Origin of the sequence: Acinetobacter sp. YH16053, assembly GCF_013417035.1 — a bacterium.
In the GTDB taxonomy this organism is placed as follows: domain Bacteria; phylum Pseudomonadota; class Gammaproteobacteria; order Pseudomonadales; family Moraxellaceae; genus Acinetobacter; species Acinetobacter towneri.
In genome coordinates this window covers 1-57671 of the sequence record NZ_VPEP01000013.1, presented here as the reverse complement: position 1 = coordinate 57671, position 57671 = coordinate 1, and the positions used below count along the sequence as shown (strand labels likewise).

The 57671-nt window shown below is 41.6% G+C and carries 48 protein-coding genes, 1 tRNA gene, 2 pseudogenes, 1 riboswitch and 1 other annotated feature (1 of these 53 running past the window's edge); of the genes and pseudogenes, 32 read left to right on the top strand and 19 right to left on the bottom strand.

Features of this window, described 5'->3' with window-relative positions; translation table 11 throughout:
* On the bottom strand, positions 1 to 544 hold the 5' portion of the coding sequence (locus FTV43_RS10430; protein WP_004974206.1) for an alpha/beta hydrolase. 368 nt of this gene lie to the left of the window's left edge; the window shows 544 of its 912 coding nt (coding positions 1-544); it begins with the start codon at positions 542 to 544; its stop codon lies off the left edge, out of view.
* Positions 545 to 698: 154 nt separating this feature from the next.
* On the opposite strand from FTV43_RS10430, the gene FTV43_RS10425 reads away from it, so the two are divergent.
* Complete coding sequence (locus tag FTV43_RS10425; RefSeq protein ID WP_004974208.1) at positions 699 to 1136, top strand: DUF2147 domain-containing protein; 438 nt, start codon at positions 699 to 701, stop codon at positions 1134 to 1136.
* A 96-nt stretch (positions 1137 to 1232) separates the two neighbouring features.
* Here FTV43_RS10425 and FTV43_RS10420 read toward each other — a convergent pair whose 3' ends face one another.
* Both FTV43_RS10420 and FTV43_RS10415 read right to left on the bottom strand, forming a co-directional pair.
* The gene (locus FTV43_RS10420; protein WP_179995430.1) at positions 1233 to 1580 is read right to left on the bottom strand and encodes a Spx/MgsR family RNA polymerase-binding regulatory protein; all 348 of its coding nucleotides are present in this window, start codon (positions 1578 to 1580) and stop codon (positions 1233 to 1235) included.
* 853 nt (positions 1581 to 2433) lie between these two features.
* Positions 2434 to 3252, bottom strand: a complete 819-nt coding sequence (locus FTV43_RS10415; RefSeq protein ID WP_096901635.1) for an exodeoxyribonuclease III — start codon at positions 3250 to 3252, stop codon at positions 2434 to 2436.
* 39 nt (positions 3253 to 3291) lie between these two features.
* Here FTV43_RS10415 and pyrE point away from each other — a divergent pair, with 39 nt between their 5' ends.
* Complete coding sequence (gene pyrE / locus FTV43_RS10410) at positions 3292 to 3942, top strand: orotate phosphoribosyltransferase (RefSeq protein ID WP_096901637.1); 651 nt, start codon at positions 3292 to 3294, stop codon at positions 3940 to 3942.
* A 215-nt stretch (positions 3943 to 4157) separates the two neighbouring features.
* A complete protein-coding gene (locus FTV43_RS10405; protein WP_179995429.1) occupies positions 4158 to 4664 on the top strand; it encodes a hypothetical protein in 507 nt (168 codons plus the stop codon).
* Between the two features lie 112 nt (positions 4665 to 4776).
* Here FTV43_RS10405 and FTV43_RS10400 read toward each other — a convergent pair whose 3' ends face one another.
* Positions 4777 to 4992, bottom strand: a complete 216-nt coding sequence (locus FTV43_RS10400) for a DUF3565 domain-containing protein (protein WP_096901642.1) — start codon at positions 4990 to 4992, stop codon at positions 4777 to 4779.
* Positions 4993 to 5108: 116 nt separating this feature from the next.
* On the opposite strand from FTV43_RS10400, the gene gshB reads away from it, so the two are divergent.
* The 8 genes from gshB to lpxC all read left to right on the top strand — a co-directional run bounded on the left by gshB (position 5109) and on the right by lpxC (position 14467).
* A complete protein-coding gene (gene gshB, locus FTV43_RS10395) occupies positions 5109 to 6053 on the top strand; it encodes a glutathione synthase (RefSeq protein ID WP_004974228.1) in 945 nt (314 codons plus the stop codon).
* A gap of 318 nt (positions 6054 to 6371) precedes the next feature.
* Positions 6372 to 7475 carry an undecaprenyldiphospho-muramoylpentapeptide beta-N-acetylglucosaminyltransferase gene (gene murG, locus FTV43_RS10390; RefSeq protein WP_104852726.1) on the top strand — a complete coding sequence of 368 codons (1104 nt, stop codon included), beginning with the start codon at positions 6372 to 6374 and terminating at the stop codon, positions 7473 to 7475.
* A gap of 3 nt (positions 7476 to 7478) precedes the next feature.
* Positions 7479 to 8927, top strand: a complete 1449-nt coding sequence (murC, locus tag FTV43_RS10385) for a UDP-N-acetylmuramate--L-alanine ligase (protein WP_179990852.1) — start codon at positions 7479 to 7481, stop codon at positions 8925 to 8927.
* Between the two features lie 56 nt (positions 8928 to 8983).
* Positions 8984 to 9913, top strand: coding sequence for a D-alanine--D-alanine ligase (locus FTV43_RS10380; RefSeq protein ID WP_104852724.1), 930 nt, complete (start codon positions 8984 to 8986; stop codon positions 9911 to 9913).
* Positions 9914 to 9915: 2 nt separating this feature from the next.
* Positions 9916 to 10770, top strand: coding sequence for a cell division protein FtsQ/DivIB (locus tag FTV43_RS10375; RefSeq protein WP_004974235.1), 855 nt, complete (start codon positions 9916 to 9918; stop codon positions 10768 to 10770).
* 67 nt (positions 10771 to 10837) lie between these two features.
* Complete coding sequence (ftsA, locus tag FTV43_RS10370) at positions 10838 to 12100, top strand: cell division protein FtsA (protein ID WP_004974236.1); 1263 nt, start codon at positions 10838 to 10840, stop codon at positions 12098 to 12100.
* A 159-nt stretch (positions 12101 to 12259) separates the two neighbouring features.
* Entirely contained in the window at positions 12260 to 13441 is a 1182-nt protein-coding gene (gene ftsZ / locus FTV43_RS10365) for a cell division protein FtsZ (RefSeq protein ID WP_004974238.1), read from the top strand.
* Between the two features lie 123 nt (positions 13442 to 13564).
* Positions 13565 to 14467: a UDP-3-O-acyl-N-acetylglucosamine deacetylase gene (gene lpxC / locus FTV43_RS10360; protein WP_004974240.1), complete on the top strand. Its 903-nt coding sequence runs from the start codon at positions 13565 to 13567 to the stop codon at positions 14465 to 14467.
* A 97-nt stretch (positions 14468 to 14564) separates the two neighbouring features.
* Here lpxC and FTV43_RS10355 read toward each other — a convergent pair whose 3' ends face one another.
* Positions 14565 to 15005: a DciA family protein gene (locus FTV43_RS10355; RefSeq protein WP_004974242.1), complete on the bottom strand. Its 441-nt coding sequence runs from the start codon at positions 15003 to 15005 to the stop codon at positions 14565 to 14567.
* 106 nt (positions 15006 to 15111) lie between these two features.
* On the opposite strand from FTV43_RS10355, the gene FTV43_RS10350 reads away from it, so the two are divergent.
* The 10 genes from FTV43_RS10350 (at position 15112) to recJ (ending at position 28847) form a co-directional block, all read left to right on the top strand.
* Positions 15112 to 15795, top strand: coding sequence for a M23 family metallopeptidase (locus tag FTV43_RS10350; RefSeq protein ID WP_004974246.1), 684 nt, complete (start codon positions 15112 to 15114; stop codon positions 15793 to 15795).
* A gap of 368 nt (positions 15796 to 16163) precedes the next feature.
* Entirely contained in the window at positions 16164 to 18866 is a 2703-nt protein-coding gene (aceE, locus tag FTV43_RS10345) for a pyruvate dehydrogenase (acetyl-transferring), homodimeric type (protein WP_179995428.1), read from the top strand.
* A gap of 2 nt (positions 18867 to 18868) precedes the next feature.
* A complete protein-coding gene (locus FTV43_RS10340; RefSeq protein WP_179995427.1) occupies positions 18869 to 20827 on the top strand; it encodes a 2-oxo acid dehydrogenase subunit E2 in 1959 nt (652 codons plus the stop codon).
* Positions 20828 to 20925: 98 nt separating this feature from the next.
* Positions 20926 to 21085: riboswitch (yybP-ykoY riboswitch) on the top strand.
* A gap of 72 nt (positions 21086 to 21157) precedes the next feature.
* Complete coding sequence (locus tag FTV43_RS10335) at positions 21158 to 21733, top strand: TMEM165/GDT1 family protein (protein WP_004974251.1); 576 nt, start codon at positions 21158 to 21160, stop codon at positions 21731 to 21733.
* A 184-nt stretch (positions 21734 to 21917) separates the two neighbouring features.
* The gene (locus FTV43_RS10330) at positions 21918 to 22715 is read left to right on the top strand and encodes an MBL fold metallo-hydrolase (RefSeq protein WP_178318896.1); all 798 of its coding nucleotides are present in this window, start codon (positions 21918 to 21920) and stop codon (positions 22713 to 22715) included.
* 106 nt (positions 22716 to 22821) lie between these two features.
* Positions 22822 to 23187, top strand: coding sequence for a YkgJ family cysteine cluster protein (locus tag FTV43_RS10325; protein ID WP_004974255.1), 366 nt, complete (start codon positions 22822 to 22824; stop codon positions 23185 to 23187).
* 328 nt (positions 23188 to 23515) lie between these two features.
* Positions 23516 to 24982 (top strand): IMP dehydrogenase, encoded by a 1467-nt coding sequence (guaB, locus tag FTV43_RS10320; RefSeq protein ID WP_004974257.1) that lies wholly within the window; start codon positions 23516 to 23518, stop codon positions 24980 to 24982.
* Positions 24983 to 25124: 142 nt separating this feature from the next.
* Entirely contained in the window at positions 25125 to 26456 is a 1332-nt protein-coding gene (gene glmM, locus FTV43_RS10315; protein ID WP_179995426.1) for a phosphoglucosamine mutase, read from the top strand.
* Between the two features lie 11 nt (positions 26457 to 26467).
* Positions 26468 to 27124 carry a pyridoxamine 5'-phosphate oxidase gene (pdxH, locus tag FTV43_RS10310; RefSeq protein WP_096901662.1) on the top strand — a complete coding sequence of 219 codons (657 nt, stop codon included), beginning with the start codon at positions 26468 to 26470 and terminating at the stop codon, positions 27122 to 27124.
* Between the two features lie 13 nt (positions 27125 to 27137).
* Positions 27138 to 28847: a single-stranded-DNA-specific exonuclease RecJ gene (gene recJ / locus FTV43_RS10305; RefSeq protein ID WP_179995425.1), complete on the top strand. Its 1710-nt coding sequence runs from the start codon at positions 27138 to 27140 to the stop codon at positions 28845 to 28847.
* Positions 28848 to 28896: 49 nt separating this feature from the next.
* Here recJ and FTV43_RS10300 read toward each other — a convergent pair whose 3' ends face one another.
* Positions 28897 to 29697 carry a putative porin gene (locus FTV43_RS10300; RefSeq protein ID WP_179995424.1) on the bottom strand — a complete coding sequence of 267 codons (801 nt, stop codon included), beginning with the start codon at positions 29695 to 29697 and terminating at the stop codon, positions 28897 to 28899.
* A gap of 173 nt (positions 29698 to 29870) precedes the next feature.
* Positions 29871 to 30647, bottom strand: a complete 777-nt coding sequence (locus FTV43_RS10295; RefSeq protein WP_179995423.1) for a putative porin — start codon at positions 30645 to 30647, stop codon at positions 29871 to 29873.
* A gap of 572 nt (positions 30648 to 31219) precedes the next feature.
* Here FTV43_RS10295 and prfB point away from each other — a divergent pair.
* From prfB to FTV43_RS10270, 5 genes are all read left to right on the top strand, one after another.
* Positions 31220 to 32315, top strand: a protein-coding gene (prfB, locus tag FTV43_RS10290; RefSeq protein ID WP_096901669.1) for a peptide chain release factor 2 whose coding sequence is annotated in 2 segments (ribosomal slippage) — positions 31220 to 31291 and positions 31293 to 32315 — 1095 coding nt in all. Because the reading frame shifts where the segments join, the coding sequence is not laid out codon by codon here.
* Between the two features lie 158 nt (positions 32316 to 32473).
* Positions 32474 to 32773 (top strand): helix-turn-helix transcriptional regulator, encoded by a 300-nt coding sequence (locus FTV43_RS10285; protein WP_016658749.1) that lies wholly within the window; start codon positions 32474 to 32476, stop codon positions 32771 to 32773.
* A gap of 20 nt (positions 32774 to 32793) precedes the next feature.
* A complete protein-coding gene (locus FTV43_RS10280; protein WP_179995422.1) occupies positions 32794 to 33873 on the top strand; it encodes an alkene reductase in 1080 nt (359 codons plus the stop codon).
* An 84-nt stretch (positions 33874 to 33957) separates the two neighbouring features.
* Positions 33958 to 35238, top strand: coding sequence for a 3-deoxy-D-manno-octulosonic acid transferase (locus FTV43_RS10275; protein ID WP_179995421.1), 1281 nt, complete (start codon positions 33958 to 33960; stop codon positions 35236 to 35238).
* A gap of 2 nt (positions 35239 to 35240) precedes the next feature.
* On the top strand, positions 35241 to 35954 hold the full coding sequence (locus FTV43_RS10270) for a 16S rRNA (uracil(1498)-N(3))-methyltransferase (protein WP_179995420.1): 714 nt from the start codon (positions 35241 to 35243) through the stop codon (positions 35952 to 35954).
* Here the strand turns inward: FTV43_RS10270 and FTV43_RS10265 are convergent.
* Complete coding sequence (locus FTV43_RS10265; protein WP_179995419.1) at positions 35928 to 36914, bottom strand: mechanosensitive ion channel family protein; 987 nt, start codon at positions 36912 to 36914, stop codon at positions 35928 to 35930. The two genes, FTV43_RS10270 and FTV43_RS10265, sit on opposite strands and share 27 nt — an antisense overlap.
* Before the next feature lie 468 nt (positions 36915 to 37382).
* Between FTV43_RS10265 and acs the strand changes: the two genes are divergently transcribed.
* From acs to FTV43_RS10245, 4 genes and pseudogenes are all read left to right on the top strand, one after another.
* Positions 37383 to 39326 carry an acetate--CoA ligase gene (gene acs, locus FTV43_RS10260; RefSeq protein ID WP_179995418.1) on the top strand — a complete coding sequence of 648 codons (1944 nt, stop codon included), beginning with the start codon at positions 37383 to 37385 and terminating at the stop codon, positions 39324 to 39326.
* Between the two features lie 192 nt (positions 39327 to 39518).
* Positions 39519 to 40979, top strand: coding sequence for a DUF3375 domain-containing protein (locus FTV43_RS10255; RefSeq protein ID WP_179995417.1), 1461 nt, complete (start codon positions 39519 to 39521; stop codon positions 40977 to 40979).
* Positions 40980 to 40989: 10 nt separating this feature from the next.
* Positions 40990 to 41460, top strand: coding sequence for a DUF4194 domain-containing protein (locus FTV43_RS10250; protein ID WP_257224107.1), 471 nt, complete (start codon positions 40990 to 40992; stop codon positions 41458 to 41460).
* Positions 41435 to 42667: pseudogene (locus FTV43_RS10245) on the top strand (IS3 family transposase). Before FTV43_RS10250 ends, FTV43_RS10245 begins: the two are co-directional and overlap by 26 nt.
* Positions 41723 to 41839: a sequence feature (AL1L pseudoknot), on the top strand. It overlaps the preceding pseudogene by 117 nt.
* A 172-nt stretch (positions 42668 to 42839) precedes the next feature.
* Here the strand turns inward: FTV43_RS10245 and FTV43_RS10240 are convergent.
* The 11 genes and pseudogenes from FTV43_RS10240 to FTV43_RS10190 form a co-directional block, all read right to left on the bottom strand.
* On the bottom strand, positions 42840 to 44099 hold the full coding sequence (locus FTV43_RS10240; protein ID WP_179995416.1) for a type II toxin-antitoxin system HipA family toxin: 1260 nt from the start codon (positions 44097 to 44099) through the stop codon (positions 42840 to 42842).
* Between the two features lie 4 nt (positions 44100 to 44103).
* Positions 44104 to 44406: a helix-turn-helix transcriptional regulator gene (locus FTV43_RS10235; RefSeq protein ID WP_070153706.1), complete on the bottom strand. Its 303-nt coding sequence runs from the start codon at positions 44404 to 44406 to the stop codon at positions 44104 to 44106.
* Positions 44407 to 44692: 286 nt separating this feature from the next.
* A tRNA-Gly gene (locus FTV43_RS10230) sits at positions 44693 to 44768 on the bottom strand.
* Positions 44769 to 45080: 312 nt separating this feature from the next.
* On the bottom strand, positions 45081 to 46922 hold the full coding sequence (gene glmS / locus FTV43_RS10225; protein ID WP_179990972.1) for a glutamine--fructose-6-phosphate transaminase (isomerizing): 1842 nt from the start codon (positions 46920 to 46922) through the stop codon (positions 45081 to 45083).
* Positions 46923 to 46934: 12 nt separating this feature from the next.
* Entirely contained in the window at positions 46935 to 48299 is a 1365-nt protein-coding gene (glmU, locus tag FTV43_RS10220) for a bifunctional UDP-N-acetylglucosamine diphosphorylase/glucosamine-1-phosphate N-acetyltransferase GlmU (protein ID WP_179995415.1), read from the bottom strand.
* A gap of 18 nt (positions 48300 to 48317) precedes the next feature.
* Positions 48318 to 48839, bottom strand: a complete 522-nt coding sequence (locus tag FTV43_RS10215) for a phosphatidylglycerophosphatase A (protein WP_004974347.1) — start codon at positions 48837 to 48839, stop codon at positions 48318 to 48320.
* Positions 48805 to 49734 carry a thiamine-phosphate kinase gene (gene thiL / locus FTV43_RS10210; protein ID WP_004974348.1) on the bottom strand — a complete coding sequence of 310 codons (930 nt, stop codon included), beginning with the start codon at positions 49732 to 49734 and terminating at the stop codon, positions 48805 to 48807. The genes FTV43_RS10215 and thiL overlap by 35 nt, the downstream gene beginning before the upstream one ends.
* 25 nt (positions 49735 to 49759) lie before the next feature.
* Positions 49760 to 50209 carry a transcription antitermination factor NusB gene (gene nusB, locus FTV43_RS10205; protein WP_004974349.1) on the bottom strand — a complete coding sequence of 150 codons (450 nt, stop codon included), beginning with the start codon at positions 50207 to 50209 and terminating at the stop codon, positions 49760 to 49762.
* A gap of 4 nt (positions 50210 to 50213) precedes the next feature.
* On the bottom strand, positions 50214 to 50684 hold the full coding sequence (ribE, locus tag FTV43_RS10200) for a 6,7-dimethyl-8-ribityllumazine synthase (RefSeq protein ID WP_004974350.1): 471 nt from the start codon (positions 50682 to 50684) through the stop codon (positions 50214 to 50216).
* An 11-nt stretch (positions 50685 to 50695) separates the two neighbouring features.
* Positions 50696 to 51817 carry a bifunctional 3,4-dihydroxy-2-butanone-4-phosphate synthase/GTP cyclohydrolase II gene (gene ribBA, locus FTV43_RS10195; RefSeq protein WP_179995414.1) on the bottom strand — a complete coding sequence of 374 codons (1122 nt, stop codon included), beginning with the start codon at positions 51815 to 51817 and terminating at the stop codon, positions 50696 to 50698.
* Between the two features lie 346 nt (positions 51818 to 52163).
* Positions 52164 to 52334: pseudogene (locus tag FTV43_RS10190) on the bottom strand (secretion protein HlyD); the annotation flags it as partial.
* 243 nt (positions 52335 to 52577) lie between these two features.
* On the opposite strand from FTV43_RS10190, the gene FTV43_RS10185 reads away from it, so the two are divergent.
* Both FTV43_RS10185 and FTV43_RS10180 read left to right on the top strand, forming a co-directional pair.
* Entirely contained in the window at positions 52578 to 53228 is a 651-nt protein-coding gene (locus tag FTV43_RS10185; protein WP_004974358.1) for a response regulator transcription factor, read from the top strand.
* Between the two features lie 1070 nt (positions 53229 to 54298).
* Positions 54299 to 57139, top strand: coding sequence for a TIR domain-containing protein (locus FTV43_RS10180; protein ID WP_179995413.1), 2841 nt, complete (start codon positions 54299 to 54301; stop codon positions 57137 to 57139).
* The last annotated feature ends 532 nt before the right edge of the window (positions 57140 to 57671 follow it).

Below are 57671 nucleotides of genomic sequence, written 5' to 3'. Positions count from 1 at the left end.
AATCTAAAAATGGTGACAGCAGCATTAAGCCACTCACTTGCGGCAATTGCTCATCACGTATTTTTAAAGCTAGCGCCAACGCTAAATTTGCACCGCAAGAATCTCCTGACAAAATAATATCTTTGGCGTGTATACCTTGCGCCAACAGACTTTGATAGACATCAAACACGGCTTCCAAAGCATGTGGAAAAGGATGCTCAGGTGCAAGCGGATAATCGACATGAATCACTTGCATTTGGGTGCGTGCCGCAACTTGACTCAAAAATGCTCGATGGGTATTTAACGAACCCAGAAAAAAAGCCCCGCCATGAATATGAAAAATGAGCTGTGTTGCAGCATTCTGTGGTTTTAATTCTTCGGCATGCAGACCTGCTAAACGCAGCGCGCGTACCTGCACCGACTTTTGCATGGGAAATAAACGGCACATTTGTTCTAGTGCAAAACGTACAGAATTGGGGGGTAAATTAAATTGGCTTGGTTTGCGAATGGTGGTTTTTAAAAACTGCTCTGTAATAATTTGTTTCCACATGGGGTTAATCTTCATGATTTTTCCATCTTGTTCTTTATTTGATCGGATATTTGTGTATTTACCAACATAATTTACAAGGGTACACTAAACGGTCACATTCAAAAATTGCAAATTTGTTGTGACTTTTTAATAATAAAGTTGTCTGATAGTAGACCAGGGAAACAAAACAATGAAAAAAATTGCACTTGCATTCGGGCTGTTAGGTTTAAGCGCTTTGGCCAATGCTGCAGATCCGCTTAACGGCACAGTTTGGAAAACAATTGACGACAAAACCAAACAACCCAAAGCCACGGTAAGATTTACTGAGCAAAAAAATGGAACTTTAACCGCAAGCATTCAGTCAATTTTAACGCCTGGTGAAGAAAATGCCTGTACAAAATGTGAAGGTCCGTATCACAACAAATCACTCAAAGGTTTGACCATTGTTCGCGGTCTGAAAAATACAGGCGGCACGAGCTACGATGGTGGTTCAATTCTTGACCCGCAAACAGGTAAAACCTACAAGCTAAAAGGTAAACTTGCCGATGGTGGTAAGAAACTGGAATTGCGTGGTTTCATTGGTGTAGCGGCATTGGGTCGTAACCAAACATGGATTCGTGCGAACTAAGCATGTATTCCACCTGTGCAGTTGAAATCATATTGCACAGGATATAAAAAAACCTGCTCCATGTGAGCAGGTTTTTTATATTTGTATTTTTTAAATTTAACCTAAAGCACGATAAGCCGTTTCATCAAAACCTGCAATAAAGCCTGATTCAGTTTTTAAGACAGGACGTTTAATTAAACTGGTGTGAGTGCAAAGTGCTTCAATTAAGTTGGCTTCACTGGCCAAAGCAGCTTGCTGTTCTGCTTCGCTGAGTTTGCGCCAAGTGGTGCCTTTTTTATTCAGTACTACATCTTGCCCAAGCGCATCTAACCAACTTTTGACAGTGTCGGCATCGATCCCTTGTTTTTTATAATCGTGAAACTCATAACTTAGCCCCAATTCATTGAGTAAATCGAAGGCTTTTTTCATAGAGTTGCAGTTTTTAATCCCATAAATTTTTAACATATTTTTTTCACGTTAATATCATCAAACTGGCTATAGCCTAGCCCAAAACAGCGCTAAGTGCTAGAAACTTGCAGTGAACAATGATTGGCTGTTTAAATGGTATGTGTCATCAATACGTCATACCGATGTCACCAAATTGACACTTGATCGCTCTAAAATGGGACGCATAAACAGAAAAAAATGAAAAACTTGATAAGAACAGACTTTAGTGAAAATAAAAAATACAGTGAAGAACAACAGTAACAGCGCAAAACAGAAAATAAGATGATAAAAAGAGAAAACCCGCATTTAATCATCCTGATTATGCGGGTCTCATTTTAACGTCCATTGTTACTTCCTTGAAACTAACTAAAACCAGTTAGTTTATTTTCCATCCTTCGGCTTCCAATCCTTTTGTGTCATCCTGACTGTCCCTTTGCCGTGATGCAATAATGCGCTGAATCGACTTGAAGATAAATACACAAAGTCGACAGATTATGTGCGAATTGAACCTCAGTTGAGTGAACAACTGTTCACTCGTGTAGGCTGTGAAATTTGTGTGAATAAGGGACTATTGACAATTCGTCTATGTTTGCGACGACGCATATTTTTAGCTGATATAAGGCATGGGACAGGAAATTTAGCCATTCTAAATGACTGGCACATAACGCAATAGCAGCAAAAAAATATGCTCGTCCTTCGCTGCGCCTTGCGCTGCAAACAAAGCAGTGCTTGTTTTTGCTCAGGCTGTGGCTAAAACTTTCTCAGATTGCGTTATGAAACTTGGCAATAGACCCACTATTCCCTGCGTTTCATGCCTGATCTGCTCAGTTTTAGCCTACAGCGCAAACCATTTATGAAATGTCAATAGACCCTAAATCTTATAATCAATAATCACGGGAGCATGGTCACTAAACCATTCTTCTTTATACACCCAAGCATTGACAGTGCGTGCTTTCCAGTCGGGTGAACAAGCATGATAATCAATCCGCCAACCAACGTTCTTGGCACGGGCTTGCCCGCGATTTGACCACCAAGAATACAGCTCCGCTTCATGGCGCACTTCACGGAAGGTATCGACATAGCCCAAATCATTGTAAATATGATCTAACCATGCACGTTCATGCGGCAAACAACCTGAAGACTTTTGGTTGCCCGACCAGTTTTTAATATCAATGCGCTTATGCACGATGTTGTAATCGCCACAGACAATGATCGATTTATTGTCTTCACGCCACTGTTTTAGAATTTTTTGATACTCTTCTAAAAAGTGATCTTTCCGCATTTGGGCTTCTTCACCTGAAGAGCCAGAAGGCAAATACAGTGAACAGATGTAAATTGGGTGATCCAGTCCTACATCAAATTCAGCACTGATAAAGCGACCCTGAGAATCGGCCAATTCAAAGCCTAAACCATTTTGCACAGAAACAAACGGCAAACGGCTATAAATAGCTGTCCCTGCGTAGCCTGCGCGTTCTGCAGGGAAAAGATGCGTGTGCCAGCCTTCTGGCTTAAATTTATCGGTCCATTGGGCGTGTGTGATGCGGCTTTCCTGCATGCAAATCACGTCTGCTTCAGACTTTTCCAACCATTCGAGTAAGCCTTTGCTTACCGATGAACGCAACCCATTGACGTTAATTGAAACCACTCGAAGAATTTTTTGATCACTCGGATAGCTACTCTTTGGTATCATGCTCAGGTCTTACCTCAATGTATTAATTTGGAGCACCTCATGACATCGCCAGCTCAATTTAACCCGCAAGCTTTTATCGAACTCGCCTTATCACGTGGTGTGCTTAAATTTGGTGAGTTTACTTTAAAATCGGGTCGTGTGAGTCCTTATTTTTTTAACGCAGGTTTGTTGAATGATGGCGAAGCTTTATCGCTATTGGCTTCGGGCTATGCAGATCAACTCATGCAATGCAAAAATGTAGATGTTATTTTCGGGCCTGCCTATAAAGGTATTCCATTTGTGGCAGCTACAGCAGTGGCTTTATCGCAAAATCATGGCGTAAGTGTGCCGTGGGGGTTTAACCGTAAAGAAGCCAAAGATCATGGCGAAGGCGGTGTGTTGGTGGGTGCTGCGGTTGAGGGCAAAAAAGTTTGGATTATTGATGATGTGATTACTGCGGGTACGGCTATTCGTGAAGTGGTGACTATTTTGAAAAATGCAGGCGCACAAATTGCGGGCGTATTGGTGGCTTTAGACCGTCAAGAAAAAGGTCAGGGCGATTTGTCTGCTATTCAGGAAGTGCAAAAAGAGTTGGAAATTCCTGTGCATGCTTTAATTACCATGAAAGATTTAATGAATTATTTGGATGCTAAAGGTGAAAAAGATGCCTTGGCGAAAATGGAAGCGTACCGTGTGAAGTATGGGATTTAAGTCTTATCAATTCTCTTTAATGATAATATTGAGCGTTGATTAATAATTTAGCGCGGAACGTAACAAGTTTATAAAAAGCCCAGATCTGTAGGTTTGGGCTTTTTTTGTATGCAGTGGATTGAATTATGTGGAATAATTTTCGTGATGTGTTAAAGGTGTATGATGTCGATTTTAGAATAGCTTATTCTTAAAAATATTATGAGCGATGTCTTTCAATGAAAAATAAAGAATATATTAATCAGTATTTAGATAATACTTGTGATCTTGTCATTCAACACCTTAAAAATATAATGGTATTTCAAGCTAATATTCAAAAGTCTTGGGGATATCACTCCAGATTTATAGAGAGATTAGTTCATCCAGAAGATGAATTAATTTTTAAGGGATACTCTAATCCTGTTTTTCAAAATTTACCTGTGGGCTCTATTCCTGCAAGAAAAGAACACATCGTACCTATGTCTTATCTTTTCAATGGTTTATGGGGTTTAATAAAAACCGATCAATTATCAAATCAAGAATTATCAACGATTCTCAAACGAAATTTAGGCATAGCTTATATTACTCATGACGAGCAAAAAAAATTAGATTCCAAGACATGTGGCTTAAAAAACAAAATGCCTGATGGATGGTGTTTAAAAACAGGGAATCCATTAGATCGTTTAAAAGCTGCTGATATTGAACTTGTAGATGAGTTTGGGGCGCCCATACTATCTTTAATTTGACGGTGTCAGCACAATTATCATCTAAGAAAATATACTTAAATTTTCGATTTAACATAATCGTGGTCGTTATACGAAAGCCCCGCTTCATGGGTCGTTTGATTATCTTTTTAACCTAAAATCTCTTATCCAAAACCCACTCCAATTCCTCCTCACACTTCTTACACTCCAGCATCACCCCCAACTTTTCCTTGCGCCCTTGCTCTGTGATTACCCACGGGCGGTTTTGCCACGGCGGATTATGCCGCACATGCTGCCCGTGACCGCAGGCCAAATCTGCGACCCAATCATTTTCTTCATCTAAATGAAAACCAATAATCGCTTGTTGCATCGCATACTCCTAAGTGCATGATGATCGTGGATAAAGCGTTACGAAAATTGCAGCAAAACCAAAGCCAAACTCCGCTATACTTTTGCTTATTCAATTCTTCAAAAGAGCACCGAAATATGCGCGTACTTGTTGTGATGGATCCCATCGAAAGTGTCAATTTGAAAAAAGACTCAACCATGGCGATGTTATGGGCGGCAAGCCGTCGTGGGCATACCTTGGGCTATGCATTACAGCAAGACTTATATATTGATCAGGGCAAGGCATTTGGTCTGATTGCATCGCTCAAAGTCTTTGAAGATTATAACCATTATTACGAATTGGGCGAAAAACGCAAAGAATCCTTAGCTGATTATGATGTCATTCTCATGCGTAAAGACCCGCCTTTTGACATGAATTTCGTTTATACCACATATATTTTAGAGCAAGCTGAACGCGAAGGCGCATGGATCATCAACAAGCCGCAAAGCCTGCGTGACTGTAATGAAAAGCTGTTTGCGACTCAATTCCCAGAACTACAAGTTCCGACATTGGTCACTTCACAACAAAGCCTGATTCGTGAATTTATTCAGCAACATGGTGATGTGATCGTTAAACCGCTCGATGGCATGGGCGGCATGGGAATTTTCCGTTTGTACCAAGATGGGGTCAATATTGGCTCAACCATTGAAATTCTGACCAACAACGGCACTCAGCCAATCATGGCGCAGCGCTATATTCCAGAAATTGTAGATGGTGATAAACGCATCCTCATGGTTAATGGTGAGCCTGTGCCTTATTGTTTGGCACGAATTCCACAAAATGGCGAAGTGCGTGGCAACTTAGCTGCAGGTGGTTTAGGCGAAGCACGTCCATTGACTGAAAATGACAAAGCCATTGCCGCCAAAGTCGGGCCATTTTTACGTGAAAAAGGCTTGGTTTTTGTCGGATTAGATGTGATTGGCAACTATGTCACTGAAATCAACGTGACCAGTCCAACGTGTATTCGTGAAATTGATGCACAGTTTGGTACATCCATTGCCGATGATTTATTTACCGTACTTGAAGCAGGTCGTCCCAACTAAGTTTGGGCTTTATGCTCACTGTATCAATACAAAAGCCGTTTTCTATTTGAAAGCGGCCTTGTTTTTAGAGACGTGGATACAAAAACAACTTAAACACTTTGCAAAATAGATCAATCAAAGCAGGTAAAATTGAATAAAACTTAACATTTTCCGTAGATTAATAATAAAACTAGTTTAAACTTGAAAATCTGTAGAAAAAAACAATCAAGCACTTGGTGAAAAAAAGTAAATAACCTTTCAAGCCCATGCGTTTGTGATTACAATTGATAGCTTATACAAGATTTTTATTTGCCTTATTTTGAGTTGAAGAATTAAACCGTGACTGACGCACAGCAACAACAGCCTAAACATGTCATGATGATGGCCGCAGGTACAGGTGGACATGTTTTTCCCGCTTTGGCCGTCGCAAAACAATTACAGCAACAAGGGATTCAAGTGTCATGGTTGGCGACCCCAACGGGCATGGAAAATCGTCTGCTTAAAAATCATAATATCCCAATTTACCAAATTAATATTCAAGGTGTACGTGGCAACGGTTTGATCCGTAAACTGGCTGCACCATTTAAAATTTTAGGCGCAACGCTCAGTGCTGTGCGTTACATGAAGCAATTAAAAGTTGATGCTGTTGCAGGTTTTGGTGGTTATGTGGCAGGGCCAGGTGGCTTGGCAGCACGTGCTTTGGGTATTCCTGTGCTGATTCACGAACAAAATGCAGTTGCGGGTTTTACCAACACTCAATTGTCACGTGTGGCAAAAACCGTGTGTCAGGCTTTCCCAAATACCTTTCCAAACAGTAACAAAATTGTCACCACAGGCAACCCTGTTCGTGAAGAAATCACTGCGACCTTAAGCCCTGCATGGCGCTATCAGGAACGTGAAAAAGCAGGCTTGCCAATTCGTATTTTAATTGTGGGTGGTTCACTAGGTGCACAAGCCTTAAATGAATGTGTACCTGAAGCGTTAAAGCAACTAAATGTCGCTTTAGATGTTTATCATCAATGTGGGCAAAACCATGCCGATGCGACGCAGGCACGTTATGCACACAAGCCTGACCATTTACAGGTTGAGGTACAGCCTTTTATTGAAGATATGGCCAAAGCCTATAGTGATGCCGATTTAATTATTTGTCGTGCGGGCGCACTCACGGTAACCGAGGTCGCGACTGCAGGTGTTGCAGCAGTATTTGTACCATTGCCTAGTGCGGTGGATGATCACCAAACTGCCAATGCCAAGTTTTTAGCCGATCTTGGTGCAGCAAAAATCTGTCCGCAAGCTAGCATGACACCTGAAAGTTTAACAACATTATTAACCCCGTTAATGAATCGTCAATTGTTGTCTGAAATGGCGGTCAAAGCCCGTCAGCAGGCGCAGCCTGATGCAACTCAACACGTGGTTCGTCTTATTCAAGCATTGTTCGAGTAAAATATGTCTCCATCTACACCCGCTGATCAAGCGAAAAAATTAATCAAAGTGCCTGAAATGCGCCGTATCAAACACATTCATTTTGTGGGTATTGGTGGCGCGGGGATGTGTGGTATTGCCGAAGTCTTGAAAAACCAAGGCTATAAAGTGTCGGGTTCAGACATCAAAGCTTCAAAAACCACAGCGCAATTAGAAGAAAATGGCATCAAGGTTTATATTGGGCATGCGGCAGAGAATATTAAAGGCGCCAATGTGTTGGTGGTGTCTACTGCAATTGACCCAGAAAACCCAGAAATTAAAACAGCAATTGACACCCGTATTCCTGTGGTGCGTCGTGCTGAAATGCTGGGCGAGTTGATGCGTTACCGTCATGGTATTGCAGTCGCGGGTACACATGGTAAAACCACCACTACCAGTTTAATCACCTGTATGTTGGCCGAAGAAAACATGGATCCAACCTATGTGATTGGTGGTTTGCTAAACCGTACTGGGGTCAATGCAGCATTGGGTGCTAGCCGTTATATCGTGGCAGAAGCCGATGAATCTGATGCATCGTTCTTATTCCTAGAGCCAATGGCGGCTGTGGTGACCAATATTGATGCCGACCACATGGACACCTATGGTGGTAGTTTCGATACCTTAAAAGATACCTTTATTCAATTTTTGCACAAACTGCCATTCTACGGTTTGGCTGTGGTGTGTGGTGATGATGCCAATATTCGTGAAATCATGCCGCGTATCGGGCGCCCTGTATTGACCTATGGTTTTAATGAAGACAACGATATTCGTGCCATTGATGTCGATCAAGACGGCATGCGCACACACTTTACTGTACTGCGTAAAGACCGCGAACCGTTACGCGTGACGGTGAATCAACCGGGGCTGCATAACGTATTGAATGCCTTGGCTGCAATTGGAATTGCCACCGATGAAGGCGTTTCTGATGGTGCAATTTGCCGTGCTTTAGAAGGCTTTAGCGGTGTCGGTCGTCGTTTCCAAGTACAAGGTGAGTTTGAGGTAGCAGACGGCAATGTGAAATTGGTAGATGACTACGGACATCACCCGAAAGAAGTGGAAGCCACCATTAAAGCTGCGCGTCAAAGTCATCCTGATCGCCGTTTGGTGATGTTGTTCCAACCACACCGTTTTAGTCGCACCCGTGACTGTTTTGATGACTTTGTGGAAGTGTTGTCACAAGTCGATCAATTGTTATTGCTCGATGTTTATCCTGCGGGTGAAAAACCAATTGTTGGCGCAGATAGCCGTACTTTGGCACGCAGTATTCGTTTGCGTGGTCAGGTTGAGCCAATTTTGGTCGATCCAAATGACGGCAACCTACCGAATATTGTGAAACAAGTGTTACAGGCCAATGACTTGTTATTGACCCAAGGTGCAGGTAATGTGGGGGCGATTTCAATCGAGCTTGCACAAAACCATTTATATTTAAAATAATCACAACCTGTGATGTTTGAATTTGATCGACCAGTTTAAAGTTTAAGGATATAAACGTGTCAAATGCTTCAAAGTTCGGCAAAGTTGCCGTGTTATTGGGTGGAAAATCTGCTGAGCGTGAGGTTTCTCTAGACAGCGGTCAAGCAGTACTCGAAGCACTGCTACGTTCTGGGGTCAATGCAGAAGCATTTGATCCACAAACACGTAGCGTGACCGAATTGGTCAATTATGATCGTGCCTTTATTGTGTTACACGGGCGCGGTGGTGAAGATGGTCAAATTCAAGGTGTTTTGGAATGGTTGAATATTCCATACACGGGTACGGGCGTGCAAGGTTCAGCCATTGGCATGGACAAAGTGAAGACCAAGCAAATTTGGCAAGGTTCTGACTTGCCAACTGCGCCATATCGTATTGTTAGCAAAGATTCCAATATTGAAGACGTGGTTGTCGAATTGGGTTTACCACTCATCATCAAGCCTGTACATGAAGGTTCAAGTATTGGCATGAGCAAAGTCGAAAAAGTAGAAGACTTTGCCGATGCTGTAGCGAAAGCAACTGCACATGACGCTATTGTTATGGCTGAAAAATGGATTACAGGACGTGAATTTACCATCGTGCTGTTAAATGGTCAGGCTTTACCGATTATTCGTTTAGAACCACCGAAAGATGTGGCGTTCTATGATTATGAAGCCAAATATCAACGTAATGATGTGCAATACGGTATTCCGTGTGGTTTAAGCACTGCCGAAGAGCAACAGTTACAAGCTTTGGCATTACGTGCCTTCCAAGCCGTGGGTGCAAGTGGCTGGGGTCGTATTGATGCCATGCAAGATGAGAACGGCAATTTCTGGCTATTGGAAGTGAATACCGTGCCGGGAATGACCAGCCACTCTTTAGTTCCGAAAGCGGCAAATGCAGTCGGCTATAGTTTTGATGAGCTGTGTGTGGCAATTTTGGCACAAACCCTTACAGGTGAAGCACACTAAATATGGCTCAACTTCCTGCATCCTTGCGCCGTAAACGGGCAGCGATTACCTCGATTCATGACAAACCGCCAACAGCCAAAGAAAAGCTGATTCATTTTGGCGGTTGGGTAATGCTGTGCGTTGCGGTGCTCGTGTTGGCAGTGGGTGCGTACGGGCTATACAAAGTCATGACCGATGCACAAATTGCCAAGCTAGATGTAGTGGGTACACGTTCAGATGCGGAACACCGCCAAGTGATGACGCATGTGAACCCTGTAATGACCAAGAACTATTTCACCTCTGACCTAGAGCAAATCCGCGATACCGCTTTGGAGTTGTCTTGGGTAGATCGAGTGGTGGTTTCACGTGCGTGGCCGAATGCTATTCGTGTGCGGGTTATGCCGCGTCATCCAATTGCACGTTGGGGGACAGGTCGTTTGCTCAGTGACAGCGGTGAAGTCTTTACCGAGGTCACGCCACAAAATAATCAACATTTACCGTTATTACACGGGCCAACGCATCAATCTAAAATGATGATGCGTCGTTATAATGAAATTAACCAATTATTCTTACCCGTCAACGATCGTTTAAAAGAACTATATTTAACAGAACGTATGACGTGGTTTATGCAGTTTGATTCAGGTCTACGTGTTATTGTAGATAAAGATCAAACCATGAGTAAGCTGCAGCGCTTGGGGCATCTTGCACAAAGTGATTTGAAACCTGTATGGTCTAAAATATCCGCCATCGATTTGCGTTATCGCAATGGTTTAGCCATTCAATGGAAAAACTCAATTCCGCCAAAAATTGCAAATGGTCACTTTGTTGTAACGATTGATGACACAAGCATTGCAGAGGGAATAAGAGCAAAGCCATAATATTGGGCTTTAAAAAAATAGAGGCATTAAGCCATAAATTAAACATACTGGTAATGGTAGTGAATAAATGAGTGAAGCTGTTCCCTCGGTTGTTGCGATTGACATTGGGACGCACAAAGTTTCAGTTTTGATTGCTAAGGTCCATGCGCCAGACAATATCCAAGTCATTGGTATGGCCACCGCACGTAATCGAGGCATGAGTAAAGGAAAAATTGTCAGTCTCGATAAAGTGATTACTGCAATTAAAAATGCCGTGCAAGAAGCAGAAGATATGGCGGAATGCCGTGTGCATTCGGCATGGATTTCTATTCCTAGTGCAGAACTAAAAAGCTTTTATGCTTCAGGTCGCACACCTATTGAAAGTAGTGATCACACCATTACCACCAGTGAAGTGGTACGCGCATTGGACTTGGCCAAAGCCAGTCACCTCACCTCAGACCATTATTTGGTGAGCGCAGTACCACTCGGTTTCGATTTAGATGATTCGGGTGAATGGGTACAAAACCCAATTCGTATGTCAGCACATAGCATGACGGGGCATTATCAATTGATGATGTTGCCTATTAGCACCATGCAGAATTTAGACCGTGCTTTAAAAGGTGCCAATATTGGTGTCGAAAAAATGGTGGTGTCAAATTTAGCCACTGCAGAAGCCAGTCTGCTTAAAGATGAAAAAGAATATGGTGTGTGTCTGGTAGATATTGGCGCAGGTACGACCAGTATTGCAGTTTATTTAGATGGACGTTTGGCCTTGGCACACACTTTGCAGCGTGGTGGTGAGCATGTCACCCGCGATATTGCAGCGGTGTTACAAACCACAACTGAAGAAGCTGAACGGATTAAGCTATTGTATGGCTGTGTAGATATGAAAGTGGTCAAACCTGATCACATGATTCAGATTCAGGGCATTGATGGGCCGCAAACCATTAGCCGTATTGAACTGGCGGAAATTATTATTGCGCGTTATGAAGAAATTTTTGCACAAATTCGTCAGGAACTCGAAAAGAGCGGTGCCATTCATGGTTTATATCATGGTGTGGTTTTGGCGGGTGATGCCTCACAAATTGAAGGCATGATCAGCTTGGTACGTCGTATGTTGGGTGTTTCGGCACACTTGGGGAATCATCCTTCACAAGTTTATGCCGATGAACCGCATCAGGCCGCCTTACGCCGTTCACAATATGCAACAGCTTCAGGCTTATTGCTTTATAGTCAAAACTATACTCAAGACACGATTGTAGAACATGAAGACCCTGAAACCTTATCGGTTTGGGGGCGTGTCGGACGGGCATGGTCTGGCTTGAACGAAAAGTTAAAATCTATTTTTTAGTTGAGTTTTTTGGGAATATTGTTAGGAAGTTGTACGGATCATCACTGGTACTTGACAAGCCAGAAGTTGAACAGCATTCTTAAAAATAATTTTTATGAAGATCAAGGCAGTATACGGGCTTAAGTGACTGCCAATAACGTATTAGGAAATCTAAAGGTCATGGCCTCATTTGAATTTATAGATGATCAAACCGATAGCAACGGTCAAGCCCGTTTCACTGTGTTTGGTGTGGGTGGTGCAGGTGGTAACGCTGTGCAGCACATGCTTGAGTCGGATATTCAGGGTGTAAAATTTGTTTGTGCCAATACGGACAAACAAGCATTGGATCGCATGAATTCGCAATTCAAAATCCAGTTAGGTGAGCAAAGCACACGTGGTTTAGGCGCGGGCGGTGATCCTCAAGTGGGTCAAACTGCAGCGGAAGAAAGCCGCGAGCTGATCTGTCAGCAACTTGAAGGCACAGACATGGTGTTTGTGACTGCAGGGATGGGCGGTGGTACAGGTACAGGTGCTGCGCCAGTTGTGGCTGAAATTGCCAAAGAAATGGGCATTTTGACTGTTGGTGTGGTGACTACGCCATTTAACTTTGAGGGTAAGCGTCGCTTACTTTCTGCGGAAAAAGGGATTGCGGCATTAGAACAGCATGTAGACTCTTTAATCATTATTCCAAACCAGCGTTTAATGAAAGTTTACCGCGACATTTCAATGAAAGATGCGTATAAAAAAGCCGATGACGTTTTGTTGAACGGTGTACGCAGTATTTTTGATTTGGTGGTACGTCCAGGTCACATCAACCTAGACTTTGCTGACTTGAAAACTGCGATGAGTACGCGCGGTTATGCGATGATGGGTGTTGGTTCAGGTCGTGGTGAAAACCGTGCGCGTCAAGCGGCTGAACAAGCGATTCGTAGCCCATTGCTCGATAGCGTAACCATTGCCAATGCCAAAGGCTTGTTGATTAACGTAACGGGTGGTGATGATGTGACCTTCGGTGAAATCGAAGAGATCATGGACGTGATTCATCAACTTTCAGATACCGAACAAACCCAAGTATTCTACGGTACGGTATTTGATCCTGAAGCGCGTGACGAAATTAGCGTGACTGTTATTGCTACTGGTTTAGCGCGTAACACAGGCGATACACCAGAGCCTGCAAAACGCACCGTGACACAAACCACTTCTGCAGCACCAACAGCGGCAGTAGAAGAAGATGATGTGCCTGCAATTCAGCGTCAGCAGGCAGAAACTGCGCCTGCAATTAGTGCGACAACAACATCAGGCTCTGCGCGTCCAACGCCAATGAGTATTCAAGATTATTTGAAAAATCAGCAGCGTAAATAAGCCAAGATCCTCAATTTCATTGTGTGATCGGGAAAAGGCAGTTTTAAACTGCCTTTTTTGTTTTTTATCAATGGCTAAATATGCTAACGTATAGCGGTTTTAAAATTTAGATGAATTGAGAACATGCTGAAACAACGTACCCTACAACGTGTCGTCAAGGCGAGCGGTATTGGTCTGCACAGTGGTCAAAAAGTATTGATCAACTTTGTGCCGCATCATGCCGATGGGGGAATTGTGTTTCGTCGTATCGATTTAAATCCGCCTGTCGATATTCCAGCCGATGCCATGCTGATTCAAGAAGCATTTATGTGCTCGAATTTGGTTCAGGATAATGCCAAAGTTGGCACTATTGAGCATGTTATGAGTGCAATTGCAGGGTTGGGCATTGATAACTTGATTATTGAAGTGTCTGCCTCTGAAGTGCCCATTATGGACGGCAGTGCAGGGCCTTTTATTTATTTGTTGATGCAGGGTGGTTTAAAAGAACAGGATGCTGCGAAAAAGTTCATCAAAATTTTAAAACCTGTAGAAGCTTTAATTGACGATAAACGTGCGGTGTTCAGTCCGCATGAAGGTTTTCAGCTCAATTTCACCATCGACTTTGATCATCCTGCCTTTAAAAAAGAATATCAGTCTGCCACCATCGATTTTTCTACAGAAACCTTTGTCTATGAAGTCAGTGGCGCACGTACTTTTGGCTTTATGAAAGATTTGGACTATTTAAAAGCCAATAATTTGGCTTTGGGTGCGAGTTTAGATAATGCCATTGGGGTAGATGATACAGGCGTGGTTAATGAAGAAGGTTTGCGCTTCTCGGACGAGTTTGTACGGCATAAAATTTTAGATGCTGTGGGGGATTTGTACTTGCTTGGACATCAAATTATTGCCAAGTTTGATGGTTATAAATCAGGACATGCCTTAAATAATCAGTTATTACGCAATGTTCAGAGCGATCCAAGCAGTTATGAAATTGTAACATTTGATGACATAAATTCTTGCCCGATCACTTTTGTGCATGTGACATAAGTCATTGTCTTTTCTTACTACGTTATAATGTAACAACAATAATATGTGAATTTCATCACAAATTTGAGCACGAGTTTTTGGTGTTTTCTGCAAACAATTATTTTTTATTGCTTGCCAAACGTAACAAAGCTTGGCTAAGCTTAGGGTCGCTCACAAAGTCAGCAGCACCTCGTAACATATCTTGAGTTTCTGGACTAAGTGTTCTTAAAGGCTTTTCGCTTTTTGGGGGCGTTTGAGATTCAACTCTTAAACGAACTTGAATTTTTTGTATGTCTTTCAGTTCATGCAGTTGTGACAGTTGAGTAATGTATTGCTTTTGCAAATAAGCAAGTTGACTGACCATCGCTTGATTCGTTCCAGTAATGGTTAAGACACCTTGTTGATAACAAACCACCTGCCATTGCTCTGGTTGCGGCAGTAAAGGTTGAATAAGTTTGCCAAGTTTCTGCCATGCAGCAACTTGGGTTGAGAGAAACGTTAGGTTTCCTGTTTTTATGTGTTTTCTTGTTTGTTGAAAGAGATTCACAGGTTCGGACATACATCATTCCTTCATGTTTATGCCCTAATCTTATGCGCTCCTTTCAGTAGATATCAAGGAAGAGATCACAAGGAACTTCAAGTAAGAACAGTTAAGAGGTTTTTTTATGCATTCGCGCCGTATTTTATTAGCGTTTTCACTGGCAGCTTCGGCAGCATCTGTCGCATTTGCTGATTTAGTTGAGTTAGATTCTCAAAATTCATCGACTGATCGTATTGAGCAATTAACCCGCACCTTGTCACAAGGTTCTTATACAGAAACACAAGACATTGATGTTCCTGCACAAACGCAGATGACCGTTAAGCTTCGTGAAAAGACTACAGAATTAAACAATGCGTCTTTAGCAAAAAAATACGGTACCAATACCAGCACCCGTTTTGCTTCTTCAAATCCTTATGCTTGGTTAGTGTCACATCCATTACCAAATGCACGTATTAGCTCGAACTATGGCGGTCGTGTCATGAGTGGTCGTGCTGAAAACCATTCAGGCTTAGACCTTGCTGCACCAAGCGGTACTCCAATTTATGCGACTGGCCCAGGTATTGTGACCAAGTCAGGCTGGGGCACAGGTTATGGTCAATATGTAGAAATTAACCACGGTAATGGTTATATCACGCGCTACGCACACGCTTCACGTTTAATTGCACGTGTGGGTGACCGTGTAGATGCAGGCGAACATATTGCCAACGTGGGTTGTACAGGTCGTTGTACAGGTCCTCACTTACATTATGAAGTAGTGAAAGATGGTCAACGTAAGAACCCTTCTACCTATTTAGCAATGTTGCCGTAATGTTTTGGCTAGAAATTCATGCTCTAGCCACACTCACTGTAAACTACACGCGAACTACAAATTAAAACATGAAATTAAAGCGGCAAAGGTCGCTTTTCTTTATACTCACGTTTTAGCTTTTAGCGAAATCTAGTGAGACATTTCAGACATCAACTTATCACCTAAAAAAATAATAACACGCAGTATCTGCTTTATTGTATAAAAAACCGCCTAAATTGGCGGTTTTTTGTTATTTGCTGTAAGAATGTGTCAATGACTATTTATTTTCTAAATAGTATGCAGGATATGCATTTAAGATTAGCCATATCTACTAAAGTCTAAATTATGATACATATAAAGCATACGATTAGGCTTAGGAATAGTGAATTATGGCGTTTTACGGTGATACGGACTCACAAGAAACCCAAGAATGGCAAGACGCCTTTGATGCTGTGTTACAACATATGGGTACTGAACGGGCAGCATTTTTACTCGAAAAACTGTACCAACGTGCAATTGCAAAGCATGTACCCATTCAGCGATTAAATACTCCTTACCTCAATACCATTTCAGTGGAAGAACAACCTGCCATGCCGGGCGATCAGGATATGGAGCGTCGTATTCGCGCCCTGATTCGCTGGAATGCGTTGGCAATGGTATTGCGTGCCAATAAAACAGGTGATGATTTAGGTGGTCACCTTGCAAGTTTCGCATCTTCAGCAACATTGTATGATGTTGGTTTTAACCATTTCTTCCGTGCCAATAGTGATCATTTTGGCGGTGATATGATCTACTACCAAGGTCACTGTGCACCCGGTATTTATGCCCGTTCATTTTTAGAAGGGCGTTTAACCGAAGATCAATTGAATAATTTCCGCCGTGAAGTGGGCGGTAACGGTTTACCTAGCTATCCACATCCTTATTTAATGCCTGACTATTGGCAGTTCCCAACGGTGTCGATGGGTCTGGGTCCAATCATGTCAATTTATCAGGCACATATTCAAAAATACTTAATGAACCGCGGTTTAATTAAAGAAGAAGACCGTAAAGTCTGGGCATATCTAGGCGATGGTGAAATGGATGAGCCAGAAAGTTTGGGTGCAATTTCACTGGCAGGTCGTGAAAAGCTAGATAACCTGATTTGGGTGGTGAACTGTAACTTACAGCGTTTAGATGGCCCTGTACGCGGTAACGGTAAAATCATTCAAGAACTTGAGTCGTTATTCCGTGGCGCAGGTTGGCGCGTGATTAAAGTGGTCTGGGGGCGTCATTGGGATGCTTTATTAGACAAAGACGACACAGGTGCATTAAGAGCCATTATGGAAGAAGCGGTGGATGGTGATTATCAGCGCTTACAAGTGAAAGGTGGTGCCTACGCACGTGAGAAATTCTTTGGCAAGTATCCTGAAGCCAAAGAACTGGTTAAAGATTTAAGCGATGAAGATATTGATAACCTGAACCGTGGTGGTCACGATCCGTACAAAGTGTTTGCGGCTTATGCGGAAGCATGTAAGGCCAAAGGTCAGCCAACGGTAATTTTAGCCAAAACGGTAAAAGGTTATGGTTTGTCTGATGAAATTGAAGCGGTGAACAAAACTCACCAAATCAAAAAAATGCAGTTGGACTCTTTAAAATATGTACGTGACCGCTTTAACTTGCCATTTAGTGATGAGCAACTCGAAGAAGTGCCGTTCTATCGTCCAAGTGAAAACTCGCCTGAATTAAAATACATGAAAGCGCGTCGCGAAGCGTTGGGTGGTTATTTGCCTGCGCGTCGTAAAGACAGCGAAGCTTTACAAATTCCTGAATTATCAGTTTTCGATTCAGTCTTGGCGGGTTCAGGTGGCAAAGAACAATCTACGACGATGGTGATGGTGCGTTTAATTTCTGCTTTGCTGAAAGAAAAAGCCATTAAAGACCGTGTGGTACCCATTGTACCCGATGAAGCACGTACTTTCGGTTTAGAAGGCATGTTCCGTCAACTGGGTATTTATGCCGCACATGGGCAAAAATACACCCCTGAAGACCAAGAACAATTGATGCATTATCGTGAAGCCAAAGACGGTCACATGCTGCAAGAAGGCATTAACGAAGCGGGTGCGATGAGTGCTTGGGCGGCGTTAGGCACCAGTTATTCAACCAATAACCTGCCTATGATTCCAATGTATATGTATTACTCTATGTTTGGTTTCCAGCGTATTGGTGATATTGCATGGGCTGCGGGCGATGCACAGGCTCAAGGCTTCTTGTTAGGAGCGACTGCAGGGCGTACCACACTGAATGGTGAAGGCTTGCAACACCAAGATGGTCATTCACATATTTTAGCCAACACCATTCCAAACTGTGTGTCTTATGACCCATGTTTTGGCTATGAGCTTGCGGTGATTGTGCATGATGGTTTGCAGCGTATGTATGTGAATCAGGAGCGTGTGTTCTATTACTTAACCGTTATGAACGAAAACTACGAGCATCCTGAAATGCCACAAGGTGTTGAAGAAGGTATTAAACGTGGTATGTATTTACTGCAGGAAGATGAAAAAGCCACTGTTCAATTGCTAGGTTCGGGCGTGATTTTACGTGAAGTGATCAAAGCTGCGAAAATCTTGCGTGAAGAGTATCAAATTCATGCCAACGTCTACAGTGTGACCAGTTTTAACGAATTGGCACGTGATGGTATGGCGTGTGAAGAATACAACCGCTTGCATCCACTGGCAGAAGAAAGCAAAGAGCCATGGGTGTCGCAACAACTGCGAGGTACAGATGGTATTGTAGTGTCTGCAACCGATCACATGCGCGTCTATAGCGAGCAAATTCGAGCATACTTGCCAGACAATCGACCATTTGTTGCCTTAGGTACAGATGGATATGGCCGCTCAGATACCCGTGGCAACTTGCGTAGCTACTTTGGTGTGGATGCAGCACACATTGTGGTAGCAACCTTGAAAAAGTTAGCAGATGAGGGCGAAGTCGATGCGCGTTTAGTCAAAGATGCGATTTCGACCTTTGAGTTGGATACCGACCGTCCTGTAGCGTGGGCACCGCAAGCGGTTCCTGAAGTACAAGCGGTTGCTGACTACAAAGAGGAGCACTGATCATGCAAATTCAAACGCCTGATATTGGTGTCGATAAAGCCACAGTTGCTGAAATTCTGGTCAAAGTTGGCGACACAATTGCAGTTGATGACAGCATTGTTTTACTGGAATCTGACAAAGCCTCAGTGGAAGTACCTAGCACTGCCGCAGGGGTAGTCAAAAGTATTTTAGTGCAGCAGGGTGATGAAGTTGCCGAAGGTGCAGTTTTGGTTGAACTCGAAGCCGATGCACAAAGCTCTGTAGTTGCAGAACCTGCCCCACAAGCTGAAGTACAGACTGCTGAGGAGCTAACGGAACAAGTTGCTACTGAAGCGCCAAGCACAGCTGCATCTGCAACCACGCAAGAAGTTGATGTGCAAGTGCCTGACATTGGCGTGGAAAAAGCGGTGGTTGGTGAAATTTTGGTACAAGTGGGTGATGCCATTGAGGTAGATCAAAGCCTGATTGTGGTGGAATCGGATAAAGCCACAGTAGAAGTGCCAAGTACAGTGTCGGGTACAGTGACTGCTATTGCGGTGACCACTGGCGATACTGTAAAAGAAGGTGTGGTGATTCTCACTGTGAAAACAGCAGTTACTACTGCAGCGACACAAGCACAGTCAGTTCAAGCGCCAAAAGCAGAACTGGTAGCAGAAGAAGCTTCAACAGCATCTACGCCATCACAAACAGCATCTGCTCAGGTAGATGTATCTGTACCTGATTTAGGCGTAGATAAAGCCACGGTTGCAGAAATTTTAGTACAAGTCGGTGATACAGTCAGTGCAGATCAAAGCCTGATTGTGGTGGAGTCAGATAAAGCCACAGTGGAAGTCCCTAGTACAACTGCTGGGGTCATTCAAGCCATTCATGTGGAATTGGGGCAAAGTGTTACACAGGGCAATGCCTTGGTGAGTATCACCAAGCAAAGCACAGCAACCGCTGCGGCACATCAGGCACCTACAGCCTCTGTGACTGCAGCAAGTCCAACACCTGCTACAGTAACGGCTCAAGCAGAGGCGGCAGCTGAACCTGCAAATGCGGACAAGCTCAGCAAAGCACAAAATGAAGCCAATGCAAAAGTCTATGCAGGCCCTGCGGTACGTAAACTGGCGCGTGAGTTAGGGGTGGTCTTGGCCGATGTCAAAGCCACTGGCCCACATGCGCGTGTACTCAAAGAAGACTTGAAGGCTTATGTTAAAGCGCGTCTTACTGCGCCGCAGACTGCTCCTGTCGCTGCTACAACACAGCAAGTTACAGGTTTGCCAAAGTTGCCTGATTTTAGTGCATTTGGTGGCGTGGAAGAAAAAGGTTTGACGCGCTTACAACAAGTGTCAATTCCGCAATTGTCCCTGAACAATTACATTCCACAAGTCACGCAATTTGATTTGGCCGATATTACTGAGCTAGAAGCGTGGCGCAGTGAATTGAAAGCTAACTTCAAAAAAGAAGGTGTTAGCTTGACCATTTTGGCGTTCATTGCCAAAGCTGTAGCGCATTTGCTGAAAGATGAACCGTATTTCGCTGCGCATTTGGCAGATGATCAAAAGTCTGTGCTGCTGCGTAAAGAAATCCACATGGGCATTGCCGTGGCAACCCCTGATGGTTTAACCGTGCCTGTGCTACGCAATCCAGATCAGAAATCGATTAAACAAATTGCGATCGAACTGGGCGAGTTGAGCCAAAAAGCGCGTGATAAAAAGTTGTCGCCTAAAGATTTACAAGGTGCAAACTTTACTATCACCAGTTTAGGTTCGATTGGTGGTACGGCATTTACGCCGTTAGTGAACTGGCCACAGGTTGCGATTTTGGGTATTTCACCAGCGACCATGCAGCCTGTCTGGAATGGTGAAGGTTTTGATCCGCGCTTGATGTTGCCGTTGTCATTGTCGTATGACCATCGGGTGATTAATGGCGCAGATGCAGCACGTTTTACCCATAAACTGACGCAATTGTTGGCAGATATTCGTAGCTTGCTGCTCTAAACTCAGAAAAGCTTTATAAAACCCTGCTGCGGCAGGGTTTTTTGTCACTGCCGTTACTCGGCTAAATTTGCTTAACTGCAGTATTCCGTTTAGAATAGCTTTACTTCATTGGGGAGTAGCCGCTTTTTACTAATTTCTGTTCAAACTGAATGCAGTAAAAAGGTGATGGTCAACATATTTGTTCCACAGAACATGGTCATCATAGCAAAGAACCAAGTCTGCTTTTTCAAGCTTTCTTTTGTTGGCAAGACCTTTGATTTATCACTCTGCAGATTTTGGCTAGCAGGAGGGATAGGTCATTGGTATGTGTGCTAGCCAGAGAAAAACATCATGTATGAATTCCTCATCTCGACTGCCATTGTCGCCTTAGCCGAAATGGGTGATAAAACCCAATTACTGGCTTTATTACTCGCGGCACGTTTTCGTAAACCTGCTCCAATCTTGGTTGCTATTTTACTGGCAACACTCATTAACCACGGACTTTCTGCAGTTTTGGGGCAGTGGATTACCACGGTACTTAGCCCAGAAATTTTATTGTGGATTTTGTCTTTAGGTTTTATTGGCATGGCGATTTGGATGCTTATTCCAGACCAGCTAGATGATGAAACTGAAAGCATCAACAAGTGGCAAAAATACGGTGTATTTGGCGCGACCTTTGTATTGTTCTTTTTGGCAGAAATTGGCGATAAAACTCAAATTGCCACAGTGGCTTTAGCCGCACGTTATGACAGCGTGTTTTGGGTCATGCTTGGAACCACTTTGGGGATGATGCTGGCCAATGCACCTGCGGTATTTATTGGCAATAAATTAGCGACCCGATTGCCAATTGCTTTAATTCATAAAATTGGTGCACTGATTTTCCTAATTATTGGTGTGTCGACTTTGGCGCAACATTATTTATTCTAAATTATTCATTAAAATGCATAAATCCTGAGCAAACTGCTCGGGATTTATTTATGTGAATGGTACTGCAATTCACTGATATTTCAGATAATCTGAGCCATTTTATTTATTGTAACTTTCCATAAATAGCTATATGTTATTCAGTGATAGAAAATCTATTTTTAAAATGAAAAATTGGGGATTGGTTATGGCATTTGACCGTACAACATCGCAGGTCTTATTTGATAATGGGACACATAAATGTATTAGTTTTACCAGTTTGGTCAAAGGTGAAGGTGTTCAGGCCAACCAATTTCTGATCCTTGATAATAACCGTGCGGCAGTGCTAGACCCAGGTGGCGACCTGACCTATGTACCACTGACCATGGAATTAAACAAATATACCCGTTTGACCAATCTTGACTATGTCATGGCATCGCACCAAGACCCAGACATCATCACTTCAATGCCGCGTTGGTTGGTCTATACCGAAGCAAAAATCGTAGCATCAAAATTGTGGGCGCGTTTCTTGCCGCACTTAAGCTCATCTTTTATGAGCGACCGTATGAAAGGCAACTGGTTAGATCGTTTGGTGGAACTGCCAGATGAAGGTCAGGCAATTCCTTTGGGTGAGTCTAAAATTATTGCTGTGCCTGCGCATTTCTTACACTCTGTTGGTAATTTCCAGTTTTATGATCCTATCGCCAAAATTTTATTTTCTGGTGATATGGGTGCGTCAATGGTGGAAGATGCTTCAATTCCATTGACTGATTTTGCTGCGCATATTCCTGCGATGAAAGGCTTCCATCAGCGCTATATGTGTTCCAATAAAGTGATTCGCCTCTGGGTGAATATGGTACGCACCATGGACGTTGAAATGATTGTGCCGCAACACGGTACGCCATTTGTGGGCAAAGAACAGGTGAATCAATTCTTAGACTGGATTGAAACATTGGAATGTGGCGTCGATTTGATGGACGAACACGTTTTTAGCTGCCCTGAATAAGCGACAAAAAAAGCTGAAAAAACTGTAAAAAAAACTTGAGTGCAAAAACAACTTTTTTTAAGATTTTCGCCCAAAAACGATTTTTTTGATGACGAGAACTTAACGAATGTTGTCTCAAGTACCTACAGCAGATGCCTGCTTAAGCTGCGGCGCGTGTTGCGCTTATTTCCGTGTTTCATTTTATTGGGCTGAAGGCATGAATATGCCTGAGCACTACACGGAACCAGTAACAGCAGTCTATTCATGCATGTGTGGTACCAATCAGAGTCAGCCGCGTTGTGTCGCTTTAGAAGGTGAAGTTGGACAGCAAGTGAGCTGCGGGATTTATGAATTACGCAGCAGCTCTTGTAAAGAAGTGCAAATTGCCGATGATCAATGCAATAAAGCACGTCGTGCGCATAACATGATTCCATTTGTGCAAGTCGATCCAGCCATTTCTGTGAATGATGATGACTTCGATCAAGTGGTTTAATGGTGCTTTAAGTTGTTGATCGCAATCCAGATTGAAAAAGCAAAGCTGCGGCTTTGCTTTTTTTTACGGCTAATTTTGGATAAATAGCCAATCATGGTTCACATTGAAGCGGCTTTATCTGCCTGAAAAATGAAACATCGCAAGTTTTAAACCTGCACGGCTAAAAAGCAAACTAAGGATGAAAACTTCAATTTTTAGATGAAAATTACCGATTTTTTCATGTCGCATCCCCCAGAAGGGCAGAATAAAAAATATTTCTTAGAGAACAAATGAAATTTGTGCCCAGATTTGTTTATAATGGCTCACGGAAATTACCAGTGAGACTGTTATGCTGACCATCGTTCAAGAAGCGTTAACCTTCGATGATGTCTTATTACTCCCTGCCTATTCTACTGTTCTCCCAAAAGATGTCTCCTTAAAGACACGTTTTACGCGCGGCATTGACCTGAATATTCCTTTGGTTTCAGCAGCAATGGATACGGTGACTGAATCTCGTATGGCAATTGCGATGGCGCAAAACGGTGGTATTGGTATTTTGCATAAAAACATGGACATCGTTGCGCAAGCAGCCGAAGTGCGCCGTGTGAAAAAATTTGAAGCGGGTATGGTGAAAGACCCGATTACCGTAACGCCAGAAACTACAGTACGTGAATTGATTGCGCTGACTCAAGCCAATAATATTAGCGGTGTACCTGTAGTAAAAGATGGCAAAGTTGTCGGTATTGTGACAGGACGTGATACACGTTTTGAAACCAACCTTGAGCAACCTGTCAGCAACATCATGACAGGTCAAGATCGTTTAGTGACAGTACGCGAAGACGAATCTAAAGAAAACATTCAAGCTTTATTGCAACAGCATCGTATTGAAAAAGTCTTGGTGGTGAATGACCAGCAGGAATTAAAAGGCTTAATTACGGTCACTGATTTCCGTAAAGCAGAATTGTATCCAAACAGCTGTAAAGATGACTTAGGTCGTTTACGTGTGGGTGCTGCAGTGGGTACAGGCGCAGAAACACCAAGCCGTGTAGAAGCATTGGTTGAAGCAGGTGTCGATGCGATTGTGGTTGATACTGCACACGGTCACTCTGCAGGCGTAATTGAGCGTGTACGTTGGGTAAAAGCTAACTATCCACAAGTTCAAGTAATTGGCGGTAACATTGCAACTGGCGATGCTGCTTTGGCATTGTTAGATGCAGGCGCAGACGCAGTGAAAGTGGGGATTGGCCCAGGTTCAATCTGTACCACACGTATTGTGGCAGGTATTGGTATGCCGCAAATCTCTGCAATTGACGCTGTTGCCAATGCATTGAAAGAACAGATTCCATTAATTGCCGATGGTGGTATTCGCTTCTCTGGTGATATGGCCAAAGCGATTGGTGCAGGTGCAAGTACCATTATGGTGGGTTCATTGCTTGCTGGTACTGAAGAAGCACCGGGCGAAGTTGAATTCTTCCAAGGTCGTTACTACAAAGCATACCGTGGTATGGGTTCATTGGGTGCAATGGCGGGTGCAACAGGTTCTGCAGACCGTTATTTCCAAGACTCGAAAGCAGGTGCAGAAAAACTTGTACCAGAAGGTATTGAAGGTCGTGTACCGTACAAAGGCCCAATGGGCAACATCGTGCATCAGATGATGGGTGGTTTACGTTCATCTATGGGTTATACAGGTTCTTCAACCATTGAAGATCTACGCCAAAATGCTAAATTCGTGAAGATTACTGCAGCAGGTATGCAGGAATCTCACGTGCATGATGTGACGATTACTAAAGAAGCGCCGAACTATCGCGTTGGTTAATATGAACTATCGCGTTGGTTGATATTTAGTAGCATTTTCAAATAAAAGCCGTCATCAATGTGACGGCTTTTTCATTTTTGGTGTAAAGTAACTCGCAGTAAAAAAGTGATGATAAAGATCACCCCTAAGAAGTGAGAACAATATGAGTTATTTTGGTACAGACGGCATTCGAGGGAAGTTTGGAGAGTTACCAATTACACCTGATTTTGCATTAAAACTAGGTTTTGCAGCAGGTAAAGTTTTAAAAAAACACACCAAAAAAAATAAACCTATTGTGGTATTGGGTAAAGATACACGTCTTTCAGGCTATATTTTAGAAGCAGCATTACAGGCGGGTTTAAATGCCGCAGGTGTCTATGTGCATTTGCTCGGTCCTTTGCCTACGCCCGCCATTGCACACTTAACCCGTGCTTTGCATGCCAGTTTAGGTATTGTGATTTCAGCATCGCATAATCCATATTTTGATAACGGGATTAAATTCTTCTCGGGCGAAGGGAAAAAGCTGCCAGATGCCTTGCAAGAAGAAATTAACCAAGAATTGCAGCAAGAATTAAAAATTGAAGATACGGCCAACTTGGGTAAAAGTGTTCGTGTCAAAGATGCCAATGGGCGTTACATCGAGTTTTGTAAATCGACCTTTCCATATCATTTAGATTTAAATGACCTCACTATTGTGGTCGATTGCGCCAATGGTGCTGCCTACAATGTTGGCCCTGCGGTATTTCGTGAATTAGGCGCGAAAGTGATTGCCATTCACAATGAACCGAATGGTTTAAACATCAACGAAAATTGCGGCTCAACCCATCCTGAAAGTTTGCAAAAAGCAGTGCTTGAGCATCAGGCGGACTTGGGGGTTGCATTTGATGGTGATGCAGACCGTGTGATTTTGGTGGACAGTCAAGGCAAGCAAATTGATGGCGACCACATTTTATATATTCTTGCCACACAAGGCTCGAAAAAACCTGCAGGTATTGTCGGGACGTTAATGAGCAATATGGCATTGGAATTGGCGTTGGAAAAAGCCCAAGTACCATTATTGCGTGCCAATGTCGGTGACCGTTACGTGCTACAAGGTCTGGAAAAAAATGGCTGGGTTATTGGTGGTGAGCCATCGGGGCATATTTTGACTTTGGACAAGAGCACCACAGGTGATGCAATTATTGCTGCCTTACAAGTGTTAACGGTGATGGTCGAACAAAATAAAGCCCTGCATGAATTGGTGGCAGATTTTAAACTGTTGCCAAATGTGCTGGAAAATGTGCGTTTAGCAAATATGTTTGACCCATATACTGTTCCTGCCTTGGTGGAAGAGTTTGACCGTGCCACGGAACAGCTGAAAGGTCGTGGACGTTTATTGATTCGTAAATCGGGCACTGAACCTGTGATTCGTGTCATGGTGGAAGGTGATGATTTGGCTGAAGTGGAGGCATTGGCGAAAGATTTAGCCGATGCTGTACGTCGTCATGCCGTCTAAAGGGGGTAATCGTGAGTGATTTAATTAAAGATTTAAGTGAGCTGCGTTTAAGTTACCAAAAAGGTGAATTGCTAGAAGCACAGGTCAGTGCCAATCCGCATATTCAGTTTTTGAATTGGTTTAACCATGCCTTAGAAGCCAAGCTGCATGAACCGTATGCGATGTCATTGGCGACTGCCAATGCGCAAGGTCGTCCGCATGTGCGTACTGTGTTGCTGCGTGGAGCCACCGAAGCAGGCTATGACTTTTATACCAATTATGACAGTCAAAAAGGGTTGGATTTAGCGGCCAATCCTTATGCTGAATTGTTATTTTACTGGCCTGAACTGGAACGTCAGATTCGTGTCAGCGGTTATGTCGAAAAAATTGATGAGCAAGAATCGACAGCGTATTATCACAAACGCCCACGTGACAACCAAATCGCTGCGCATATTAGCACTCCGCAAAGTGGTGTGATTGCCAGCCGTGAAGAACTACAGGCGCGTTTCCAAGACTTGCATGCCCAAGTGGGCGATCAATCTGAATTGCAAAAACCTATATTTTGGGGCGGTTACCGCTTGCAGCCTGATTATTACGAATTTTGGCAAGGCCGTCCGAACCGTTTGCATGACCGCTTAGCTTATGAAAAAATTGAAGGTGAGTGGAAACTACAACGCTTGATGCCTTAAATCACTGGAAACTATGTCAAAAATTCTAATAAAACAAAGACCTTTACTTACACGCCCTGAAAACTTTCAGGGCGTCTCTACATTTGTTGCTCAAATTTTAGCGCGCCGTGGTGTTGCGTCTGAGCAGGAACTAGAACTTAAACTGAAGCACTTACTTGCTCCAAATATGAAAGGTCTACCTGACGCCATTCAGCTGATGGATCAAGCGATTGATCAGCAGAAAAAAATTGTAATTGTGGGCGATTACGATGCCGATGGCGCGACCAGTACCACACTCATGATTTTGGCATTGCGCGAAATGGGCGCACACGTGCAGTATTTAGTACCTGACCGTTTTAAATATGGTTATGGCTTAACCCCCGCCATTGCCGATTTGGCTTTTGAGCGTTATGCACCTGATTTATTAATTACGGTAGATAACGGAATTTCCAGTCATGAAGGTGTGGAGCGTGCGCAAGCTTTGGGGATGCAGGTCATCATCACCGATCACCACCTCACTACAAAAGCCACTCCAAATGCAGAGGCTGTGGTGAATCCGAATCAATTGGGTTGTGATTTTCCAAGTAAAGCTTTGGCAGGTGTGGGCGTGGCATTTTATGTGTTGGCGAACTTATCCAGTCAGCGTAAAAAACAGGGCAAATCTGCTGCAAATTTAACGCAATATTTAGATTTGGTGGCCTTGGGCACCTATGCCGATGTCGCTAGTCTGGATTATAACAACCGTATTTTGGTGGATGCAGGCTTAAAACGGATACAGCAGAATTTATGTCGTCCTGGGATTAGTGCATTGCTGGATTTGGCAGGACGTGAACCCGCACAGCTTAAAGCACAAGATTTGGGCTTTGTCTTGGGACCACGTATTAATGCCGCAGGGCGCATGGAAACCATGGACATTGGAATCGAGTGTTTATTGGCAACGGATACGCAAAGTGCCTATGCTTTGGCGCGTCAGTTAAATGCTTTGAATCAGGAACGTCGTCAGGTTGAAGGGCAAATTAAACAGGATGCACTGGCAGAATTGGAAAAGCTGCAGTTAGATCAAAGTGATTTACCGCATGCCTTGATCATGTTTGAAGAACATTGGCACCAAGGTGTGATTGGAATTGTCGCAGGACGTTTAAAAGAACAGTTTCATCGCCCTGCGATTGTATTTGCTGCCGATGAAGATGGTGAGCATATTAAAGGCTCTGCCCGTTCAATTGAGGGGATTCACATACGTGACACCATTGAATTGGTTGCAGAGCAATATCCACATTTGGTGAGTCATTTTGGTGGACATGCGGCTGCGGCAGGTTTGACCATTAAAAAGGCGCACTTTGCAGAATTTAAACAGGTCTTTGAACAGATCATTGCGCAAATGGATGCAGATTTATTTCATGCTGTGCTGTGGACAGATGGTGAATTGCCGCAAGAGGCTTTTCATTTACACACTGTGGATTTATTGCAGCAGTTGGCACCTTGGGGACAGAAATTTCCGCAGCCTGTGTTTGAAGGGCGGTTTAAAGTGGTCGATTTTAGATGGTTGAAGGACAGTCATTTAAAATTGCGTTTGGCATTGGATAATGGGCAAGTGGTTGATGCGATTGCGTTTGGTGCTAAAGACAAATTTGAATTTAACCCGATGTTGGATGATGTACGTTTGGTTTATGAATTAGAGCGCAATGTGTTTAATGGCAATGTCAGTTTACAACTGCAGATTGTGCATTTGGAGCAATCTAAATAAAAAAATCCGCTCAAATTTGAGCGGATTTTTTTGCTTTTAATTTATGGAATTAGAAGCGGAATGTACCATTGATGCCGAATGAATCGATTTCATCAACTGTTGTGTAATTTACGCCAACTGCAATTGTTGGGGTAAAGAATTTTTGTGCACGAACGCCAAAAACAGTATCAGAATCATCAGCAGTTGAGTCTGCAATAGAAATACCTACACTTAAAGTTGGGTCGATATAAAGATCAGCGCCTAAGCGATAAGTTGTTTCATCACCAAAATAAGATAAGCCTTCAAAGTTAGCAAAATGGTTGCCAATTTGAGTGACATATTTAGCACGTAAAGATACAGCAGTATCCTCACCTACGGTTACTTGATTTAGAAGATTTGTGGTAAAGCCATAGTTCGCAACTTGAACTGGATCTAAGCTCTCATCTGCTACACCAACTGCTAACAATAAACCATTGACTGGTAAGTAACCAACTTCAAGAGCATAGCCAGTATTATCATCACCATCAAATTTGGTTTGATTAATTGCACCATTCACATAAAATTGGGTGTTAGGAATAAAAAACTCACCATTAATGCCTAAAACATCAATATCTTCGTCGCCATCACCGCTAGCATTAGCATAACCTAAACCAATATTGCTAGCTTTACTTAGGAACGCTGCTTCAGCTAAAGGTGCATTTTTGACTTGAACACCATTTAAATAATATTTGCCATTAATGAAGAATGTATCTAAATCACCTTCTCCATCAAAATCAGTGTTTTCATAGCCCCCATTGATTTCAGCTTGATATGCATGAGCAGTACTTAAACCAGCAAGAAGAGCAGTTGCAAGCGCAAGTTTTTTAAACATTATTGAGATTCCCTCTGTTATAGAAATATGACTGTTTTGTTACAGTTGTTGCTGATTGTACGGAAAATAAACATACAGTCAATGCACTATTTCTACCTAACTGCTTTATTTTGAGGCATAAAAAAGCACCCTTCCGAAGAAGAGTGCTATTTGAATATCTAATTAGGCTAAACTTAGAAGCGATATTTCGCAGCGACACCAAAGCGGTTGTAGTCAGCATTACCAACTTCACCAAAGCCTACACGACCTTCCAAACTGACTTGTGGTGTAAAGAATTTACGTGCACTCACACCAAACTCATCATTATCGTTGATATCGTTGCTGTAATAATCGACACCTACACTTAGCGTTTTATCAATGAAGTAATCCGCAGCAAGATTGTATTCATCGAGATCACCAAAAGCAGCACCTGCTTCAAGGTTGATGTCTTTACCATTCGAAAGTGTCGTTACGTATTTGGCACGTAAAGTCGGGTCTACACCATCATCACGGTCATTATCCCAACCTTTAAGACCTGCTGCGATTAACAAGCCTGGTGCTGGTAAATAACCAACTTCTACACCATAGGTGGTTAAATCATTGTTTAGGTCATCATTGTCTTTCAAGTCATGACCGCTCACATTACCACTTAAGTAAAAGTCTGAATTCGGTACAAAGTACTCTGCACCTACGCCGTAAGTATGCGCTTCATTGTCGCCAACTTCGTCATATTGGTATTTGGCATTTACGTTGCTAGCACGATCAAGGAACGCTGCTTCTGCCAAAGGTGCATTACGGGTTTGTACAGGGTTAAAGTAATAAGTACCATCTACACCGAATGAACCGCTTGAACTGCCGTTGTCTGGATCAATCAGTCCTGCTGATGCACCAATTTCAGCTTGGTATGCGTTCGCAGTACCAGTGATAGCCAAAGCTGAAAGTAGGGCTGATGCGATTGCTAATTTTTTCATGGAAAGTACCCCTCTGAAATCTGGTTAACAGTTAAACTTTTTGTTACAACTTTTAGTCTAGGCGAAAAAAAATCAGCGTCAATCACAGGAAAGTTGCCGCTTTGTTACAAGCGTAAATTTGTGTAATATTTTGAGTTTAAGTGATTGAAATAAAAATGAAATAATTAAATGTTTTGTTTTATTAAAACTATGTGTATTTTGTGAATTTTACTAAAGCTGATCATTAAATCATCAAACTTGTTTCATCTTTGTTTTATTTTGGCGGGTTGAAGCAATTACCATACACCACTTTTTAAGCATGTTTTCAGCTGAATGTGTCAGGCAAAAAATCAGGGCGATAGATCGGCCATTAAGATAAATATCCGTGTTAATCGTGCATGCTATTTTAAGTCGGATATCATCAGGCTTTCACTTTAAAAGTTTAAAGCGATCTTTATTTTTAACCACATTTAGCATTCAACCTATAAAAGCTGAAAAGTTATGCTGGAATTTACAGCAGGGTAGAAATGCCAGAACAGGTCTGTGCTACAATTATCAGCTAATAAGCTTCATTGTTAATTGAGAGAATTTACGTGGAAATTAATCCTTATCTAAACCAATTAAAAGACTTGAACGAACGTAGTCAAACACTACGGGGGTATCTTTGACTACGATCTTAAAAAAGAGCGTTTAGAAGAGGTTCTCCGCGAGTTAGAAGATCCTGCAATCTGGAATGATCAAAGTCGTGCGCAAGCCATGGCCAAAGAAAAGGGCGAGCTTGAAAACGTGATTCATGTCCTAGAAGGTTTGGCGACCCAGTTAGAAGATGCCCAAGCCATGTTGGACTTAGCTGTTGAAGCCGATGATGAAGATTTATTGGTGGATGTGCAGTCTGAATTGACTTCTGCTGAAGAAGAACTGGCGAAGCTTGAATTCCGCCGTATGTTCAGTAATCCAATGGATCCAAACCCATGCTATGTCGAAATTCAGGCGGGTTCGGGTGGTACAGAAGCGCAAGACTGGGCATCGATGCTGTTGCGTATGTATATGCGCTGGATTGAACGTCACGGCTTTAAAGCAGAATTGATGGAAGAATCGGATGGTGATGTGGCAGGGATTAAATCTGCGACCATTCGCGTTGAAGGCGAATATGCCTATGGTTGGTTGCGTACCGAATCGGGTGTGCATCGTTTAGTGCGTAAATCGCCATTTGACTCAGGTAACCGTCGTCATACGTCATTTTCTGCAGTGTTCGTTTCACCAGAAGTGGATGACAATATTGAAATTGATATTAACCCTGCCGATGTCCGTACCGATACTTATCGTGCGTCAGGTGCAGGTGGTCAGCACATTAACAAAACTGACTCTGCGGTACGTTTAACCCACGCACCTACAGGTATTGTGGTGGCTTGTCAGAACCAACGTTCGCAACACGCCAACCGTGACCATGCGTGGAAACAATTACGTGCCAAGCTGTATGAATTGGAAATGAGTAAACGTAATGAGGCGGCTCAAGCACTTGAAGACTCGAAGTCTGATATTGGTTGGGGCAGCCAAATTCGTTCTTATGTATTGGATGATTCACGTATTAAAGACTTACGTACAGGCGTGGAAACTTCAAATACAGGTGCGGTTTTAGATGGTGATTTAGACAAGTTTATTGAAGCCAGTTTAAAGCAGGGTCTATAAGTTACGGTCTGTAAGATCCTAATGAGCCTGCCCAATTCAGTGAAGTTGCTTAAAAAATTTATATAAATCGTAAAAAATCGATATTAATATCGAAAAAATACGATATATTAAGGACAGCTGCTGAATTGGGCTTATATTTACGAATATGTGTCTGAGTGATGGATGTCGATTTAATTTTTAAAGCCTTAGCCAATCCTACCCGTCGGCAAATTTTAGAATGGTTAAAAGCACCAGAACAATTTTTGTCGATCGATGAGTGTGGCGACTTTAAGCGTGGTGTATGTGCAGGACACATCGAGCGTTTGGGCAACGTGTCGCAATCGACCATGTCAAATCATTTATCGGTACTGCAACAGGCAGGTCTTATTCGTGCAGAAAAATACGGACAATGGTCATATTTTTCTCGTAATGAAGCACTCATTCAGCAATACGTCGAATATTTGAAACACTCACTTTAACTGTGAGATTAGAGGCAAAAATGGCTGAATTAGACTCTCCTTTAGTTTTGGGTGATCTGCATCTAAAAAACCGTGTGGTGATGGCACCTTTAACCCGTAGCCGCGCGAGCGATGACCGTGTTCCAACGCCAATGATGGCGGAATATTATGCACAGCGTGCTAGCGCAGGTTTGATTCTTTCAGAAGCAACGGTAATTTCTGAAGAAGCCAATGGTTATTTAAATACCCCAGGATTGTTTACCGATGCTCAAGTGCAGGGTTGGAAACTCGTTACCGATGCCGTGCATGCCAAAGGTGGTTTGATTGTGGCGCAACTGTGGCATGTAGGTCGTGTTTCACATCCAGATTTACTCAATGGTGCAACACCAGTATCGGCAAGTGCGGTACAACAAGCAGGTTATGTCAGTTTGTTGCGTCCTAAACGTGAATATGTGTTGCCACGTGCCTTAGAAATTTCAGAAATCCACGCCATTACCGAGCAATATAAACAAGCCGCCATCCGTGCCAAAGAAGCAGGATTTGATGGGGTAGAGTTGCATGCAGCCAATGGTTATTTGATTGATCAATTCCTGCAAAGCAAAACCAACCAACGTGACGATGAATACGGTGGTTCGGTTGAAAATCGTGTGCGTTTCTTGTTAGAAGTGATGGACGCCTTAATTGAAGTCTGGGGCGCAGGTCGAGTCGGTGTGCATTTAGCACCACGTGGCGATGAGCACGACATGGGAGATGATGATCCACGTGAAACCTTTGGCTATGTCATGCAGCAATTGGGGCAGCGTAAAATCGCCTTTTTCTTTACCCGCGAATATTTAGCCGAAGACAGCATTTCCCAAGAAATGAAAGTACGTTCAGGCGGTGTGCCATATATCGCGAACATGCGTTTAAGTCGTGCTGATGCCGTGGAATTATTGGCTTCGGGCAAGGCTGATGCGGTGTCATTTGGTAAGGCGTATATTGCCAATCCAGACTTGTATGAGCGTTTATTGGCAGATGTACCTTTAAACGAACTCAAGCTGGAAAACATGATTGGTACAGCCGTTGCAGAAGGCTATATCGATTATCCAACTTTGGCGGAAACACAACACGCTGTAGAATAAAAGCCAGTATAGCGCCACATGCAATTAACATGCGCGTGTGGCTCTGTTATATTTTGCCGATAATCTTTCTTTGGGGCGCATCTTTTGGCTACTCCATTTTGGTATAACGCAGCCTTGGCGCTGTTAAAACCGATTTATCAGTCACGTATTCGTAAACGTGCCGAACATCCTGAGCAATTACAACAAGAACTGCTTGAACGTTTTGGCCCATTTCAGCCCGCTAAAAATTTACATGCCATTTGGTTTCATGTGGTGTCGGTGGGAGAAACCAATGCCGCGCAACCTCTAATTGAACATTATTTAAAAGCGGGGCATCCTGTTTTAGTCACCAATACCACCAAAACAGGGCAGGCACGCGCCAAATCATTATTTTTAAAAGCACCGTATTTAGATTTATTTCAAGCTGTGTATTTACCTGCCGATCAGGTACATTTAATTCGTGAGTTTTATCAGAAATATCAGCCTAAATTATTGGCACTGGTCGAAACAGAATTGTGGCCTAATTTGATTGATCAGGCGCAGCATTTTCAAGTCCCGTGTTTGTTGATTAATGCGCGGCTTTCGGAAAAATCGGCCAAAGGTTATGCCAAAGTTAAAGGATTAACTCGCGGCATGTTGCAAAAATTGCAGCAACTTTTGGCGCAAGACCCTGCCACACAGCAGCGTTTTATTGCATTGGGGATGCCTGCCGAGCGTACAAAAGTGGTGGGTAATATTAAATTTGATATTACTGCACCAGAAGATTTTGTAGAGCAAGCCGCGCAGTTGCAACAGACATGGCAATTGGTACATCGCAAAATTATTACCCTTGCCAGTACCCATGCGCCTGAAGAACAGCAATTATTGACTGCACTGAAACCTTATTTCGCACAGCATCCTGAACTGTTATGTATTGTTGTGCCGCGCCATCCAGAGCGTTTTGATGAAGTGGCTATGCAGGTACAAAAACTGCAACTTAATATGCAGCGCCGTAGCTTGGCTGAAGCGATTCAACCTGAAACACAAGTGTATTTAGCCGATAGCATGGGTGAAATGTGGTTGTGGTACGCCTTAAGTCAGGCCTGTTATGTCGGTGGTTCGCTGAATGAACCTGGCGGTGGGCATAATATTTTAGAGCCTTTGGCCTTAAATGTCGCCACGGTATTGGGCAAAAATTATTTTAACTTCCAAAGTATTGTGGATGAGTTTGTTGCAGCAGAAGCCGTGTATGTGGTCGAAGATGCTGAACAAGCTGTAAATACGTTAACGCAATTGTTGTTTGAACCTGCGTTGCGTGCTCAGCTGAATCAAAATGCTCAAGTGATTATGTATAAAAATCGTGGCTCTTTGACTGAGCATATTCACGTGATGAATCAGTATCTTTAAATATGAATATCGTTTTGCTTGACCCTCGGCAGACCACAAATGAAGTGTGGTCTATTAGCGCCCAGCGCCAAGTGCAGCATTTACACACGCATGTCGGTGTACAAGTCGGTGACAGCTTAAAAGTCGGGATTCGCGGTGGCAAGCGTTATTTGACCGAAGTGGTGGACGTTAGTGAGCAGCGGATTCAAGTCAAAGCCCTGTATGAAGAAGCTGTACCGAAAAAACTGCCTGTGACCCTGATTGTGGCTTTACCACGCCCTAAAGTATTACGTCGTTTAATTATGGATAGCGTGACGCTAGGTGTGGAAAAAATTATTTTGCTGCACAGTTATCGGGTCGATAAAAGCTATTGGCAAACACCATTTTTGCAACAACTCGATCAATATGTAACTTTGGGTTTGGAACAAGCAGGCGATACCATTGCACCTGAGATTCAGCTTTATAAACGCTTTAAACCTTTTGTGGAAGATGTCTTACCCAGTTTGATTTCTGCCGATTGTCCTGCTTATGTGGCGCATCCTTATACTGAGCAAGCTATGCCACATGCCATTCAACATCCATGCAGTATTGTGATTGGTCCAGAAGGTGGATTTATTCCCTACGAAATTGATTTGCTCGAAAAAAATGGCTGCCAAGCGCGGCACTTGGGCAACCGTATTATTCGTACTGAAACCGTAATTGCTTATGTTTTAGGGCGTTTGTTTAGCACGGGCTGAATCATCTTCATTGACTGCTGCATCACCACGATAAACTTTCACTTCCTGCACAGGATAAGGAATGGAAATATGATGTTCGGCAAAAGCGGCAATCACCCGTTCCTGCACTTCACTGATGGATGCAGAGGTGGAGGTTTCCGTCGTATTGACCCACCAACGCACATTTAAATTAATCGAAAAATCGGCCAGGGCAGTGACATTGACGCTAAATGCAGGTTGGCTCAAGATTTTGATGTCACGGTCTAAAATGGCCAAAATAATATCTTTGGCTTTTTGCACGTCATCTTCATAACCAATACCCACCACAAACTCGCAACGACGACGGGTGTAAGCTGTATTGACCGTTACCGCACTGGTATACACTGTCGCATTTGGAATCACGATACGACGTCCATCGGGAGAGCGCAAGAAGGTTGCACGAATCTGAATATCTTCTACCGTACCTTCCATATTATTTACGATGATGTCATCACCAATTTTAAATGGCTCGCCAAGCAAAATCAGCACACCCGACAGTAAATTCTGGAAAATATCTTTAAAAGCAAAACCAATTGCAACAGAGCCTAGACCTAAGGCACTCATGAGTTGGCTAGGGGTGAATCCTGGAATCGCAATCACCATTGCAATCAGAAAGCCAAAGAAAATAATAGCGGAACTACCAACCCGATTCAGCACCAAAACTAGATTTTGTCGGGTATAGGAACGATTGTTTAGGGTCTTACGGATAGACCATTTGAACACGCGAGCAAGCAGCCAAAATACAAACAGCACTACGGCTGCAATTATCAAATACGGCACACGCTCCCAAAATCCTTCCATAATTTTATCGATGGTGGAGTAGGCGTCATTGTACTTGGCCGTATGATTGATCACGGTTTGCGTGGTTTTTTCAGTGGCTTCCTGCAACAGCTGACTGGTGTTTTCAGAAACTTCACTGAGTGAGGGTTTGGATTCTGCCACGATAATTCCGAATTCAAAATGAAGCGACTATTTTGCCTGAAAAACTCAATTTGGTTAATGAGCAATGCTTACTTGCCAGTATTTTAGACAACTTGGATAGAAGTGATGAGCGTACTATTTTGTAGCATTTAAACTGCGAGTTGTATGTGGTTTTATCTGTAAGACAGGGTCGCAGGTATGAATGATTGGCTGCGTAAAAAAATGTTAATACTCACGGTTATTAGACGATATTTTCTTTAAAAATAATGCAATGCGCAGTACAGTGGAATGTAAACCTGAAAGTATGAATGCAAGAATATGGCATTCGATCAACGCTTTGGCATGCTATTGTTTGTATAAAATTTATGCGACTAAAGCCGAATGGTGAGCCATAAAAAAGAAAGTTCATACTGTGAATATGCAGAAATAATAATCAATAACGTGGCATACATCTCGTGATGAGATGCAAGAACATCAAGGAAGTAGCAGATGAAAGACGTATATCCTGTTCCAGATGAATTTAAAAAGACTGCCCGCACCACTGAGGCAGAATATTTTCAACGCTATCAACAATCTATAGATGACCCTGATACTTATTGGGCAGAGCAGGCCCAACGCTTAGATTGGATTAAACCTTTTACCCAAGTCAAAAATACCAACTTTGACCCCGAGCATTTTAAAATTGAATGGTTTGCCGATGGGCAACTGAATGTCAGTGCCAATTGCTTAGACCGTCATTTAAAAGAACATCCGCATAAACCTGCAATTATTTGGGAAGGAGATCATCCATCTCGGCATAAAGTGGTTTCTTTTGCTTCTTTGCATGATGAAACCTGTCGTTTTGCCAACGTGCTGAAAAAGAACGGGGTGCAAAAAGGTGATCGGGTGGTGCTGTACATGCCAATGGTTTCCGAAGCTGCGATTGCCATGCTAGCCTGCGCGCGGATTGGTGCAGTGCATTGTGTGGTTTTTGGTGGTTTTTCTCCCGATGCTTTGGCTAGCCGAATTGAAGACTGTCAGGCCAAGTTAATTGTCACTGCAGACTCGGCCATGCGTGGTGGCAAGCCAATTTATTTAAAAGCCAATGTTGATGCTGCTCTAAAAGTAGCAGGTACCGACTGTGTGCAAAATGTGATTGTGGTGCATCGTACAGGGAATCCGATTGAGATGTTACCTGAACGCGACTTGTGGTATCACATGGAAATTATGTCGGTCAATGACATCTGCCCACCCGAGCCGATGAATGCCGAAGATCCACTATTTATTTTATATACCTCGGGTTCGACTGGAAAACCCAAAGGCGTTTTGCATACCACAGGCGGTTATTTGACCTATGTGAACAGCACGTTTCGAGAAGTCTTTGACCTGAAACAGGATGATGTATTTTGGTGTACCGCAGATGTAGGCTGGATTACAGGGCATTCCTATGTCTTATATGGTCCGTTGTCGAATGGCACATCTACCGTGATGTTTGAAGGTGTACCGAACTATCCAAGTTGGGCGCGCACAGGGCATATTGTCGATAAACACAACATCACCATTTTATATACTGCACCGACTGCCATTCGCGCCATGATGCGGGAGGGAGATCGTTTTGTACGTGAAAGTGACCGCAGCAGCTTGCGTTTACTCGGTTCAGTCGGTGAGCCGATTAATCCCGAAGCGTGGAACTGGTATTACAACGTGGTAGGCGAAGGACGTTGCCCAATTGTAGATACATGGTGGCAAACCGAAACAGGGGGCATATTAATTTCAGCATTGCCTGGTGCAACGCCACTGAAACCTGGTTCGGCAACCCGCCCATTATTTGGCGTGCAACCTGCTATTGTCGATGCCGAAGGTAATGAACTGGAAGGCGCGACCGAAGGCAATTTAATTATGAAAGATTCATGGCCAGGGCAAATGCGCGGTATTTGGGGCGACCCTGCACGTTTTATTGAAGCGTATTTTTCGACCTATCCGGGTGCGTATTTTACAGGAGATGGTGCACGCCGTGATGAAGATGGCTATTACTGGATTACAGGGCGTGTGGATGATGTCTTGAATATTTCGGGGCACCGTTTAGGTACTGCGGAAATTGAAAGTGCCCTAGTAGCGCATGAAGCTGTGGCTGAGGCAGCAGTGGTGGGAATGCCACATGATATTAAGGGGCAGGGGATTTGCACCTTTGTAACTTTGCAAGTTGGTACACCCGAGTCAGAGGAATTGCGTGAAGAATTAGTCAATTGGGTTCGCAAAATTTTGGGGCCTGTGGCAACGCCTGATGCGCTGCATTGGGCACCTGCTTTACCTAAAACCCGCTCAGGTAAAATCATGCGCCGTATTTTGCGGAAAATTGCAGCGAATGAATTGGATAGTTTAGGAGATACTTCGACTTTGGCTGAGCCGCAAGTGGTGGAGCATTTGATTGCAACGGTGTATGGGGAGAGGTAGGTTAAGGTTGCTGTCACTGTACACAAAGAAGTTAGATAAGGTTTGTTTTTTATTTTTTTCGATGAAGTAAGGTGATTGTTTATATCATCTTACTTTATGCGACAACTCGTGTCGTCTTGCTTGGTAATTTGCTTGGGTGATTAAAAAATAACTGTAGAATAAATAACCATCATACAGATGATGTGGAATGGCATGAATATTCTAGGGTTACAGGCCAAGTATCGGCGTTTATATCATGAAAACTCAATTTGGAAATTATTAAGAGCAGATAACGCACCACATATTTTAGCGTTCATTGTTGACTTATTTGCAGAACAAAATGAAGTCCCTTATGGTCGTGCAAGAAATGTCTTGGATGAGTTGATTAAATCTAGTCGTGAGCAGGGTATTTGGCAGACAGAAAATAATGCAGCGCATTATTTAAATCATTGGATTCATTCAGGCTGGCTCAGAGAAATAGATGGCAAGCTGAGTAAAACGGATATTAGCGAAACCGTATTACGTTTTTGTCAGGGCTTGGATGAGCGAGCAACCCATACCACAGCATCACATTTAAGAATTGTGCAGGATGCGGTTCGTGATTTTGTGGTCGCATTGAGTGAAAATATTGAAGAACGAGTGGAGTTGCTCGAACAAAAAAAATTAGTGATTCAAAATGAAATAGATGCTTTGTTGGCGGGTGTTGTTACACAATTAGAAGAATCAGAACAAAAAGAAAGAATACGAGAAATTTATCAACTTGCTTCCATTCTTACAGGCGATTTTAGACGGGTCGAAGATGAGATTCGTCTACGAGATAAAGAGTTGCGTCTAGATATGATTAGTGGTGCTTATTCACGTGGAGAAGTATTGCTGAGCTTAATGGAAAAAGAGCAGTTGCTTGCCCAAAGTGATGCAGGCAGTGCTTTTGATGGGTTTTGTCAATTACTTCAGGATCAAGATCGTTCTACTGAGTTTAGAGAGCAGTTACGCAGTATTTTGAATCATCCTATTGCACAACAATTAAGCGAATCTCAACGTAAATATTTAGGTCAGTTAATGCGTGAGTTAGGACGCGAAAGTAGCCGAGTTTTCCAAGTCCGACATCGTACAGAAGAAGGTTTGAGAGCTTATATTGAAAGTGGTGCAGCATTGGAAAACCGTTTGATTGATCAGTTGTTGTCGGAATTAGAAAAAAATGCAGTGGCATTGTTGGAATCGGAGTGTGATTTAAAAACAGAAGTACAAGTGGATTTAGCCGTGGGTTCCATCCAGCTGAATTCGCCTGAAAGTCTTGCTTTAAAAAGTCCCACAGAACATATGGATATACGTGAGGTCGAAGAGCAACAAAACAAGACTGAACCTAGTGATCAGATGCTGAAGTACTTAGACAATGTACGGGTTCGTGCTGTTGCTGAAAAAGTATATCAAACGCTCGCACAGAAAGGGGTGATGAGTATTGCCCACTTAACACATGAACATCCTTTACAAGCGGGGCTTGAAGAACTTGTTGCTTATTTGCGTATAGCAAAAGCCATTAAAGCACCACAAATGCAGCATACCGAGCAAGTTGAACTTAAGGATCGTTCAGGTGTGCATTTGCAGGCCAGTATTCCAGTGTATTACTTGAGTGCAGATTTATTTCCCAAAAATATAGATGAGCTGGCACTTTAAGGAGATCGAGATGCAATCAGAAAATAAGATACAACAGCATGACAACTTCTTTGAAATGGTACGCAGACCATCTTCAAATTCAGAGAAAAATATAGAAATCCAAGCTAATCAGCCTGTAGAAGATTCGTTTCCTACAACTGGGGCAGAGGAACAACATGCAGATAATCAAACAGAGATGGAGCATGCTCAGGATCGTGATACAGATGCGCTTATGCCACATGCAGCCCGACGCGTATTGGTCTATCTCATGCGTCAAGGGGTTATTCTTGCAGCAGAAAACTTAAAACTTTTTGATTTATTGTGCCGATATGAAGCGGAAATTCGTAGACATTTGGCAGAGGTTTATATCCAGTTGGTTTTGGATGCCAAGCAAGGGGTGGCTTATATCATCAATCTCGAAAGTATTGAACCGTACTGGGTTTGTCGGAGACCAACTTTCTTGAGAGAATGTTCCAATGACAAAACCAAAATATACCCCTGAAATCAGAGAAAGAGCGGTTCAATTATTGATTGAATCTGAAAAAGATTATCCTTCTACTTGGGCTGCAATCACAGCTATTGCACCTGAGCAGCATGCTGCGCAAGGGTTGTACTCCTGAAACATTGCGTGTTTGGTATTTAAAGCATATGGATCAACTAAATCCTGCCAAAGTACAACAGATATCTGACCAAGAAAAAATGAAGCAAATGGAACGTGAAATTAAAGAATTAAAACGTGCCAATGAAATTCTACGTAAAGCAGCCGCTTTTTTCGCCCAGGCGGAGCTCGACCGCCCACACAAATAATGGTGGATTTTATCCAGAACAATAAAGATCGATATGGTGTTGAAGCGATTTGTAGAATTTTACCGATTGCAGCTTCGACCTATTATCGGGCTTTAGATCTCGTTGATAACCCAGAACATCGAGCGAAACGTGCTCTGCATGATTTACATCATGCAGAGCAAATCAAACGTATTTGGAAGGAAAGTTCAGGTCGGTATGGTGTACGTAAAGTCTGGCAAAAACTGAAACGTGAAGGCTATATTATTGCACGCTGTACTGTTGCTCGATTAATGCAAAAGCTAGGTATACAAGGTGTTTGGCGGGGTAAGAACAAACAAACCACCCGTAGCCGAGATGACCAAAAACGAGCAGATGATTTAGTAAAACGTAATTTTACTGCTGATCATCCTGACCAACTGTGGGTGAGTGACTTTACGTATATTCAAACAAATTCAGGCTGGGTTTATACTGCATTTATTATTGATGTGTTCTCACGAGCAATTGTTGGATGGAAAGTATCGACACGGATGAATACAGATATGGTGCTCGATGCATTGGAGCAAGCATTGCATGATCGAGGCATGCCAAAGAATGTGATTCATCATTCCGACAGAGGTGTGCAATATCTTTCCATTCGCTATACCAATCGTTTAGAAGCAGCAAATTTACGAGCATCAGTCGGTACGACCGGTGATTCATACGATAATGCTTTGGCTGAAACGGTGAATGGCTTATACAAAACAGAGGTGATTGAATATTTAAAAGCGGATTGGCAAGGTTTAGCGGATGTACAACTTGCGACACTAAACTGGGTAGATTGGTTCAATAAAGAGCGTGTACACAGTGCACTGGGTTATGTATCACCTTTTGAGTTTGAAGCAATGTACTATGATAAGATTAACCCGTTAGGTCAGGTGGCCTAACTTAAATAAAAAAGTCTCCGACAAACCCGGTACGGTTCACTTTGTCTGTTTATAATGACCAAAGCCCGCAGTGGATATACCATCTTGGGTTCGGGGTTTATCACTGATCTGTTATTGATTAAATTTTATATGTATTTCCAGATTGCTTTTGATTAAATCGGATGGTTTATATTCAATTCAATAAATGAATATTATGCTCAATCCTATTTTGGATCATTTGGAGAGTTTCAGATCTAATTTGTTCAGGTAATAGATCATGAGCAATCTTCATAAATCGGCTGGCAACTTCGCAAATTGAGTTAATCATTTCATCAACCTCTTGAATAGAAAGCTCTGCTTCCTGAATGCCCAGTTTGACAATGGCAGACCGAGTAATATCCAGTGCTTCACCCATAATATCCATTTGATGATATCCACCTGGGCCTTCACAGAAAGTAACGTCGTAGGCTGGGGCGAGTTTCCATTGTCCATTTTGAGACATTAAAAACGAAAAGTTTTTGCAATGATCATCTCGATTATTGAACACCACATTGAAAACAGCGCGCTTGAATGCAATCGCTTTTTCGCGAATATCATTGGTACAAAAGTGTGTAGCACGAAGAAAGTTGCTGTAGTCTAAACTCCCAGGTGATTTAAAATCAGCCCCTGTAAAGGCAGCTAAACTTTGCATAGGGATGCGCATGCCATCGCAGCGGTCAAATCTTTTTGAGGCAAATGCAGTTAGGCCATTCGGAAGAGTGAAGTATTGGGTGTCTGGGGTGTCAATATGACAATGACGCAAACATTCTGCATAAACAGTTTCAATTGCACAAACTTCAGGATGCTCTTGCTGAGCGGGAAATTTGATCAGCCAAGCTTCATGTTGATGTGAGTGAACTGTTGAGAATTCATTAGTGACAGGATCACGATAAACAAGTGCTTTTGGCCTTGCACCTTGTGGAGACCCGCCCATAATTAATAAATGCTGTAAAAATTCGGCACCTTCTCCTTTGAGAACTTCCTGAACTTCTTGAGCGAGTCTTAGCAATGGAATATTTTCAGCTAATGTTAACTCGGATGCTGAAGGTTCAAAGGATAATGCCCCCATTGCATGTGTACTAATATACGTGAGGCGTTCTAAAGGCCCAACTCGTGCTGGATTAAGTCCATTTTTTTTAAATAAGCGATCCATCAGGAGCATGCCCCAGCCATCGGGTAAGGCATCGTATATAGGGCCTGGTAATCCCATTTGATGTGCAGGAAAGTTCTTTCTTAATGGGTCACCTTTTAGCGGAAGTAGGTAAGATGAAAGCTCTAAACCTTTACTAATTGCTTCTGCGCTGTATTCAAAAGCAATCAATGGTCGACCTGTGATTGCAGTTGAGGAAACTAGTGTGCCCCAAAGCCAATATTCGCCCCATCCATTGTAGTAAACATCAAGTTTTTTGAGCATGGATTCATTTCCTTTTGATACGTTGGCGAGCCGTGTTACTCTCATAGCGGAGCATGTCATCTACACTATTTAAATGTGGTTTGAAAAGTTCCTCTAATTCTTTTAATCGGCCGAGCACCATGGCAACACGTACTAAATTTTCAAATGAAACATTTCGACCAGCTTCTAGATTAGATACAGTATTCACACCAATACCCGCACGCGCAGCAACATCTGCCTGAGTCATTTCCAGATAAAGACGTTCTTTACGAAGCCTCTCACATAATAAAGCAACAACTTCTTCAGGTTTTTTGAATATTAAATCCATAATATTGTGTTTTACATTGTGATATCACCATTAAAACACAAAAAAATGGATTTATGAAATTATGCCAGTTGGTCGATAATGAGATGCTTGATTGGCTGATGAGATTCTATTGGATTAAAGAAATCTAATGATTTTAATGCATTTATTTTTTGCAACTACCTACGAATATGTCGTATTTGGGGCCCGAAACTGTGAAATAAAAGATAATAAAGAAAGTATGATTGGGGATAACATAATATAAAATCAATAAAAAAGCCTCAATCTTTCGATTGAGGCTTTTTGAATTTGGAGCGGGAAACGAGACTCGAACTCGCGACCCCAACCTTGGCAAGGTTGTGCTCTACCAACTGAGCTATTCCCGCATGCGGTGTATAATACATGATGCAAAAATAGGGTCAATCATTTTTTGCATGTCATTGTACTGACTGAATAAATAAACAACATTTTTGGAAAATAGTGCGGTTAAATGACTTAGGTTGTTTGTTTTATAAAAGTTTTCATTGTCTGCAAAAATATTAATATCACTTACAATGCGCTGCAGCTATGCGAAAAATAAAAGCATCAGACATAAAAAATCCGCAGTACTGAACTTCTAAAAATGAAGCCGACTGCGGATTTTTAGGTGATTTAAAATAATTTTATTAAATTTAAATCATTGAATAATGTTAAAAAAATTATTCAACTGTTACACTTTTCGCCAAGTTTCTAGGTTGATCGACATCAGTACCGCGCAAAACTGCCACATGATAAGACAACAACTGCACAGGAATGCTATACACAATTGGCGCAAGCAACGCGCTGACTTGCGGTACATAAACCACATGCTGACGCTCTTTATCTGCAGGAATGCCGCTGTGTTCATCTGCAAATACAAACAGCTCACCACCACGTGCCTGTACTTCTTCCATATTGGATTTCAGTTTATCCAGCATGTCATCTTGCGGTGCTAAAATCACCACAGGCATGTCATTGTCTACCAATGCCAATGGGCCGTGCTTTAATTCACCCGCAGCATAACCTTCTGCGTGAATATATGAAATTTCTTTCAGTTTCAAAGCACCTTCCAAGGCGATTGGGAATTGTGTGCCACGACCCAAGAACAAGCAGTGATTTTTCTCTACAAACAATTCAGACAAACGTAAAATTGCCGTATCATTTTGCAAAGTATCTAAAATCACTTTTGGTGTGTGCCATAAGCCTGCAATAATTTCAGCTGTTTCTGTCGCTGCAATTGCATTTTTCACCTGACCAATTTTGAGCACCAATAGCATTAATGCTGCCAATTGTGTCGTAAAGGCTTTGGTCGATGCCACACCAATTTCAGGGCCTGCGAGTGTCAACAAACTATGATTGGTTTCACGCACCATAGATGAAGTTGCCACGTTACAAATGGTCATGGTGCTAATATTTAAGCCTTTTGCAGCAGCACGTTTTTGTGTATCACGTAACGCAGCTAAAGTATCTGCAGTTTCGCCAGATTGTGAAATGCACACATACAACGTGTTATTCACAATGACTGGGGTACGATAACGGTATTCGCTGGCAATTTCCACATGACATGGCAAGTTAATCAGCTGTTCAAACCAATATTTTGCAATCATCCCTGCATGGTAGCTGGTACCGCAGGCAATAATCTGTACCTGTTGGATGTTGGCAAAATCAAGTTCAGCATCTTTCAGGAAATCTTCACGTAAAGCGTTGCCATTTAATGCTTGTGAAATGGTTTGTTGAATTGCTTCAGGCTGCTCATAAATTTCTTTGAGCATGTAGTGTTTATATTCACCTTTCGATGCATTGCTTACAGTTGCATCCAACTCTTTTACAGGGCGTTCAACCGTTTGACCGTTTACAAAAACTTCAATGCTGTCGCGGGTTAAGCGGGCGATATCACCTTCTTCCAAATACATAAAACGGTTGGTGATCGGCAATAACGCCAATTGGTCTGAACTGATAAAGTTTTCGCCAATACCGACACCAATCACCAAAGGAGAACCTTCACGTACCGTGATCAATTCATCTGGATAATCGGTATGGATAATTCCCAGAGCATAAGCACCTTTCAGTTGAGGCACGACTTGCTGTACCGCAACCAATAAATTCGGTGCAGTTTTAAGAGCATGGTTGACCAAGTGCGCAACCACTTCAGTATCCGTTTGAGAGCTGAACATATAGCCTAAAGCTTCTAGCTCATCTTTCAGTTCTTGATAATTTTCGATAATACCGTTGTGTACGACAGCAACATTGCCAGAAATATGCGGATGTGCATTGTTTTCTGTCGGTTTGCCATGTGTTGCCCAACGTGTATGGGCAATACCGAGTGAACCTGTGACTTGAGAATCTAGTACTGCTTGCTCAAGATTTGCTACTTTACCGACACGACGCTCACGCAAGACCTGACCTTGACTAATCAATGCCAAACCTGCGGAATCATAACCGCGATATTCTAAACGCTTTAAACCTTCAATGAGGATATTGGTAATACTACGTTCTGCAACGCCACCGACAATACCGCACATAGGAACTTCCTCTTATTTTTTCAATTTCTGTGGACGTTGATAATTTTCTTTAGTGAACTGTTTAGAACGTTCCACAGCTAAACACTGTTCTGCAACATCACGGGTAATGGTCGAGCCTGCGCCTACCGTTGCACCATTGGCAATGGTGACAGGTGCAACCAATGAACTATTTGAACCAATAAAGACTTGGTCACCAATAATGGTTTTAAATTTATTGGCACCATCATAATTGCAAGTAATCGTACCTGCACCAATATTGCTGCCTGCACCCACTTCGGCATCACCTAAGTAGGTAAAGTGGTTGGCTTTGGAGCCTAAACCAATTTGACTGTTTTTCACTTCAACAAAGTTGCCAATATGCACTTCATTGGCCAATACCGCACCCGGACGTAAACGTGAGAATGGACCAATTTGCGCAGCTTCACCTACAACCGCTTGGTCAAATACGCTATACGGCTGAACTTTAGTGCCCGCAGCAATTTTGGTGTTTTTGAGGATACAACCTGCACCAATTTCTACGCCATCACCCAGTTCGCAATCGCCTTCAATAATTACGTTAATATCAATGCGAACGTCTTTACCTGCAGTGAGATTACCACGTAAATCAAAACGGGTTGGGTCAATTAAATGCACACCTTGTTGCATGAGTTGCTTGGCTTGGAAGTTCTGGAATTCACGTTCTAAAGCAGCCAATTGCACACGGTCATTCACGCCTTCTACTTCAAAAGCCAGTTGAGGTTCTACCGATGCAACTTCTAAACCATCGGCAATTGCCATCGCCACAATATCGGTCAGGTAATATTCACCCTGCGCATTGTTATTGCTCAGTTTTGGCAGCCATTCATGTAATTTGGCATTGCTGACGCAGTAAATACCCGTGTTGATTTCTTGAATTTGGCGCTGTGCTTCAGATGCATCTTTATGTTCAACAATCGCTTGAATTTTACCGTTTTCACGTACAATACGACCATAACCCGTGGCATCAGCAAGGGTAAGTGTCACCAAGCCAATTTGGGTTTCACGTGAAACATCGAGTAGCTTTTGTAAAGTTTGCTCTGTAATACAAGGTACATCTCCCGATAAAATCAGTGATACACCTTCACGTGGTAAAACAGGCAAAGTCACTTTGACTGCGTGACCTGTGCCGAGCTGTTCCGCTTGTTCGACCCACTGCACCTGTTCATGTGCAAACGCATTTTGAACCAAAGTACCGCCGTGACCGTAAATGGTAATAATATGATCGGCTTGTAATTTTTTTGCGGTATCAATCACGTGACCCAAGAGTGGGCGTCCTGCAAGAGGTTGTAATACTTTTGGTAAATTTGAACGCATGCGCGTGCCTTTACCTGCTGCAAGAATAATCACGGTGGTAGACATGTTGAATCCTAGTGATGGCTAAACCAAAGTAAAAGATAAATAAATATAAATACATAATGCGGCCCAAAGACCCGCAATAATATCGTCCAGCATGATGCCAAAACCACCTTCGACCTGACGATCAATGACACGGATTGGCCAAGGTTTCCATACATCAAACAGTCGGAATAGGACAAAACCCACAATTACCCAGACCCAGCTGATTTGATTGATAAAAATCAGGGGTAAAAAGGTAATCGATTGTCCTGCAAATTCATCCCAAACAATACGACCATCATCATGTACGCCCATAACCTGTGCAGTACGTCCACAGATATATATGCCAACGAGGGACATGATGGCAATGGCAAAAAGGCTTGGAATGAAACCAAGCGCGAACCAAATGGGAATGAACAGTAGGGCAAAGGCCGAACCAAAGGTACCGGGAGCTTTGGGTAGTAGACCTGAACCGAAGCCAACACCACAGCATACAATCAGTCGGTCAGTCCAAGACATGGCTTTGAAATTAATCGCGGGTTTTTGCAAAGTGTTGGTATCCATGAAAATGAAGTGAACGATCTACGCCATTCTGTTCAAAGCTTAAGCGGTTTTGATTGTTAATTTTGCCAATAATATGAATAGGGGTATTCAGCGGTTTTTGCAAAAGCTGCTGATAATTTTGTGGGCTTATTGTAAAGCATAACTCATAGTCATCGCCACCTGCCAAGGCATATTGCCACTGCTTTTGTTGTGGTAATTCGGTTAATGCAGCATCTATAGGCAGTTGGCTGAGTTCAATACAAGCACCGACCTGAGAGGCTTTGAGAATATGCCCTAAATCTTGTGCCAAGCCATCTGAAACATCAATCATGCTTGAAGCCAGACCTTTGAGTTGTTGTCCAAGTTGACAACGTGGTGTTGGGTAGTCGAGACGTTGTTTTAAAGGATGATCGAGATGATCTAAACCAAAAGCGGCATCACCGACTTGTCCGCTGACGCAAATATAATCACCGACTTGCGCGCCTGAACGTGGAATGGCATGTCCTTGTTCAATCCAGCCTAAGGCGGTAACGGAAATGGTGAGATGCGGGCTTTGTGTGGTATCTCCACCAATTAAACTTACCCCAAATTGATCGCAACAATCATGTAAACCCTGACTAAACCCTTTGAGCCAGTCGTGATCAATTTGGGGTAGGCTCAATGCCAATAATATACTGTGTGGGGTGGCACCCATGGCGGCAATGTCAGATAAATTGACCGCAACCGATTTCCAACCAATCGCATGTGGGTTGGTATCGAGGGGGAAATGTCGTCCAGCGACTAAAGTGTCGGCACAAATGACCAATTGTTGTTGCGGCGGAGGGGTGAGCAGAGCTGAGTCATCACCGACACCTAAATCGACTGCATCGGGACGCGGTCTGTTGAAATAGGTCTCAATAATGGAAAACTCAGCCATACAACAATCGACTCAATAATTTGAATTAGTTGCTTTGTTGCTTTTCTGCTGCACGTAAGCTGTTGGCAAGACGGTCTAATACACCATTGATGTATTTGTGGCTGTCTGCACCACCAAAGTGTTTTGCCAATTCAATCGCTTCATCCAATACCACACGGTATGGAATTTCCAGATGTTGTTCTAACTCATAAGCACCTAAACGTAAGGTGGCGAGTTCAACACCATCGAGGGCTTGAATGTCACGATCAAGAACAGGCACCAGTAATGCATCCAATGCTTCATGATTGGCAACCACTTGAGTCAACAATTCATGATAATAGCCGAGATCCACTTTGTGCATGGCATTTTCCACACGGGTACGTGCTTCAATTTCATGTACTGGATTGTGGCTCATCTGCCATTCATAAATACCTTGCACAGCAAAACGACGTGCTTTACGTTTTGCTGCATAAGTTGCTTGAAGTGTTTGCGACATAGCGTTAAATAGCCTTTAACAAGTTAACCATTTCAATTGCAGTTAAGGCAGCTTCACTTCCTTTATTACCTGCTTTTGTTCCAGAGCGTTCAATTGCTTGTTCAATACTATCCGTAGTCAATACACCGTTAATCACAGGTAAGCCAGTATCTAAACCAACCACACCTAAGCCTTTGGCACATTCGCCTGCAACAAAGTCAAAGTGTGGAGTGCTACCGCGAATCACTGCGCCGAGTGCAATAATGGCATCATAACCATTCGATGCAGCTAATTTTTTAGCCACAACAGGAAGTTCCCAAGCGCCTGGTGCATGAACAACGGTGATATTATCCTCTGATACGCCATGACGTTTCAATGTGTCAATTGCGCCATCAAGCAAATGCTCAACCACAAAACTATTAAAACGACCGACTAAAATCGCATAACGGCCTTCGCTAGCGAGATGTAATAAACCTTCAATACGGCGAATTGCCATAGCAACCTCGATTATTTCTCTGATGTTGGATCTGCGGTGATATATTCCACCACTTCTAAGTTAAAGCCTGATAAAGCATTGAAACGTAATGGTGAGCTGAGTAGCTTCATTTTTTCAACGCCTAAATCACGTAAAATTTGTGCACCCACGCCAATGGTTTGGTATTGCTGTGACAATGCAGCATTGGCTTTGCCTTGTTTCGGGGTTTTAAGGCTGTCTAGGGCAGGGCCCAAGTCTTGCAATTGAGCTTGACCAATCCAGACCAAAACACCACGTTCACTGTTGGCAATTTCTTTTAAAGCACGGTCTAAATTCCAAGTTGCCGAACCATCTGCTTTTTTCAGCTTCAGTAAATCACGGGTTGGATTAAAACCATGCACACGGACTGTGGTCACGCCTTCTTTAGGCTCGCCTTTGACTAATGCTAAGTGAATATCTGGGTTACCCAATTCACGGTAGCGATACAAGTCAAAAGTACCATATTCGGTGTCGATGCTTTGCTGATCCAAACGCTCTACAGTTTGCTCATTGGTCATGCGGTAGTGGATTAAATCGGCAATGGTACCAATTTTCAATCCGTGCTTTTCAGCAAAAATTTCTAAATCTGGACGACGCGCCATCGTGCCGTCTTCATTGATGATTTCACAAATTACCGATGCAGGCTCTAAACCTGCCAAACGGGCAAGATCACAACCTGCTTCGGTATGTCCTGCACGGTGCAATACACCACCTGGCTGTGCCATGAGTGGGAAAATATGCCCAGGCTGAACAATATCGGCAGGCTTGGCATGTGCAGCGACAGCGGTTTGAATCGTATGCGCACGTTCTGCGGCAGAAATCCCCGTGGTAATGCCTTCAGCTGCTTCAATCGACAAAGTAAAGTTTGTACCGTGTTGTGCACCATTGGCATCAACCATTAATGGTAGGTTTAATTGCTGGCAACGGTCACGACTTAAGGTTAAGCAAACAAGACCACGTGCGTGTGTGATCATGAAGTTGATATCTTCAGGGCGAACGTGGGTTGCGGCAATGACTAAATCACCTTCATTTTCACGATCTTCATCATCCATGAGGATGACCATTTTTCCTGCACGGATATCTGCTACAAGCTCTTCGACAGTATTGAGCGGCATCAACCTTCACCTTCTTATTTGTCTGAAACGACATTGAATGAGAGAGATGCATAGTCTAACGGTTTTTTACCTGTTTTGCCTATGCTTATCATTTTCATTGCGTGACTTATGGTTATACACAGTGTCATCAGGCTTGGAAAGAGGCGAAAATAAGGATTTACTGCGTTGCTGTAGATTGTTTAGGCCATTAAGATGAAATGCAAAATCTGTGAAAAATAAAACTGTAGAGGGCATAGGATATTATCGCCCTCATTCTCGCCTTCATTTGAACCCAATTGGGTTTTGGGAGAAGGCAAGAATCAGAGATGAGATAATTCATTAAATTCAGGTATAAGCGAATTTCTGTTTAGCGCTCACGCAAGGCTTCTTTGGCTTTGTTGAATGGTTTGATCAGATAATCCAACACCGTTTTTTCACCCGTTTTAATATCGACTGTTGCGACCATGCCCGGGGTAATATCAAACGCTTGTCCTGCTTTGTTGCTGAGTTTGTCTGAATCGGTACGGATATAAACCCTTATCTTGGGATATTTTCTATTTCATATTACATCTTGTTTTGAGCGTTTTGATTGTAAAATAAAACTGATTAAAAAATCCACAAAATGATCAACCTTTTTGACTGAGCGCTGAAAACATAAAAAATAAACGCTTTTCTGTGATTAATTGCACAATAAATGCAAAAAAGTCATGTCTTGCATATCCTTAATTGTCTTTGTGTGGTTAGAATATAACAACTGTGCCCAAGATCTCTCACGTCTGTTATGAATATATTAATCGTTGATGATCATCCGCTGTTTCGCCATGCCTTAATTCAGGCGGTTCGTTATAGCTTACCGCAAGCTCAAATTCATGAAACTGCTGCAGTTAATGAATTGTACGAACGTTTGGAAAATGGACCTGAGCCTGATCTTGTTTTATTGGACTTGAATTTACCAGGGGCATCGGGCTTTTCTGCATTGGTGCATGTGCGTGCGCAATATCCATCTATCCCAATTATTGTGGTGTCCGCTCACGAAGAAGCATCGATTATTCAACGTTCAATTGCGCATGGGGCGATGGGTTATATCCCAAAATCGGCACATCCGAGCCATATTGGTGAAGCAATTCGTCAAGTTTTAGAAGGTGAGATTTGGTTGCCGCCAAACTTGGCTGCGAATGTTAACTTTGACCCTCGCGCTGCAGATGAAACAGCTTTGGCTGAACGTATTCAGTCTTTAACACCACAGCAATTCCGTGTATTGATGATGGTGGCAGAAGGTTTGTTGAATAAGCAAATTGCCTATGAATTAGATGTTTCTGAAGCGACGATTAAAGCGCATGTGACCGCAATTTTCCGTAAATTGGGTGTGCAAAATCGTACTCAGGCGGTATTGGCAATCAATGCGTTAAATATTGAAGAAAAGAAAATGTAAGATGTGACTGATCTGTAAAAGATGAGTTTAAAACCGCTGTGTTGATCTGGAAGATTGAGCAGCGGTTTTTTTATTGGGTGGGTGGTTGGCTGATTATGACCTTTTTAAAAAGCTAATTCGCTTTAGGATGTGACATTTAGCGTTCAGGTTGTTGATGTGCTTAAAACCTAAAAGGAATATTGTCTTATTCCTTTAGCTGTATGGCATAAATATATTCAGGCTTTCATGTCGATAAAACTGACAAAAATCGACATGAGAGAGTTGTCATGTCGATGACATAAACATATTCAGGTTGTCATGTCGATAAAATGGGTAAAAATCAACATGAGCTGAATAGCATATCAGTTTAATGATAGGCGACATGCCTCTTTTGAGATTCTTAGGCTTTGATTGTATCTGTACCCATAAATCCAATAGTGTGAAGTTGTCCGCAGCGGGAAAACCCGCCACTAATAAGAAATACATAGAAGGACGAATATGTTTTAATAGTAATAGATGAATGGTGATTTGAATAAATCATACCTAAGTGAGTAGGGGGCTTCCCCCTATATGGGTTCAACTTTTAGAATTCACGATAACCAAGCCCGCCAGCCGTGATATGTGCTAGATTTCGATCATAGGTAATTATTTGGCTTTCTTTTCCGATGGTTTTATTTTTCTGACTTGAGCATCTGTAAGCATTGCAATGATTCCACAGAATTGGGGGTATAATTTTGGGGGTAATTTATTATACCCCTAGTTATACCCCCAACAAGATCAAGCTTGCAATAGATAAAGTAGATTGCATTAAACATAAAAAAAGCTTAAACCCTTTAGATTTAAGCTTTTTAAGATCACATGAGACTTCATGAGAATAATGTTTGGCGGTGAAAGAGGGTGTCAAAATTAACTTATAAGGTATTGAAAAACAAATAAATAACTTTTAATGAATAAAAATATACCGACATAAATATTTCTGTTGATTCTTTGTAAAAAAAATTTCCTTAATGTAAATAAATATTTAGTTATTGTCTTGATTTTTTATATAGAGTAAGTGAGGATATCGCAAAAGTTATTTGATGAAAATTTTTATGAAAAATCAAAAAAGTATATTTATATCTTATAGTTGGGATAATGAAGACCATAGACTCTGGGTAAAAAAATTAGCTGATGCTTTAGAGGAAAAATTTAACTTCCACGTAATTTGGGATGGATACGATTTAGATAGTTTTATAGATAAAAATTTATATATGGAACAATCCGTCGTTGATTGTGATTATATGTTAGTTGTAGCTACAGGAAACTACAAACTTAAATCTAGTAGCAGAAAAGGAGGAGTGGGAATCGAAACTTCTATTGCTGTTAGTCAGCATTGGAAACAAATGGAACAAAATGGTAAAACAAAAATTATTCCAATATTGAAAGAAAAAGATGCTATACCGATATATTTAGAAAACCACCTATACATTGATTTTACTAATGAAAATGAATTCGATAAAAATTTTAATGAATTGTTAAAAACAATTAATGGTGATGCTTTGTTCAAAAGGCCAGCTAAAAAAAAAATCAATAGGAAGCCTTTAACACTTACCAAAGTTGAGGAAATTATTAGCTTAGCTTATAAAAGTAAGAAGAAAATAAATGAAGTTATCGATTATTCTAGAGATAATCGAATAAAGTATGAAATTTGGGAAGTTCAAAATATAACTGGTTCGCCTATATATTTTATTGCTACTCATCCTAATATAAATATGGCGAAAACTTTACAGAATGCTTTCGCTTTTATAGATAAAATATTAGTAGAAAAGAATTCCCAAATAATAATTTTAAGTGATAGAATTATTCATAAATTAGATCAAATTATCAATAGTCAATATAATGTTAAAAATATTAAATATGAAGATTTTTTATGGAATCACTGTATAAGTGAAGAATTTAAGGATTTTTCTATCCCTGAAAAAATAGATTTTTATACTCCTCAAGATTTATTAGACTCTAATGAGGTAGTTCATAATAATGCTATAAATTTTATTAGTAATTTGGTTAGTAATCCAACGGAAAAAAATACAGCAAATTTAATTATTGGATCGGGTGGTATAGGAAAAACATCGCTATGCCAATCTTTGGCGAATAAGTTAAAAAGTAGTAAAGACAAATTTTTGACAATATATATTAGCTCAGAAGATATTAGGAATTATATTAATGAAAATCATCTACCATATGGGAATGTAGATAATATTTATGATTTGTATCAAATGGAAGCAAAATACTTAGATCATCAAAATATTTTTGATAAGAAAACATTTGAGTTGTCTATTTTAACTGGGAAAATTGTTACTATTATTGATGGTTTGGATGAATTTGCATCTATTTTTTCAGAAAAATTTAATATCTATAATTTTTTAAAATCAATTCATGATATGAATTTACAATTAGGGTCTAATAGGTTTGTTATAACTAGTCGTGAGAATAATATATTTTCTGATGAAATATTAAATGATTTCGAAATTAATAAACTTAATTTGCTCGGTTTTAAGTTAGATAATTGTACAAAATATTTGAATCAAAGATTTAATAAGTATGATGAGCATATGTCTATAGTTAATAGTATCTATGAGAAAATTGAATTAAGCTCATTATTTGAACACCAACGTGTCGTTCCATTTTTTGTAGATGTAATTTCTACAATGTATGAAGATAATATTAAATCTGGAAGCAATAATATATTTGAGCTTTGTGAAGAACCTACAAAATATCCATCATTAAATAAGCTAAATGATCATTTGATATACTCAATCTTTAGGCGAGAAAAAAATCGCCACAATTTAATAGAATCACCTGAGCAAATAGTCAGCACATTTATTGATTTATGTTCTGAATTAGGAGATTCTTGGACTGATTCTGAATTTCATGATTTGATAGCATTAAATTTTGAAAAAAATGTGGATAAATATGTTGAGAAAATGAAAAAGAATCCACTTTTAAAAATTAATGGAGATAGAGTCTATTTAAGGTATGATTTTCTTAAATCATATTTTATTACACTAGATTTATTTAGGTTTTTTGAAGAAAAGAAACTAAATTTAACTTTTTTAAGGTTGTTATCTAGAATTGGAAAGGATTCAAATGAGTTAAGAGACTTGGTTTTGTTTTTAGAGTCTCGGAATTATGTGGAAATATTTGTTAATTTAATTGATAATATTAAATCTAAAGTTAATATAAGTGAACTTTTTTTTGAAAAAGGTGATCAAGATGGTTATTTGAAATCAATCGAGAAAATAGTATTTATATTATATAAGCTTAATAATAATAAACCATCTGATTTTAATGATAAATTAAAAACTATTTACAAAGTTTGTGATGGTAATGAAGTATATGAAGGTCTGTTTGTTAATGGTGATATTCATGCTTTAAATTTTAATGGTTTAAATATTACTTATAGTATTTTTAAGAATTTCCCTAAATTTTTAAATTCAGATTTTACAGATTCTAATTTTCAATACTCATCTTTTGAAAATTGCAATAATGATAATATTAATAATTCAAATTTTAATTTTGCAAATATAGATTTAAATAATTGTAATTTAGATGATAAAATTAATAAAAGTTATAATTTATTTTCCGATAAGAAGGAAATAAATAATGATAAGATTAAAGATGAGTTTAAAAAGTTTTTGTTGTCTTTTTTTAAAGGAGGTAGGTTTCGTGATAATAATAAAATTCACATAAGTTTCTCTCAGCATATTGAAAAATTAAAAATAACCAATTTTAATAAATTTATTGCAAAAGATATTTTGCAAATATCAGTGAAGAAGGAGGTGGATACTTTTTATGAAATCAATAAAATATATAGAGATAGTGTAAGGAAATTTATCATGGATGGGACTGAGGATTTTGAAATAAAAGAAATGATAAAGTGGTTGAGTGATTAAATATTATATTTTGCAAAGGAATAATCTTGTTAAAATCAAAATTATTCCTTTTCAATAAATCTAAAAATTAAATTCCAATCACCATTTATATAAAGTTCACGAGGTATTTCTTTATTAAAATTTACGTAAATATCTCTTCTTAGAAAATACTCCTAATAACTATTTGCATATGTTTTATAGCGTGGTGCAAAATATAGCTTCAATGTAGGCAGATTTATATCATTCCATCTTTGTTTAGAACGGCTATATAGAAATAATTTTCCCAATGTATAGAGTCGTCCGACCTGTTGCCTCATCCCCCTAAAAACAGCATAGGTTTGAAAATAGGACTGCCATTTGTTTATGTCTTAATGGGTTTGGCTTTATCGCTCTGTGCAACATAGCGGTTAATAATATTAATTAATTCGGTAATACCCCCATTTTTAATTGAATTAATGGGTAGAAAATCTAAAGCCTTGTTATTGTTTAAAAATAGGTGGACAACCATTTACTGACATATGAGGTCGTTCATGATTATAAAAGTACTGCCAGT

Coding starts and splice junctions, on each gene's coding strand:
- FTV43_RS10340 (WP_179995427.1), top strand. CDS start 18,869: ATGCAAATTCAAACGCCTGATATTGGTGTCGATAAAGCCACAGTTGCT.
- FTV43_RS10350 (WP_004974246.1), top strand. CDS start 15,112: ATGCATTCGCGCCGTATTTTATTAGCGTTTTCACTGGCAGCTTCGGCA.
- FTV43_RS10325 (WP_004974255.1), top strand. CDS start 22,822: ATGTTGTCTCAAGTACCTACAGCAGATGCCTGCTTAAGCTGCGGCGCG.
- FTV43_RS10180 (WP_179995413.1), top strand. CDS start 54,299: ATGAAAAATCAAAAAAGTATATTTATATCTTATAGTTGGGATAATGAA.
- acs (WP_179995418.1), top strand. CDS start 37,383: ATGAAAGACGTATATCCTGTTCCAGATGAATTTAAAAAGACTGCCCGC.
- ftsA (WP_004974236.1), top strand. CDS start 10,838: ATGAGTGAAGCTGTTCCCTCGGTTGTTGCGATTGACATTGGGACGCAC.
- FTV43_RS10270 (WP_179995420.1), top strand. CDS start 35,241: ATGAATATCGTTTTGCTTGACCCTCGGCAGACCACAAATGAAGTGTGG.
- thiL (WP_004974348.1), bottom strand. CDS start 49,734: ATGGCTGAGTTTTCCATTATTGAGACCTATTTCAACAGACCGCGTCCC.
- ribBA (WP_179995414.1), bottom strand. CDS start 51,817: ATGCCGCTCAATACTGTCGAAGAGCTTGTAGCAGATATCCGTGCAGGA.
- FTV43_RS10285 (WP_016658749.1), top strand. CDS start 32,474: ATGGATGTCGATTTAATTTTTAAAGCCTTAGCCAATCCTACCCGTCGG.
- ftsZ (WP_004974238.1), top strand. CDS start 12,260: ATGGCCTCATTTGAATTTATAGATGATCAAACCGATAGCAACGGTCAA.
- FTV43_RS10375 (WP_004974235.1), top strand. CDS start 9,916: ATGGCTCAACTTCCTGCATCCTTGCGCCGTAAACGGGCAGCGATTACC.
- FTV43_RS10185 (WP_004974358.1), top strand. CDS start 52,578: ATGAATATATTAATCGTTGATGATCATCCGCTGTTTCGCCATGCCTTA.
- murC (WP_179990852.1), top strand. CDS start 7,479: ATGTCTCCATCTACACCCGCTGATCAAGCGAAAAAATTAATCAAAGTG.
- FTV43_RS10295 (WP_179995423.1), bottom strand. CDS start 30,647: ATGAAAAAATTAGCAATCGCATCAGCCCTACTTTCAGCTTTGGCTATC.
- pyrE (WP_096901637.1), top strand. CDS start 3,292: ATGACATCGCCAGCTCAATTTAACCCGCAAGCTTTTATCGAACTCGCC.
- FTV43_RS10330 (WP_178318896.1), top strand. CDS start 21,918: ATGGCATTTGACCGTACAACATCGCAGGTCTTATTTGATAATGGGACA.
- recJ (WP_179995425.1), top strand. CDS start 27,138: ATGTCAAAAATTCTAATAAAACAAAGACCTTTACTTACACGCCCTGAA.
- guaB (WP_004974257.1), top strand. CDS start 23,516: ATGCTGACCATCGTTCAAGAAGCGTTAACCTTCGATGATGTCTTATTA.
- FTV43_RS10240 (WP_179995416.1), bottom strand. CDS start 44,099: ATGCTCAAAAAACTTGATGTTTACTACAATGGATGGGGCGAATATTGG.
- nusB (WP_004974349.1), bottom strand. CDS start 50,209: ATGTCGCAAACACTTCAAGCAACTTATGCAGCAAAACGTAAAGCACGT.
- FTV43_RS10335 (WP_004974251.1), top strand. CDS start 21,158: ATGTATGAATTCCTCATCTCGACTGCCATTGTCGCCTTAGCCGAAATG.
- FTV43_RS10415 (WP_096901635.1), bottom strand. CDS start 3,252: ATGATACCAAAGAGTAGCTATCCGAGTGATCAAAAAATTCTTCGAGTG.
- glmM (WP_179995426.1), top strand. CDS start 25,125: ATGAGTTATTTTGGTACAGACGGCATTCGAGGGAAGTTTGGAGAGTTA.
- glmS (WP_179990972.1), bottom strand. CDS start 46,922: ATGTGCGGTATTGTCGGTGGCGTTGCAGAACGTAGTATTACCAATATC.
- FTV43_RS10405 (WP_179995429.1), top strand. CDS start 4,158: ATGAAAAATAAAGAATATATTAATCAGTATTTAGATAATACTTGTGAT.
- FTV43_RS10255 (WP_179995417.1), top strand. CDS start 39,519: ATGAATATTCTAGGGTTACAGGCCAAGTATCGGCGTTTATATCATGAA.
- FTV43_RS10280 (WP_179995422.1), top strand. CDS start 32,794: ATGGCTGAATTAGACTCTCCTTTAGTTTTGGGTGATCTGCATCTAAAA.
- FTV43_RS10420 (WP_179995430.1), bottom strand. CDS start 1,580: ATGTTAAAAATTTATGGGATTAAAAACTGCAACTCTATGAAAAAAGCC.
- FTV43_RS10300 (WP_179995424.1), bottom strand. CDS start 29,697: ATGTTTAAAAAACTTGCGCTTGCAACTGCTCTTCTTGCTGGTTTAAGT.
- FTV43_RS10355 (WP_004974242.1), bottom strand. CDS start 15,005: ATGTCCGAACCTGTGAATCTCTTTCAACAAACAAGAAAACACATAAAA.
- aceE (WP_179995428.1), top strand. CDS start 16,164: ATGGCGTTTTACGGTGATACGGACTCACAAGAAACCCAAGAATGGCAA.
- FTV43_RS10235 (WP_070153706.1), bottom strand. CDS start 44,406: ATGGATTTAATATTCAAAAAACCTGAAGAAGTTGTTGCTTTATTATGT.
- FTV43_RS10250 (WP_257224107.1), top strand. CDS start 40,990: ATGCAATCAGAAAATAAGATACAACAGCATGACAACTTCTTTGAAATG.
- glmU (WP_179995415.1), bottom strand. CDS start 48,299: ATGTCTACCACCGTGATTATTCTTGCAGCAGGTAAAGGCACGCGCATG.
- lpxC (WP_004974240.1), top strand. CDS start 13,565: ATGCTGAAACAACGTACCCTACAACGTGTCGTCAAGGCGAGCGGTATT.
- FTV43_RS10215 (WP_004974347.1), bottom strand. CDS start 48,839: ATGGATACCAACACTTTGCAAAAACCCGCGATTAATTTCAAAGCCATG.
- FTV43_RS10400 (WP_096901642.1), bottom strand. CDS start 4,992: ATGCAACAAGCGATTATTGGTTTTCATTTAGATGAAGAAAATGATTGG.
- FTV43_RS10425 (WP_004974208.1), top strand. CDS start 699: ATGAAAAAAATTGCACTTGCATTCGGGCTGTTAGGTTTAAGCGCTTTG.
- gshB (WP_004974228.1), top strand. CDS start 5,109: ATGCGCGTACTTGTTGTGATGGATCCCATCGAAAGTGTCAATTTGAAA.
- ribE (WP_004974350.1), bottom strand. CDS start 50,684: ATGGCAATTCGCCGTATTGAAGGTTTATTACATCTCGCTAGCGAAGGC.